The sequence below is a fragment of the Candidatus Eisenbacteria bacterium genome (assembly GCA_035577985.1).
Taxonomy (GTDB): Bacteria; Desulfobacterota; Binatia; order DP-6; family DP-6; genus DATJZY01.
In genome coordinates, this window is record DATJZY010000113.1 from 1 (window position 1) to 50,220 (window position 50,220).

Annotated in this window: 50 protein-coding genes; 33 read left to right on the forward strand and 17 right to left on the reverse strand. The window is 71.1% G+C overall.

Features of this window, described 5'->3' with window-relative positions:
• The 3 genes from VMS22_15785 to VMS22_15795 all read left to right on the forward strand — a co-directional run.
• The coding region (locus VMS22_15785) for a hypothetical protein (GenBank protein HXJ35494.1) at positions 1-198 on the forward strand (198 nt) is incomplete at its 5' end.
• 62 nt (positions 199-260) lie between these two features.
• Positions 261-917, forward strand: coding sequence for a TetR/AcrR family transcriptional regulator (locus VMS22_15790; protein HXJ35495.1), 657 nt, complete (start codon positions 261-263; stop codon positions 915-917).
• Positions 918-927: 10 nt separating this feature from the next.
• Entirely contained in the window at positions 928-2,001 is a 1,074-nt protein-coding gene (locus VMS22_15795; protein ID HXJ35496.1) for a ferritin-like domain-containing protein, read from the forward strand.
• A gap of 111 nt (positions 2,002-2,112) precedes the next feature.
• Here VMS22_15795 and VMS22_15800 read toward each other — a convergent pair whose 3' ends face one another.
• Genes VMS22_15800 through VMS22_15810 form a run of 3 tightly spaced genes read right to left on the reverse strand, consistent with a single transcriptional unit; the run spans position 2,113 to position 4,740 of the window.
• Positions 2,113-2,910: an enoyl-CoA hydratase-related protein gene (locus tag VMS22_15800; GenBank protein HXJ35497.1), complete on the reverse strand. Its 798-nt coding sequence runs from the start codon at positions 2,908-2,910 to the stop codon at positions 2,113-2,115.
• Positions 2,911-2,914: 4 nt separating this feature from the next.
• Entirely contained in the window at positions 2,915-3,787 is an 873-nt protein-coding gene (locus VMS22_15805; protein ID HXJ35498.1) for a rhomboid family intramembrane serine protease, read from the reverse strand.
• Positions 3,788-3,798: 11 nt separating this feature from the next.
• Positions 3,799-4,740, reverse strand: coding sequence for a hypothetical protein (locus VMS22_15810; GenBank protein HXJ35499.1), 942 nt, complete (start codon positions 4,738-4,740; stop codon positions 3,799-3,801).
• A 521-nt stretch (positions 4,741-5,261) separates the two neighbouring features.
• Between VMS22_15810 and VMS22_15815 the strand changes: the two genes are divergently transcribed.
• Complete coding sequence (locus tag VMS22_15815) at positions 5,262-5,411, forward strand: hypothetical protein (GenBank protein HXJ35500.1); 150 nt, start codon at positions 5,262-5,264, stop codon at positions 5,409-5,411.
• Position 5,412: 1 nt separating this feature from the next.
• On the opposite strand, the gene VMS22_15820 is transcribed toward VMS22_15815, so the two are convergent.
• Entirely contained in the window at positions 5,413-6,708 is a 1,296-nt protein-coding gene (locus VMS22_15820) for an alpha/beta hydrolase (GenBank protein ID HXJ35501.1), read from the reverse strand.
• A gap of 87 nt (positions 6,709-6,795) precedes the next feature.
• Here VMS22_15820 and VMS22_15825 point away from each other — a divergent pair, with 87 nt between their 5' ends.
• On the forward strand, positions 6,796-7,224 hold the full coding sequence (locus VMS22_15825) for a hypothetical protein (GenBank protein ID HXJ35502.1): 429 nt from the start codon (positions 6,796-6,798) through the stop codon (positions 7,222-7,224).
• A gap of 4 nt (positions 7,225-7,228) precedes the next feature.
• Here VMS22_15825 and bcp read toward each other — a convergent pair whose 3' ends face one another.
• Positions 7,229-7,699 (reverse strand): thioredoxin-dependent thiol peroxidase, encoded by a 471-nt coding sequence (gene bcp / locus VMS22_15830; protein ID HXJ35503.1) that lies wholly within the window; start codon positions 7,697-7,699, stop codon positions 7,229-7,231.
• A gap of 102 nt (positions 7,700-7,801) precedes the next feature.
• On the opposite strand from bcp, the gene VMS22_15835 reads away from it, so the two are divergent.
• Genes VMS22_15835 through VMS22_15860 form a run of 6 tightly spaced genes read left to right on the forward strand, consistent with a single transcriptional unit; the run spans position 7,802 to position 12,891 of the window.
• Positions 7,802-8,005: a hypothetical protein gene (locus tag VMS22_15835; GenBank protein ID HXJ35504.1), complete on the forward strand. Its 204-nt coding sequence runs from the start codon at positions 7,802-7,804 to the stop codon at positions 8,003-8,005.
• A gap of 33 nt (positions 8,006-8,038) precedes the next feature.
• On the forward strand, positions 8,039-8,980 hold the full coding sequence (locus tag VMS22_15840; GenBank protein HXJ35505.1) for an ABC transporter ATP-binding protein: 942 nt from the start codon (positions 8,039-8,041) through the stop codon (positions 8,978-8,980).
• Positions 8,980-10,539: an ABC transporter permease gene (locus VMS22_15845; protein ID HXJ35506.1), complete on the forward strand. Its 1,560-nt coding sequence runs from the start codon at positions 8,980-8,982 to the stop codon at positions 10,537-10,539. The genes VMS22_15840 and VMS22_15845 overlap by 1 nt, the downstream gene beginning before the upstream one ends.
• A gap of 55 nt (positions 10,540-10,594) precedes the next feature.
• The gene (locus tag VMS22_15850; protein ID HXJ35507.1) at positions 10,595-11,413 is read left to right on the forward strand and encodes a hypothetical protein; all 819 of its coding nucleotides are present in this window, start codon (positions 10,595-10,597) and stop codon (positions 11,411-11,413) included.
• Positions 11,414-11,415: 2 nt separating this feature from the next.
• On the forward strand, positions 11,416-11,685 hold the full coding sequence (locus tag VMS22_15855) for a hypothetical protein (protein HXJ35508.1): 270 nt from the start codon (positions 11,416-11,418) through the stop codon (positions 11,683-11,685).
• A 54-nt stretch (positions 11,686-11,739) separates the two neighbouring features.
• Positions 11,740-12,891, forward strand: coding sequence for an amidohydrolase family protein (locus VMS22_15860; protein HXJ35509.1), 1,152 nt, complete (start codon positions 11,740-11,742; stop codon positions 12,889-12,891).
• A 35-nt stretch (positions 12,892-12,926) separates the two neighbouring features.
• On the opposite strand, the gene VMS22_15865 is transcribed toward VMS22_15860, so the two are convergent.
• Both VMS22_15865 and VMS22_15870 read right to left on the reverse strand, forming a co-directional pair.
• Positions 12,927-15,101, reverse strand: a complete 2,175-nt coding sequence (locus VMS22_15865; GenBank protein HXJ35510.1) for an FdhF/YdeP family oxidoreductase — start codon at positions 15,099-15,101, stop codon at positions 12,927-12,929.
• A gap of 6 nt (positions 15,102-15,107) precedes the next feature.
• Complete coding sequence (locus tag VMS22_15870) at positions 15,108-16,355, reverse strand: CaiB/BaiF CoA-transferase family protein (GenBank protein ID HXJ35511.1); 1,248 nt, start codon at positions 16,353-16,355, stop codon at positions 15,108-15,110.
• A gap of 116 nt (positions 16,356-16,471) precedes the next feature.
• Here VMS22_15870 and VMS22_15875 point away from each other — a divergent pair, with 116 nt between their 5' ends.
• On the forward strand, positions 16,472-17,617 hold the full coding sequence (locus VMS22_15875; protein ID HXJ35512.1) for a patatin-like phospholipase family protein: 1,146 nt from the start codon (positions 16,472-16,474) through the stop codon (positions 17,615-17,617).
• Here the strand turns inward: VMS22_15875 and VMS22_15880 are convergent.
• Complete coding sequence (locus VMS22_15880) at positions 17,614-19,260, reverse strand: GAF domain-containing sensor histidine kinase (GenBank protein ID HXJ35513.1); 1,647 nt, start codon at positions 19,258-19,260, stop codon at positions 17,614-17,616. The two genes, VMS22_15875 and VMS22_15880, sit on opposite strands and share 4 nt — an antisense overlap.
• Positions 19,261-19,462: 202 nt before the next feature.
• On the opposite strand from VMS22_15880, the gene VMS22_15885 reads away from it, so the two are divergent.
• Entirely contained in the window at positions 19,463-19,834 is a 372-nt protein-coding gene (locus tag VMS22_15885; protein ID HXJ35514.1) for a hypothetical protein, read from the forward strand.
• A gap of 25 nt (positions 19,835-19,859) precedes the next feature.
• On the forward strand, positions 19,860-20,192 hold the full coding sequence (locus VMS22_15890; GenBank protein HXJ35515.1) for a hypothetical protein: 333 nt from the start codon (positions 19,860-19,862) through the stop codon (positions 20,190-20,192).
• Here VMS22_15890 and VMS22_15895 read toward each other — a convergent pair.
• Genes VMS22_15895 through VMS22_15915 form a run of 5 tightly spaced genes read right to left on the reverse strand, consistent with a single transcriptional unit; the run spans position 20,182 to position 25,719 of the window.
• Positions 20,182-20,484 carry a putative quinol monooxygenase gene (locus VMS22_15895; protein HXJ35516.1) on the reverse strand — a complete coding sequence of 101 codons (303 nt, stop codon included), beginning with the start codon at positions 20,482-20,484 and terminating at the stop codon, positions 20,182-20,184. The genes VMS22_15890 and VMS22_15895 overlap by 11 nt on opposite strands.
• Before the next feature lie 15 nt (positions 20,485-20,499).
• A complete protein-coding gene (locus VMS22_15900; GenBank protein HXJ35517.1) occupies positions 20,500-21,288 on the reverse strand; it encodes an enoyl-CoA hydratase-related protein in 789 nt (262 codons plus the stop codon).
• Positions 21,285-22,406 (reverse strand): acyl-CoA dehydrogenase family protein, encoded by a 1,122-nt coding sequence (locus tag VMS22_15905; GenBank protein HXJ35518.1) that lies wholly within the window; start codon positions 22,404-22,406, stop codon positions 21,285-21,287. The genes VMS22_15900 and VMS22_15905 overlap by 4 nt, the downstream gene beginning before the upstream one ends.
• Positions 22,403-23,053: a DsbA family protein gene (locus tag VMS22_15910; GenBank protein ID HXJ35519.1), complete on the reverse strand. Its 651-nt coding sequence runs from the start codon at positions 23,051-23,053 to the stop codon at positions 22,403-22,405. The genes VMS22_15905 and VMS22_15910 overlap by 4 nt, the downstream gene beginning before the upstream one ends.
• Positions 23,050-25,719 carry a di-heme oxidoredictase family protein gene (locus tag VMS22_15915; protein HXJ35520.1) on the reverse strand — a complete coding sequence of 890 codons (2,670 nt, stop codon included), beginning with the start codon at positions 25,717-25,719 and terminating at the stop codon, positions 23,050-23,052. The genes VMS22_15910 and VMS22_15915 overlap by 4 nt, the downstream gene beginning before the upstream one ends.
• 132 nt (positions 25,720-25,851) lie before the next feature.
• Between VMS22_15915 and VMS22_15920 the strand changes: the two genes are divergently transcribed.
• Positions 25,852-26,445, forward strand: coding sequence for a Uma2 family endonuclease (locus tag VMS22_15920; protein ID HXJ35521.1), 594 nt, complete (start codon positions 25,852-25,854; stop codon positions 26,443-26,445).
• 9 nt (positions 26,446-26,454) lie between these two features.
• Here VMS22_15920 and VMS22_15925 read toward each other — a convergent pair whose 3' ends face one another.
• Together VMS22_15925 and VMS22_15930 are read right to left on the reverse strand one after the other, a co-directional pair.
• Entirely contained in the window at positions 26,455-27,639 is a 1,185-nt protein-coding gene (locus tag VMS22_15925; GenBank protein ID HXJ35522.1) for a cytochrome P450, read from the reverse strand.
• A gap of 7 nt (positions 27,640-27,646) precedes the next feature.
• A complete protein-coding gene (locus VMS22_15930) occupies positions 27,647-30,607 on the reverse strand; it encodes a penicillin acylase family protein (GenBank protein HXJ35523.1) in 2,961 nt (986 codons plus the stop codon).
• Between the two features lie 81 nt (positions 30,608-30,688).
• On the opposite strand from VMS22_15930, the gene VMS22_15935 reads away from it, so the two are divergent.
• The 15 genes from VMS22_15935 (at position 30,689) to VMS22_16005 (ending at position 44,510) form a co-directional block, all read left to right on the forward strand.
• Positions 30,689-31,837 (forward strand): LLM class flavin-dependent oxidoreductase, encoded by a 1,149-nt coding sequence (locus VMS22_15935; GenBank protein ID HXJ35524.1) that lies wholly within the window; start codon positions 30,689-30,691, stop codon positions 31,835-31,837.
• A complete protein-coding gene (locus VMS22_15940; protein HXJ35525.1) occupies positions 31,834-32,793 on the forward strand; it encodes a TIGR03619 family F420-dependent LLM class oxidoreductase in 960 nt (319 codons plus the stop codon). Before VMS22_15935 ends, VMS22_15940 begins: the two co-directional genes overlap by 4 nt.
• Positions 32,794-32,798: 5 nt before the next feature.
• Complete coding sequence (locus VMS22_15945) at positions 32,799-33,578, forward strand: SDR family oxidoreductase (GenBank protein HXJ35526.1); 780 nt, start codon at positions 32,799-32,801, stop codon at positions 33,576-33,578.
• Positions 33,578-34,231, forward strand: a complete 654-nt coding sequence (locus VMS22_15950) for a DsbA family protein (protein ID HXJ35527.1) — start codon at positions 33,578-33,580, stop codon at positions 34,229-34,231. The genes VMS22_15945 and VMS22_15950 overlap by 1 nt, the downstream gene beginning before the upstream one ends.
• Complete coding sequence (locus VMS22_15955; GenBank protein HXJ35528.1) at positions 34,228-35,109, forward strand: aldo/keto reductase; 882 nt, start codon at positions 34,228-34,230, stop codon at positions 35,107-35,109. Before VMS22_15950 ends, VMS22_15955 begins: the two co-directional genes overlap by 4 nt.
• 78 nt (positions 35,110-35,187) lie before the next feature.
• Entirely contained in the window at positions 35,188-36,636 is a 1,449-nt protein-coding gene (locus VMS22_15960) for a wax ester/triacylglycerol synthase family O-acyltransferase (GenBank protein HXJ35529.1), read from the forward strand.
• Positions 36,633-37,790 (forward strand): hypothetical protein, encoded by a 1,158-nt coding sequence (locus VMS22_15965; protein HXJ35530.1) that lies wholly within the window; start codon positions 36,633-36,635, stop codon positions 37,788-37,790. Before VMS22_15960 ends, VMS22_15965 begins: the two co-directional genes overlap by 4 nt.
• 213 nt (positions 37,791-38,003) lie before the next feature.
• On the forward strand, positions 38,004-38,336 hold the full coding sequence (locus VMS22_15970; GenBank protein HXJ35531.1) for an acyl carrier protein: 333 nt from the start codon (positions 38,004-38,006) through the stop codon (positions 38,334-38,336).
• Positions 38,337-38,407: 71 nt separating this feature from the next.
• Positions 38,408-39,295: an ion channel gene (locus VMS22_15975; protein HXJ35532.1), complete on the forward strand. Its 888-nt coding sequence runs from the start codon at positions 38,408-38,410 to the stop codon at positions 39,293-39,295.
• Positions 39,296-39,379: 84 nt separating this feature from the next.
• Complete coding sequence (locus tag VMS22_15980; protein HXJ35533.1) at positions 39,380-39,835, forward strand: CBS domain-containing protein; 456 nt, start codon at positions 39,380-39,382, stop codon at positions 39,833-39,835.
• A 38-nt stretch (positions 39,836-39,873) separates the two neighbouring features.
• Positions 39,874-40,845 (forward strand): potassium channel protein, encoded by a 972-nt coding sequence (locus VMS22_15985; GenBank protein HXJ35534.1) that lies wholly within the window; start codon positions 39,874-39,876, stop codon positions 40,843-40,845.
• Positions 40,846-40,905: 60 nt separating this feature from the next.
• The gene (locus VMS22_15990; protein ID HXJ35535.1) at positions 40,906-41,934 is read left to right on the forward strand and encodes an LLM class F420-dependent oxidoreductase; all 1,029 of its coding nucleotides are present in this window, start codon (positions 40,906-40,908) and stop codon (positions 41,932-41,934) included.
• A gap of 87 nt (positions 41,935-42,021) precedes the next feature.
• Complete coding sequence (locus tag VMS22_15995; GenBank protein ID HXJ35536.1) at positions 42,022-43,374, forward strand: hypothetical protein; 1,353 nt, start codon at positions 42,022-42,024, stop codon at positions 43,372-43,374.
• An 11-nt stretch (positions 43,375-43,385) separates the two neighbouring features.
• The gene (locus tag VMS22_16000; GenBank protein ID HXJ35537.1) at positions 43,386-43,514 is read left to right on the forward strand and encodes a hypothetical protein; all 129 of its coding nucleotides are present in this window, start codon (positions 43,386-43,388) and stop codon (positions 43,512-43,514) included.
• Between the two features lie 33 nt (positions 43,515-43,547).
• The gene (locus VMS22_16005; protein HXJ35538.1) at positions 43,548-44,510 is read left to right on the forward strand and encodes a hypothetical protein; all 963 of its coding nucleotides are present in this window, start codon (positions 43,548-43,550) and stop codon (positions 44,508-44,510) included.
• A 12-nt stretch (positions 44,511-44,522) separates the two neighbouring features.
• On the opposite strand, the gene VMS22_16010 is transcribed toward VMS22_16005, so the two are convergent.
• Positions 44,523-46,457 (reverse strand): sulfatase, encoded by a 1,935-nt coding sequence (locus VMS22_16010; GenBank protein HXJ35539.1) that lies wholly within the window; start codon positions 46,455-46,457, stop codon positions 44,523-44,525.
• A 208-nt stretch (positions 46,458-46,665) separates the two neighbouring features.
• Between VMS22_16010 and VMS22_16015 the strand changes: the two genes are divergently transcribed.
• The 3 genes from VMS22_16015 (at position 46,666) to VMS22_16025 (ending at position 50,020) form a co-directional block, all read left to right on the forward strand.
• Positions 46,666-47,829: a tetratricopeptide repeat protein gene (locus tag VMS22_16015; GenBank protein ID HXJ35540.1), complete on the forward strand. Its 1,164-nt coding sequence runs from the start codon at positions 46,666-46,668 to the stop codon at positions 47,827-47,829.
• Positions 47,830-47,997: 168 nt separating this feature from the next.
• Positions 47,998-49,110: a hypothetical protein gene (locus tag VMS22_16020; protein HXJ35541.1), complete on the forward strand. Its 1,113-nt coding sequence runs from the start codon at positions 47,998-48,000 to the stop codon at positions 49,108-49,110.
• A 67-nt stretch (positions 49,111-49,177) separates the two neighbouring features.
• Positions 49,178-50,020, forward strand: coding sequence for a prolipoprotein diacylglyceryl transferase family protein (locus tag VMS22_16025; protein HXJ35542.1), 843 nt, complete (start codon positions 49,178-49,180; stop codon positions 50,018-50,020).
• Here VMS22_16025 and VMS22_16030 read toward each other — a convergent pair.
• Positions 50,017-50,220: hypothetical protein (locus VMS22_16030; GenBank protein ID HXJ35543.1), on the reverse strand; the 204-nt coding region annotated here is incomplete at its 5' end. The genes VMS22_16025 and VMS22_16030 overlap by 4 nt on opposite strands.

The following is a 50,220-nucleotide window of genomic DNA, read 5'->3' on the forward strand; positions in this document are numbered from 1 at the left end:
GTGGGTGCCGCCGCAGGAGCGATCGGTGGAGATGCGGGCAAGGGCGCTGCAGCCGGGGCGGCGGCCGGAACCGTCGCCGGCGGCATGAGGAAGCGGCAGGCAGGAAGAGAACAGCAGGCAGCCACCAGCCAGGGTCAGGCCGCCTACGGCAGAGCGTTGGCCGCCTGCATGCAGGGGAAGGGCTACAGCGTCCACTGATTGCGAAGGCCCTGGTTGACACCCGACCGATCGGTCGGTTACATGAGACCGATCGGACGGGCATGACGAACGCTGCCGCATCCTCCCGGCCTTCGCGCGACAAGATCCTCGACTGCGCCGAGCAGCTCTTCGCGCGTCGCGGCTTCGCCGGCATCGGGCTCTCCGAGGTGGCCGAGCAGGTGGGACTGTCGAAGTCCTCCCTGTTCCACCACTTCTCGAGCAAGGCCCAGCTCTACGCCGCGGTCATGGCGCGCATCATGGACCGCATCGAGACCGAGCTCATGCGCTCGCTCTCGCTCGGCGGCACGCCGGTCGAGCGGCTCGATCGTTGGCTCGACCTCGTCATCGACGTGCTCGCGAAGCACCCGACCTACGCGCGGCTCCTCCTGCGGTCGCTGTTCGAGGACGACGAGCTGACCGGCGAGCTGCCCGAGGAGCAGACCGTCAACGCGACGATTCGTCGCGTCGTCGGCGCGGCGGAACGTCTCTTGAAGGAGGGCATGGAGAGCGGCGCCTTCCGTCCCGCCAACGCCCCCCACACCGTGCAGACCATCATCGGCGCCACCGTGTATCACTTCGCCTCCGGCGAATTCGGTGAAGAGCTGATCGGGCGGCCCCTCTTCTCGGGGAGCGAGGTGCGCCGTCGCAAGCAGGAGGTCAAGGCGCTCATCCGCCACGGCCTCGTCGTGTCTCCCCTCCATGTCGCGACCCGCAAGTGAGGATCGAACCATGAGGACACTGCTACCCGACAACCGCCGTCAGATCGGATCCTTCGAAGTCGTCGACTTCGTCGACGAGCAGCAGATCCAGCGCCTGCGCACCCAGCTCGACGTCGAGGTACCGCTCGAGCTGCACTGGACGTGGGAGTACGGCAGCGAGGTCGAGGAGCTCCGCTCGCTCTACGAGCGCGGCAAGAAGGGCCAGTGGAACGCCGAAGAGGACGTCGACTGGTCGATCCCGTTGCCGCGCGAGGAGTGGTTCATGGTGAAGGAGGGCGGCGCGCTCATGCCGTCGATCCTCGCCACCATGGAGGCCGACGACGCGACCTGCCGGGCGGCGGCGTGGGACGAGTTCTCACACCTGATCTCGCAGCTCCTGCACGGCGAGCAGGCGGCGCTCCAGCTCTGCGGCCAGCTCGTGAACACCTGCCCCACCATGGACCAGAAGTGGTACGCCGGCTCGCAGGTGATCGACGAGGTGCGCCACGTCGAGGTGTTCGCGAAGTTCCTGCAGCGCAAGATGGGTGTCATCCACCCGATCGATCCGACCTTGAAGGTGCTGCTCGACAAGCTCCTCGAGGCGCCGACGTGGAAGCTGAAGGTGCTCGGCATGCAGACCCTGTTCGAGGGCATGGCGGTCGGGATCATGGACATCGTGAAGCGCGCCAACACGAGCCCCCTCATCGAGGACATCATCACCCGCGTCCACCAGGACGAGGCGCGTCACGCCGCCTTCGGAATCCTCTCCATGCGCCGCATCGTGAAGGAGTCGACCGAGGAGGAACGCGCCGCGATGGAGGACTTCGCGTTCGAGGTCCTCGAGACCCTCAATGCGAACCAGCAGCTCGACATGCTGCGCCGGTTCGGGCCGAAGTACGGCCTCGAGCCCGACGCCGTCGTGCAGAGCATGCACTCGCTCGAGCAGTGGGGGTTCCTCAACAGCGAGCCCTTCATGCACACCGTGATGCCGAACCTGATGCGCCTCGGCCTCATCACCGAGCGCACCGAGGAGAAGTATCGCGCGCGCGGCATCCTGTTCGGCGAGCACTTGGCCCAGCGCGGCGCGCTCCCGATCGTCAACTAGGAAAGCCGACCCAAGACTCCGTCTTGGGTCGGAGAGGGTCGAGCGTCGGTGGCACGCGCGTACCCGGACGCCACACTCTCGGCCCCGGCCCAAGACGCAGTCTTGGGCCGGCTATGTGTCCCCGAACGTCGGCGGGCGCTTCTGGAGGAAGGCCGTGATGCCCTCGCGGAAGTCGCTCGTCTGCGCGGCGAGGATCTGGTTGCGGTCCTCCATCGCGACGGCCGCCTCGAGCGACGGTGCGTCGATCGAGAACTTCAGGCACTCCTTGGTGAGGCGGAGGCCGATCGGCGAGTTCCGCAGCATGTCCTGCGCCATCGCGCGCGCCGCCGACTCGAGCTCGCCGTCGGGGACGACGCGCGACACGAGCCCTGTCCGCTCGGCGCGGGCGGCGTCGATGAAGTTGCCGGTGAGCAGCAGCTCGGAGGCGATCGACGCTCCCACCAGGCGCGGCAGGAAGTAGCTGACGCCCACGTCGCAGGCCGATAGGCCGATGCGGATGAAGGCGGCGTTCATGCGCGCCGACTCGCCCGCGATGCGCACGTCGGCCGCGAGGGCGAGCGCGAAGCCGCCGCCGCACGCGGCACCGTGCACCGCCGCGATGATCGGCTGCGGGGCGCGGCGCATGAGCATCGCGAGCTCGCTGACGGCGCGCTGGGCTCGCAGGCCGCCCTGCACGGAGCCGCCGGCGCCCTCCCCTCCCGTGTTCTCCTTCAGGTCCAGGCCGGCGCAGAACGCGCGACCGGCGCCGCGCAGCACCAGCACGCGCGCCTCGCGGTCGTCGTGCAGCTTCCAGAAGAAGTCGCCGAGCTCGCGGATGAGGGTCGTGCTCATCGCGTTCAGCGAGTTCGGGCGATCGAGCGTCAGCCAGGTGAGGTGGTCTTCGCGATCGACGCGCAGGGTCTCGTACATGTCCCTACCTCCGAGGAATCGTGCCGAGGGCGAGCAGCCACGCGCCGGCGACCGTCGCCAGCGCCGCGCCGCCGAGCCATTGCTGTACGCGGCGGCCCGGCGGATCGCCCTGCATCACCGCAACCGCGAGACCGAGACCAATCCCGATCTGGAACCCGAAGAAGTGGGCCGCGAGGTCGGCGTGCTCGCCCGTGCCGAGAAGCCCGAGCAGCGCCAGCCCGGCGGCGAACGGCACCCACGGACGCCTTCCCGCGCCGCCCGACCGCATGATCGCGAGCCCGGCGAGGATGCCGACGGCGCCGAACACCGCCGTCGACGCCCCGACGCTCGTGTGCGTGCCGGTCCGCAGATACGCGTTGAGCAGATTGCCACCCGCGCCGGCGACGAGGATCAGCATGCCGCCCAGACCGGGCCCGAGCAGCCGGCACACGGCGGTCGCCAGCAGCGCCATCGCAACCACGTTGCCGAGCAGATGCGTCGGATCGGCGTGGAGCGTGAGCGCGGTCACCGTGCGCCACACCTGACCCGAGACGATCGCGCCCGCGTTCGCCTCACCGGCAAGGAACGCCGGGCTCGCGCCGATCCGGTAGCCCGTGAAGGGACGGAACGCGAGCAGCAGCGCCGCGATGAAAAAGCCGGCGCGCGTGGGGCCGTACTCGAACGTGTCGGGAATCGGTGGCGGCGGCGCGTCGGACTCGTACGCCGCGAGCGCGTCGGCGGCGCGTGTCGCGTCCCGCACCGAGACGACGAGCGCCCAGCCCTCCGCGCGCGGGTCGACGCGGCACGACACACCGGCTGCGGAGAGCACGACGGCCCAGTCGTGCGCCTGGCCTTCGTTCGGCGTCATGCGCGCCGTCAGCTCTTCGCCGTCCGCCATCCGCACACAACCTATCTCCGCTCGGAGTCGGGCGCGACCGAAAGCACCAGGACCGACGGCGTGTGGGCGACGAGACGGAGGCCGCTTCGCTCCGGATGGGCGGCGGCCAGGACCCACGCCTGCAGCATGCGCGGCCGGAGCTCGTCGAGGCGAACTACCACGGTCGACAGCCCGGTGGTGTTCCGCAGCGTGGCGAGCGCCGCCGGACCTGGCAGCTGCGTGGCGACCGCCATGCGTTCGGGAAAGCCGGCGGGCCAGTAGCCGCTGTAGCCGTTGAGGATCGGCCTGCCGTGCTGGATCGCGCGGTACGTGGCTCTCGCGTGCAGGCCCGCGGACGCCGCGCCGCGCGGAGGCCAGGCCGGCACGTCGATCGTGGGTCCGGCTCCGCGCAGCGCCTCGATGACCTCCGGGACCTCGACCGGCGCCTCGAAGAGCGGAAAGGTCGCCGGGATGGGTGGATTGCCCCGCATGTACGGGATCCCCCGCGCATTCACGTAGCCGTCGTAGCACGCGAGTCCCGCCAGGAGCGCGAGAACGAGCCCCACCCCGGCAGCGGGCAGCGCCGGTGCCCATCGTCGGACGAGACGCTCGCAGGCAGCGAACGCGAGGCCCACCAGCAGCGCCAGCCCGACGAGCGCCGACACGCCGATCCGCTCGGGCACGCGAAGCGCCTCGTAGATCGGAGTCCAGCGGGCCACGAGCGCCTGCGGAAGCTCGAGAACGTGCCCGTGGACGAGCACGCGCGGCGGCAGAGCGACGACGACGCCCGCGACGACCCAGGCGAGCACGACCGCCCATACCCGCCCCAGGCCCTCGCCCGGACCAACACGCCATGCGGCCAGCCCGCCGATCGCGATCAGGGCGAACGCGGCGAGCGGCACGCTGGTCGGTGCCGTCCAGAGGAGCCAGCCCCAGGGAAGGAGCAGCGGCACCGGCTCGGGGAACGCCCACAACGTCTGCTCGGCGAGGCGAGGGTTCTCGGCACGGACGACCAGGTGTCCCAGAAGAGCAGCAGCACGAACGGGAGCGCGAGCGCCACGGCGGCGAGCGTGCGACGTCCGTGCGCGCGTGTGGACGAGCCCAGGAGCTCGCCACCGCCCAACAGGACGAGCGACCCGAGCAACCCGGCTGCGACGTAGACCCCGGACGCCGACTGGATGGCGACGAGCCCCGCGAGCAGCGCCACGGCGCGTCCGCTCAGCACGGGACGCGTGACCAGCCAGAGCACGAGCGGGAAGTACGGCAGCACGGCGTAGTTCGGCGCGCAGGGCGCGGCCCGCAGCACCCACCGCGTGGTGACGAAGGCGAGGCCGGCTCCCGGACACGTATCCCGCCTGCCGCCTCGATACGCTGCTCGAAGGATGGGCGAGACCTCCGTCGACGGGATCACGTGGACGCCCGCCGCCGGCGAGACGCTCGTCGAGCCGCCACTGCGGAGCGCCGCGAGGGATTCGGAGGATCTCTGGTCGACCTCGTGATTCCGGCCGAGTCGCGGCAGCACTTCCGCTTCGTGCGACCTGCCGTCGGGACGGGGATCATGGCGATCGGGTGGTGGCCGCACTGGGGCGTCCACGAGATCGAGCTGTACGAGACCGCTGCGGGCGCCGGGCCGACGCCCGGGTGAGTCACGCGCTGGCGCGCGTCCCTTCCGTCGTGCCGTGCTCGGCCAGGTACTGGCTGTAGAGCCAGGCGAGGAAGCGCTCGACGCCGTGCACGACGAACGTGGTGCGCAGCGACGGGAAGAGCTCGAATGCGTGCTGCGCACCGGGGATCTCCGCGTACACCACCGGCGCGCGCAGCGCCCCGCGCAGCGTCTCGGTGAACCGCCGCGCCTCGGCGACCGGCACGAGCGTGTCGCGATCGCCGTGGATGACGAAGAACGGGGGCGCGCCCTCGTGCACGCGGCTCATCGGCGACGCCTTCTCGTACGCGTCGCGCGCGTGGGCGAGCTTCGCCTTCATGACGTAGCGCGCGAGAAGCTTCCCCAGCCCGGGATTGCGGTAGTGCCCGTGACGATCGGTGAAATCGTACACGCCGTAGAACGCGACGCAGCCGCGGACGCTGGTGTCGATCGCCTCGAAGCCCGGCTGGTACTCCGGATCGTTCGCGGTGAGCGCCACGAGCGAGGACAGGTGCCCGCCTGCCGAGCCGCCGGTGACGACGAGGAAGTCCGGGTTGGCGCCGTACTCGGCGCCGTGCTCGCGGATCCAGCGGATCGCGTGCTTCACGTCGACCAGCGGCTCGGGGAAGGTCGCACGCGGCGACAGACGGTAGTCGACGCTGACGCACACCCAGCCGCGCGCCGCGAGGTGGAGCATCAGCGGAACGCCCTGCTCGTTCTTGCTGCCGACCATCCATCCGCCGCCGTGGACCTGGAGCAGCGTCGGACACCCGCTCGGACGGTCGCGATGTCGATAGACGTCGAGGTGGAGGCCGAGGTTCCCCACGCGGTGATACTCGACGTCGCGGATGCGCTCGACCGACGCATGGCGCATCGGGAACGGCAGCGCGATCTGCCACCAGTCGACGGCGGGCGCGAACTGCTCGCGCACGGCGGGGAGGATCCGCTCCACGTAGTCGCCGCCGAGCGCGGTCGTGAGCGCGGTCTCGACGACGCCCTCTGCGGCGCGCGCCTTCACGTAGCAGCGCGCGAGGCCGATCCACGACACGAGCGTCAGCCCCAGGGCCACCCAGCCGGGCCATGCGGTGAGCGCGCCCGCCCACACGAACACGAGCGTCATCGCCGCCTGCCAGGCGATGTGGTGGAACGCGAGCTCGGTCGTGAGCCACCCCGCGAAGAACGATCCGAGCGCCATCGGCGCCGGCCAGTTGATGGGGCGATACGCGTTGAACGTGAACCAGGCGCCGACCACGGCCGCGACGAGGAACAGCCAGGGCGCCCAGGCCTGGAGCAGCAGCATCGGGTAGTCGATACGCCATCCGGTACGGCCCCGGTCAAGCGGCGGCTCGTTTGCCGGCCACCCCGCGCACCTGCCATGAAGCCGCACATGCGAACCGCACTCGTCGCGACGGCGATCGTGACCGCCCTGCTCGTCGGCCACCCCGTCCGCGCCGCCGACTGGACGCCCCAGGCGTGGACGAACGAATCCACGGTCGAGCTTCGCACCACGGACCCGGGCCAGGAGCCGCACTGGTTCCCCGTGTGGCTCGTCGTGATCGACGGCCAGCTCTACGTGCGTCTCGGATCGCGCGCCGCGGGCCGCTTCGATCGCAACGTCAGCAAGCCCGTGATCGGCGTTCGCATCGCCGGCAAGACGTTCGAGCAGGTCCGCGGCGTCCAGGCGCCCGACATGGTGGAGAAGGTGGCCGCCGCGATGGGGCAGAAGTACTGGAGCGACCTCTTCGTCGCGTACATGAGCCACCCGTACACGCTCCGCCTCGAGCCGGTCCCGGGCGCGAGCGGCGACGGGTTGTAACAGGCTAGAGCTCGCCCTTCAGCTGCTCCAGCACCTGGCTCGGGTGGTCTTCGGCCTTGGCCACCCTTCTCCAGTGCCTGCGCACCTTGCCGTCGGGACCGATCCAGACGGTGGAGCGGATGACCCCGATCACCTTCTTGCCGTACATAGTCTTCTCGCCGTACGCGCCGTAGCTCGCCATCATCTTCCTGTCGGGATCGGACAGGAGCGGGAACGGCAGCTTGTACTTGGCGCGGAACTTCTGGTGGGACGCCGCACCGTCGCCCGAAACGCCGACCACCGCGACGCCGAGCTTCTGGAGCGTCTTCCAGTCGTCGCGGAAGCCGCACGCCTCCTTCGTGCACCCGGGCGTGTCGTCCTTCGGATAAAAGTAGAGGACGAGATGCTTCCCGGCGAAGTCGCCGAGCGAGACTTTCTTCCCGTCCTGATCGGGTAGCGAAAACGCGGGGGCCTTCTTGCCTTCTTCGATCGCCATGGCGAGTGCTGATTCCACTCGCGCAGGACTCCGTCAAGGCGATGTGCCCGGCGAGCGCGACCTCGAACGTGCGCCGCCAGCCGATATCCTCGAATCGTGGCCATGGCGGCAGCGAGACCCCATCGACTCGCGGTCTCCTCCGCGGCCGGCGCGGCCGGCGGGGGACTCTCGGGTTGGATCGTCGGCGTCTCCGGCGGCGCCGGTCCGCTCGCCCTCGCGCTCGTCCTCGTGGGGACGGCGCTCGGCGCGTTGCTCGGCGCGCTGACGCCGCTCCTGTGGCGCTGGATCGACACGCACCCGCGTTGACAGGTCGGCGGTCGCCGGTCATCGATGGGCGAGATGACGCTCGTCGAGGTCCGTGGCCTCCGGCTCGCGCTCGGCGGCCGCACGATCCTCGACGACGTGAGCTTCGCCATCTCGGCCGGCGAGGTCGTGGGCCTTCTCGGACCGAACGGGGCGGGCAAGACGACCACGCTGTCGGTGCTCTCGACCCTGCGGCGCCCCGACGCCGGCATGGTGGCGGTCGCCGGCCACTCGGTTTCGGACGCGCCGTCGGCGGTGCGGAGCGCGCTCGGCGTCGTCCCGCAGTCGATCGCGCTCTATCCGTCCCTCTCGGCGCGCGAGAATCTCTGGTTCTTCGCGCGTGCCGCCCGCCTGGGCGGCGGCGCCGCGCGCGCGGCGGTCGATCGCGCGCTCGTCCTGGTCGGCCTCGAGGACCGCGCGGCCGACGTGGTGGCGACGTTCTCGGGCGGCATGCAGCGGCGCCTCAACCTCGCGTGCGGGCTCCTGCACGCGCCCCGCGTGGTGCTCCTGGACGAGGCGACGGTCGGCGTCGATCCGCAGTCGCGCGAGCGGATCCTCGACGCCGTCCGCGGCGAGGCGACGCGCGGCGCGGCCGTCCTCTTCAGCACGCACCTGCTCGAGGAAGCCGAGCGCGTCTGCGATCGCGTCGTGCTGCTGGACCACGGGCGGGTGATCGCCTCCGGAACGCCGGCGGCGCTCGTGCACGAGCTGGGCGAGGGCCTGCGGCTGACGCTCGTCACGCGCGAACCGCTGCCGGCGGGATGGCTCGACGGCGCTGGCGCCGGGTCCGCCGCGGGTGCGCCGGTCGTGACGCCGCGCGGTCACGAGGCGCTGGTGACGCTCGCGACCCTCGCCGACGCCGCGCTCGTGCTCGAGCGCGCGACCGCCGTGGGCGGCGACGTGCTGGAGTTCCACCTCCACCAGACGGATCTCCAGGACGTCTTCCTGCGCCTCACGGGCCGCGAGCTGCGCGACTGATGGGTGCGCTCGGACCCCTGTTCGCGAAGGATCTGCGCCTGCTCTGGCGCGATCGCGCCGGGCTCTTCTTCCTCATGATCGCGCCCATGGTCGTGATCGCCGTCGCGGGCTTCTCGCTCGCGAACCTCTACGGCGCCGACCCGAGCGGGCAGACGGCCTACGAGCTGCCGTTCGTCGACGAGGACGGCGGCGCGCTCGGCCGCACCATCCGCGAGCGGCTCGCGAACGAGACCTCGGTGCGGCTCGAGCCGGTCGCCACACGCGCCGAGGCCCAGGACCTCGTCCGCCGCAAGCGCGCCGGCTCGGCCCTGGTCGTCCCCGCGGGCACCGCGGCGGCGCTCGACCGGGGCGAGCCCGCCCGGCTCGTCCTCTACGTCGATACGGTCAAGTACCTCGAGCGCCTGAACGTGCGCGCCAAGCTCTCCGAGCTGCGCGAGGGGCTGGCGCGCGAACGCGCGACGCGGCTCGCCGACGACGCGCGCGCCGAGCGCGAGCGGGTGGCGCGGCAGCTCGGCGAGCTGCGCAGCCGGACGCTGCGCGCGCGCGACGAGATCGAAGCGGCCTGGAACGACGCCGCCAAGCGACGGCGTGGCGCCGAGGCGTCGATCGCTCGCGCACGCGACGACGTGGCGCACGCGCTCGATGCTCGCCTCGCGCCGCTCCGCGCCTACCTCGAGCAGCTCGCGGGGAAGCGCCGGGCCCTCGAAGACTGGCTCGCGGAGCTGCGCCGGCTCGCGGGAAGTCGCGCCGACGCGATCCCCCCGCCACCGTCCTTCCCCGACCCGCCGCCGATGGTCTCTGCGGCGGGTGCGCTGCCGAAGCTCGAGATCGAGCTGCCGGCGCTCCCCGCGCTGCCGAAGATCGACGTACCGGACGTCGAGCTGCCGCCTGCGCCCGCCGCCGTGCGCGCCTCGCTCGGCGTCGACGAGGTGAACGTCGGGGGCGGCGCCGTCACCATGAACACCTTCGACCAGAACGTGCCCGGTTTCGCGGTGACCTTCATCCTCCTCGGCATGCTGCTCGGCGTCTCGCTCGGCCTCGTCGACGAGCGCGACTGGGGCACGCTCGATCGGCTGCGCGCCATGCCGGTGTCCTTGACGCAGGTGCTGGTCGCGAAGCTCGGCTCGCGCTTCTGCGTCGGGGTCGCGCAGATGATCGTGCTCCTCGCGGTCGGGTGGCTCTGCTTCGGCGTCTCGCTGGGGCCCGAGCCGTGGGCCCTCGTGCTCCCCACCATCGGGATCGTCTTCGCGGGCGCGGCCTTCGGGCTCGTGGTCGCGGGTACGACGCGGTCGCGCGAGGCCCTGCTGCCCGTCGGATCCATCGTGATCATGACGATGGCCGCCGTCGGCGGCTGCTGGTGGCCCATCGATCTCGAGCCGCGCTGGATGCGGCAGGTGGCGCTCGCGTTTCCCACCACCTGGGCGATGGACGCGTTCAACGACCTCATGATGCGACACCGCCGGCACGAGGCGGCGCTCGTGCCGACGGCGGTGATGCTGACGTACGGGCTCGCGTACCTCGCAGCCGGCGTCGGCCTCTACCGGCGCCGGCTGCGATGAGCGGCGATCCGGCCGCCTGGCGGCGGGCAGGTGCCCGGTGGTAGCGTCCCGCGCCGTGCCGCCCACCATCGGGCTCGACGTCGGCGCGACGCTTTGCAAGCTCGCGGTGCGAGGTCCGACCCTGGCAACGGAGCATCATCCGTCGCGCGACCTCGCACCCGTGCGGGCGCGGCTCGAGACGCTCGGCCCCACGCGGGTCGCCGCGACCGGGGGTGGCGCGATCGGCCTCGGCGCCGAGGTGGCCGGCGTGCCCGTGACGCACGTCCCCGAGTTCGAGGCCTGGGCGCGGGGTGCGCCGATCGTCGCCGCCGACGAGGGGGTCGTGCTGCCCGATCGCTATCTGCTCGTCTCACTCGGAACGGGAACTTCGATCTTGTCGGTCGACGATGGGCACGTCGCCCGCGTCGGCGGCACGGCGCTCGGCGGCGGCACGGTGCTCGGCCTCGGACGGCTCCTGCTCGGCGCCGAGTCGTTTCGCGCGATCGCCGAGCTGGCGTCCCAGGGCGATCGCCGGCGCGTCGATCTCCTGGTCGGCGACGTCTACCGCGACGTCGCGCCCGCCATCGCCGCCGACCTGACGGCGTCGAGCTTCGCGAAGCTCGCGTCGACGCAGCCCGGGGACGTCGCGCACGCGCTCATGGGGCTCGTCGGCGAGAACGTCGCCCTCATCTGCGGTGGGCTCGCGCGCGAGACCCGGATCGACACGGTCGTGTACTGCGGCTCGACGTTGGTGGGGAATCCGGCGCTGCGGGCGATTCTCGGAGAGATCACCGCCCGGTTCGGAAATCGCCCGTTCTTCCTGGCACGCGGCGCCTTTTGCGGCGCGGTCGGCGCGGCCGCGGTTGCGCACGGATCGGACGCGTGTACGCTTTGAGCATGCGCATCATAGCGACGCTCGTCGTGGTGCTCGGGCTCGCGGCGCCGTGTGCTCGAGCGGAAAGCCCGGTGGTCGACGTACCGAAGGAGTCGGCGCGGACGGCGGGGCACGCCGTGCGCGACGGTACGCTCGCGGTCGGCCGCACCGTGCGCGACTTCTTCACGGGCGGGCCGCGTAAGGCCAAGCAGACCTGGAAGGAGAACGCCGCCCGCACCCGCGCCGACGCCCACGCCGACAAAGAGCGCGTCAAGGCCGCTGCCCACGAGTAGGCGACGATCGCGACCGCGTTGACCCGGCCCGAGCGAAGGCGCTAGCACGAGGCCGTGACCGAGCGGATCATCGACGCCGACGGCCACGTCCTCGAGCCGCCGGACGTATGGGCCCGGTACATCGAGCCCGCCTGGCGAGATCGTGCGATCAGAGTCGCGCGCCAGCCGGACGGACGCGATGCGCTCGTCGTCGACGGCCGGCCGGCGCGGCTCACGACGCCGGAGATGCTGGGCGGCTTCGGCGGCATGGGGAAACCCTTCGACGAGCTCGCGGCCGCGTGCCTCTCGGGTCGCTACGCCGAGAACGCGCCGCGTCCCGCGGTCGATCCCGCGGCTCGCATCGCGCTCCTCGATCGCGACGGCATCGCCGCCGCGCTTCTCTACCCGAGCCTCGGCCTGCAGTGGGAAGCCGAGGTGTCGGATCCCGCCTACGCGCTCGCGCACGCGCGCGCGTACAACCGGTGGATCGAGGAGTTCTGCGCCGCAAGCGGCGGCCGGCTCGTACCCGTCGCGCACCTCTCGCTCGGTGATCCGGATGCCGCGGCGACGGAGCTGCGACGCGCGGTTCGCGCCGGGGCACGGGGCGGCTTCCTCCTCCCCTTCACGCTCTCCGGCCTCCCGCACGGGCACCCCGCCCACGATCCGCTGTTCGCCGCGGCGTGCGATCTCGACGTCCCGATCGCGCTGCACACCGGCGTCGATCCGCCATCGCGGTCGCTGCATCACCGGTTCGACGAGCTCACGTGGCCCGAAGCCGTACCGTTTCCCGGCGCGTGGTACCTCCAGGTGATGTTCGCGCAGGCGGTGCAGCAGGCCTTCACGACGTTCTTCCAGTACGCGACCTTCGACCGCTTCCCCGCGCTTCGCCTGGTCGTGTTGGAGTCGGGCGCCGGCTGGCTCGGCTACTGGATGGACCGCATGGACGCCCTCGCGCGCTCGAGCCTGCGCGTGACGATCCCGCTCCGCGAGCCGCCGAGCACCTACGTGCGACGCCAGTGCTGGATCTCGGGCGACCCCGACGAGCGCACGCTCCCGCTCGTCATGCAGCACGTCGGCGCGGACCGCTTCCTGTGGGCGACCGACTACCCGCACAGCGACCACGACGCCGGCTACATGGACGAGCTGCGGGAGCTGGCTGCGACGCTTCCGCCGGACGCCCGCGCGGGCCTGCTCGGAGGAAACGCGGCGCTCCTCTACCGGATGTAGAAGGACGCCTCGGCGCCACGTGCCGGCGACGCGTCCTACACCGGCTCCACGCGTGCCGTCGTCGACTTGAAGACGGGCGTCGCCGAGCGCGGGTCGATCTCGCGCGGGATGAGGACGTTCGCTTCGGGGTAGTACATCGCGAGGTTCCCGGGCGGGAGCGGTGCCAGGCGAACGAGCGCCTCCATGGCGCCGGTCGCGTTCTCGACGCGCACCCGCGCGTCCTTGGCGAGGCCGAGCCGGCGCGCGTCCTCGGCGTTCATCATGACGACGTCGCGGCGCTCGTTGCCGCGATAGAGGTCCTCGTCCTCGTAGACGACGGTGTTGAACTGTCCCTCCGAGCGCAGCGTCATCAACCGGAACTCACCCGGGCCCGGCGCGTACGCCGGGAGCGGCGTCACGCGGCAGCGCGCGCGGCCGTCCGGCGTCGCGAAGCGGGGCTCATGGTGGATGCGCCCGGCAACCCGGAACTCCTCGCGGGTGCGATCGACGTCGCCGATCTTCTCGTAGCCCGGGACCACCTTCGCGATCGCCGCGCGGATTGCGGCGTGATCGGTGAGGGTGCCGAAGTCGACCGGCCCCGGCGGGAGCACCGCCTGCGCGAGCGCGGCGATGATCTCGACCTCCGAGCGCATCTCCGCCGACGCGGCGGGCGCGCCGCCGTCGGACAGCCGCACGAAGTTGAACATGCTCTCCTGCGTCGTGCACTGCCGCTCCTCGTCGCGCGCCAGCGCCGGCAGCACGAGGTGCGTGCGCCCCCGGCCGTGCACGTGGCTCTCGTTCAGCTTGGTCGAGACGTAGACCGTGGTCCCGATCTTGCGGAGAGCCGCACCCGTCCAGGCGCGATCCGGCGTCGCCGAGAAGAGGTTGCCGCCCAGCAGCAGCGCCGCGTCGATCCGTGCCGCCGCGGCCGCTTCGACGCTCGCCAGCGTGTGCATGCCGGGTGTGCCGGGCAGCCGCACGCCGTAGAGCTCGCCCAGGCGCCGCGCGAACTCGGTCTTCAGCGCCGGCGCGACGCCGACCGAGCCGACGCCCTGCACGTTCGAGTGACCCCGGATCGGCAGCAGGCCACAGCCCGGCCGGCCGACCCAGCCGCGCGCGAGCGCCAGGTTGACGATCGCCTGCACGTTGTCGACGCCGTTGCGGTGCTGCGTGATGCCCATCGCCCACGCGAAGATCCCCCGTCGCGCCTTCCCGAGCAGCTCGGCCGCCTGCTCCTCCTGCTCGCGCGGTATGCCGCACGCCTCGCGCAGGGCGCGCGCGTCGTGTGCCATCACCGCGGTGCGTACCGCGTCCCATCCGGTCGTGTGGGCGCCGATGAACGCCTGGTCGACCGCACCCCGCTCGATCACCCGTCGCAACAGCAGCACGAGGAGCGCCACGTCGGATCCCACGTGCGGCTGCAGGTAGAGATCCGACACCTCCGAGCCGAACATCATGCTCCGCCAGTCCGACGGGACCCGGAACCGCACGAGCCCGACCTCGCGGTACGGATTCACGACGATCACCTTCCCGCCGCGCCGCCGCAGCTCGACGAGCTGCGTGATCAGCCGCGGGTGGTTCGAGGCGGGATTGGCACCGACGACGACCGCGAGGTCGGCCTGGCCGAGGTCCTCGAGCGTGACCGTCGCGGTGCCGCTCCCGATCGCTTCGGCGAGCGCGACGCTGGAGGCCTGGTGGCAGTAGTACGAGCAGTTGTTGACGTTGTTCGTCCCGTAGACGCGGGCGAAGCACTGGAGGAGGAATGCCGCCTCGTTGCTGCTGCGTCCCGAGGCGTAGAAGAAGGTGCGGTCGGGGATGGTCGCGGTGAAGGCGCCGGCGGCCATGTGGAGCGCCTCGTCCCATCCGATCCGGCGGAGGTGCGTGTCGCCCTCGCGCCACACGATCGGGAAGCCGATGCGTCCCGCGCGCTCCAGCTCGCGCGATGACCAGCGCTCGAGCGTTGCCAGGTCGTGCGTGCGCAGGAACGTCTCGTCGATCGGCGGCTGCATGTCCGCCGCCTGGGCCTGGATCGACTTCTTGCAGACCTCGGGGAACGAGCCGGCCTCGTTGCGCATGCCGCCTTGCTGGCCGCCCATGCCGACCGCGCACGTCTTGCACGTGTTGTGCGTCGCGAGGCGCCGGCCGACCTGGAGGAGCCCGCCGGCCTCGCGCGCCCTCGCGATGGAGTAGCCGATCGCGGCGAAGCCGCCGCCCGAGCGCCGGGGCCGCATCGTGCGCTAGCCGAGGGCGCCCGCCTGACGCAACGCCGCGATCCGTGCCGCGTCGTACCCGAGGACCCCACGCAGCACCTCGTCGGTGTCGCGGCCGGGCTCGCGAGCCGCGATCGCCGGCACCGGCAGCTCCTCGCCGATCAGCTTCACCGGCGACGGCATCAGATCCGTCCCCGCCTCCCGGTAGGGCCGCAGCGGCAGTCGCGCCTGGAACTGCGGGTCCTTCGTGATCGTCTTCACCGTGTTCGCCGGACAGATGGGGGTGTTCACCTCGAGCCCGAAGGCGATCCACTGGTCGGTCGTGCGCGTCGCGAAGATGGCCGCCAGCTCGCGGCGCAGCGCCATATTGCCGCGCGCGTGGTCCGCGTACTTCGCGCCCGGGTTCTGCGCGAACAGCTCCGGCCGCCCCACGCCCTCGCAGAAGTTCTTCCAGAACTCGCGCTCCGATGCCATGAAGAGGACGAGGCCGTCTTTCGACCGGTAGTACTGGTAGCGGACCGACTCGGTCATGCTGTCGTCGCCGACCGGACGGCGCGGCCCCTTGCCGTCGCCGTCGTTCCCCGTGACCTCGTCCTCGGGACGCTCGTATGCCTTGTTGCCCTCGATGCCGTTCCAGTTGAACGCCGCCGCCGCATCGCTCTGCGCGACCTCGAACCGGCAGCCGGCGCCCGTGGCCCGCGCACGGATGATGGCCGCGCAGATCCCCAGCGCAGCGTAGAGCGGGCCGGCGTTGATGCCGATGGCCGTGTACGACGGCAGCGTCGGCATGCCCTCCGCGTTGAAGGTCGGGCGGGCCACGCCCGCCCAGACGTCGTAGGCGATACCGTGGCTCGGCATGTCCTTGTACGGGCCGGTCATGCCGTAGCCCGAGAGCGTGCAGAAGACGATCTTCGGGTTCACCTTGCGCAGGTCGTCGTAGCCGAGGCCGCGGCGCGCGAGCGCGCCCGGACGCATGCCCTCGATGACGGCGTCGGCACCGCGCGCGAGGTCCATGTACGTGGCGACGCCCTCGGGCGTCCGCAGGTCGAGGATGATGCTCTTCTTGCCGCGATTGAGATGCCAGTGCAGCAGCGAGATGCCATCGACGATCGGGAAGGCCATCTTGCGCACGTAGTCGCCGCCCGGTCCTTCCACCTTGATGATCTCGGCGCCGAGATCGGCGAGCTGCATGCCGACGGCGCCGGGCCCGAGCAGCGCACTCTCGATGATCCGGACGCCGGCGAGCAGACCTGCAGAAGATTTCTCGGTCGTCATGGCGGCTCGCGCTTACCACGGAGCGGCGCGGCGGGCGACACCCGCCGCGGCGCGGCGGGCGACACCCCGCGCGGCCGTTTTGCGCCCGGCCCCGCCCTCCTCTACAAGGGAACGCGATGGGGCGGCGGTGGGGGTTGGTGCTTTCGGGCGGTGGTGCGCGCGGGGCGTTCCAGGTGGGCGTGCTCGAGCGGCTCCTCCAGGATCCGGAGTTCGGCGCGGGGCCCGTGGTGGCCTCCGGGACGTCGGCGGGCGGCATCAATGCGGCCCTGCTGGCGAGCGGCAAGAGCCCGCAGGAGATGCGGCAGTTCTGGCGCGACATCGCCGCCGATCCGCCGGTGGTCGTCGATCCGACGTTCTTCGAGGAAGCGATCAAGGCGGTCGCCGACCTCACCGCCGAGGACTCGCTCGATGTCTTCGGCGGCGGTCCGGCCGTGCGGCGCTTCATCCAGCGCGCGCAGAACCACGTGCCGCCGCGGCTGGGGAGCTTCCTCGCGCTCGTCACGGAGTACCTGCTGACGTCACGGTTCGATCTCGTCGGCCGCTTCCTCGGCGGCGTGCGGCGCTCCGCGCTCGCCGACACGACCCGGCTGCGCCAGCGTCTCGTCGACACGTTCGGCGGCGAGACGATCCACGAGCGCGCGATGCGCCTCGCCATCAACACGGTCGACGTGCGCACGGGCCGCATCGTGCGCTACGTCACGGTCGCGACGCCGCTCACCCGCGAGCCCGACTACCACATCGTGCCGGCGATCACGGTCGACATGGTGATGGCGAGCGCGAGCATTCCCCTCCTCTTCCCGCCGGTCGCGGTCGAGAACCATCTCCTGTGGGACGGCGGACTGCTCGTGAACACGCCCCTCGCGCCGGTCGTGGCGCTCGGCGTCGAGGAGATCGTCACGGTGCTCGTGACGCAGACGCCCGGCGTCGCGTCGGCGCGGCCGCTCCGCAGCCTCGGCGACGCGGTCGAGCGCACGGTCGATGCGCTGCTCGAGAACGCCTACAACGTCGACCGCAAGCTGCTCTTCACGCGCAATCGCCTGGCGAAGCTCGAGGGCGGCTACCGCGCGGTGCGCCTCTACAAGGCGCTGCGGCCCGAGACGGAGATCTGCGGCCCCGGCTCCTATCTCGACTTCCGGCGCGTGATGCTCGAGAAGCTCGCGGCCGCCGGCCGCCGCGCCGCCGATGCATGGCTCGCCGCCGGACCGCCGGAAGACGATCTCCCCGAGCCGGGCGAGCTCGACGCCGTCTCCGAGGTGGGCTAGGCGGCCGGGAGACGGACGGCGATCCGGGTGCCGGCGCCCGGAGTGCTGTCGATGGCGATCGTCCCCTGCATCACCTGGATCAGGCGCGCGACGATCGCGAGGCCGAGACCGGAGCCGGCCTGGGGCGAGGAGCCCCGCGCGAACGGCTCGAGCACGCGATCGCGCAGCTCGGGCTCGATGCCGGGACCGGTGTCCTCGACCGAGATGCAGACGCCCTCGCCTTCGAGCGCCGCCACGAGGCGCACGCAGCCCTCGTTCGTGAACTTCGCAGCGTTGGTGAGGAGGTTCACGAGCACCTGGCGGACGCGCTCGGGATCGGCCCGGGCGACGACGTCCTCGGAAACCGCCGCTTCGAAGCGCACCGGCCGATTGCGCAGCAGCGCTTCCATCATCTCCGCGAGCGGCGGGATCAGCCGGGCGACCGCCATCGGCTGGGGCGTCCACGCGACCTTTCCCTGCTCGATGCGGGCCAGATCGAGCAGGTCGTTGATGAGCCCCAGCTGATCCGCCGCCGTCCGCAGGATGCGGCGGAGCGTGTCCGACTGCTCGGGCGTGAGCGGCCCGAACGCCTCCTCGTGCAGGAGCTGCGCGTAGCCCGTGATGATGTTGAGGGGGGTCCGCAGGTCGTGGGACACGCTCGCCAGGAAGTCGCTCTTGGCGCGATTGGCGCGCGTGATGGCCTCGACGAGCAGTACCTTGCGCAACGCGGCCGTCGCCACCGTGGCGAGGATCCGCGCGTCCTCCTCGTCGGTCGGCCGGAACCGGCGCGGGTGGTCGCGATCGTGGACGACGAGCACGCCGACCGGCCCCGCGTCGTCGAAGAGCGGAACGGCCAGCACCGAGGCGGGATGGAAGCGCCGCGCCGCTTCGTGGAGCATGTACTCCGACTTGCGGAAGTCGTTCGCGACCAGCACCTGCCCGCAGCGCAGGGCGTCGGTCGACACCGAGCGGTCGCCGAGCGGGATGCGCGCGAGCTCGGCGCCCCGATCCTGCGCGGCCGTCTGGCGTGCGACGAGCGCGTCCTCCTCCACCATGAGGAGCCACGCGCCGCTCGCGCGGAACAGGTCCCGGCTCATCTGACCCAGGAGCGCCCCGACGTCGAGCGCGTCGGTCGCCGCCAGAACCTGCGCCGCCCACGTCGCGAGCCACGTGCGCCGCGTGACGAGACGCGCGGCGTCCGCTTCCAGGCGGGCGTTGCGAACCAGCAGCGCCACGTGCGCCGCCACGCGCTGCAGGGCCTCGATCTGCTCCGCGTTGAAGCGCTGCGAGTGCTTGAGGCCGCAGCTGATCGTCCCTTCGTTCTCGCCGTTGAAGACGAGGGGGAGCAGGATCAGCCCGGACAGCTCGGCGGCTTCGAGCACCTCGGCCATCACCGGCGAGGCGTCGGCCGTCGACGCGCACAGCAGGCGGCCGGCCGAGAGGCCCGTATCGTCACCGAACGTCCGCGCCCCGAAGCCGCGCCGCAGGAAGCGTTCGACGACGTGCGACGGGGTTCCGAAGTCCGCCTTCGGTAGATAGGTCCGCGTGCGCCGCGAGTAGGCGTAGATGGTCGTCTGCTCGCACGGGACCGCCTCGACGAGCGCACGGCAGATGCGGAAGAGCACGTCCGGATAGCCGGCCGCGTCCCCGACGGCGTCGAGCACCGCGCCGAGTACACGTGAGGCGTGCGGCTCCATTACCGATCGGAGTATCGGCGGCTTCTCGATTGCGGGTGAGGGTCAATCCGCTGACAGTGGCACCCGCCACGGAGTTGACAGCGGCCGTCATTCCGGCGGAGAGTGAACCCTCGGCCAGGACAGAGGCATGGAGCCTCCCTCCTCGGGCGCGGCTCCCAGAGGAGATTACATGGCGTTCATTCCCTCTCGTCAGCGACCGGTCGGCCGCCCCCGTGACACGCGACCGGTCCTCGCCGTCGGCCAGCGGGTGTTCGTCCACTCCCCGTCCGATCGCCCGATCGTCGTCCTGATGGACGAGCGCGGCGTGACCCCGGGGGGCGGCCTGGGTGACGGCGCCGAGGTCGAGGTGCTCGCCTGGCGCCCGCGCGGCTCGGCCGGAACGCGCTATCGCGTGCGCGCGCGCGAGAACGGTTCGGACGGCTGGCTCGGTGCCGACGAGCTACGCACCACCGCCGCACGGCCCGCCCCGCAGCCCGCCCAGAGTGCGACGACGGTCTCGCATGGGGCTGCGACGCATCGGCCCTTCGGGCAGCGAGGATAGCGGTCACGCACGGCGAGGCGCCTCGATGAGCAGCCTGCACGTCATCCTCCCGATCCAGTACCTGCGCCGCGCCGACGCGCAGCTCGCCGGCCCGCAGAAGCGCCTCATGCTCGCCGTCTTGCAGACCGTTCTCGACGACTGTCAGGGCACCGCGTACGCCCGCGCTACGGGCATCGCTTCGCGCGAAGATCGCCGTGCACAGCGCAGCGCGATCGCGTACGTCGAGAGCCGCGATCGGAGCTGGCCGTTCAGCTTCGACAACATCTGCGAAGCGATCGGCCTCGACGCGGAGGGGGTCCGCCGCAATCTGCGTACCCGCATCCACGACGTGCGCCGCGACGGCGAAGCTATCGCCTGACCGCGGCGATCTCCTCGTACATCGCGATCTCGGGACGTCCGTCGGCGATGCCGCGCATGGCGCCGAAGAACGCCTGCATGGCCGCGCTGCCGCCGTGCTGCGCGAAGGCCGCCTGGTCGGCGTAGATCTCGTAGAAGACGTAGACGGTCGGGTCGGCGGTGCTGCGGTGGCAGACGTAGGTCTTCGTGCCGGGCTCGTTCGCCTCGACGTGCGCGATCATCTTGCGCGCCTCGTCCTCGAACGCGGCGGTCTTGTCGGCTTTCACCTTGAGGGTTGCGATGACGGTCAGCACGGGTCGGATCTCCTTTCAGCGTCCCTTGAACGCGGGCGGGCGCTTCTCGCGGATCGCCGCGAGCGCCTCCTGGTGGTCTTCGCTCTGGAAGGTGACGAGCTCGAGCGCCGTCGACGCGTCGAAGGCGACGTTGAACGCGTCCTTCACGAGCTTGTTCACGGCGAGCTTCGTGTAGCGGACCGCGAGCGGCGCGCCGGCGGCGAGGCGGGCCGCGAAGGCGCTCGCCTCGCGATCGAGGTCCGCGGCCGGCACGACCTTGTTCACGAGCCCGATCCGCTCGGCCTCGGCGGCGGGCAGCGGATCGCCCGTCAGCAGATACTGTTTGGCCCGCGCGGGACCCACGGCGAGCGGCCAGATGGCGGCGCCGCCGTCGCCAGCGACGATGCCGACCCGCACGTGCGGGTCGCCGATCGTCGCGGTGTCGGCCATGAAGATCACGTCGCACAGCAACGCGATCGACGCGCCGAGCCCCATCGCCGCCCCGTTCAACGCCGCGACGATCGGGATCTCGACGTCGAGGAGGTCCCAGATGAGCTGCTTCGCGTCGCGCCGCAGGGCCTCCATGCGGCCGGGCTCGCGGAGCTGCGGGAACCAGTTGAAGTCGCCGCCGGCCGAGAACGCCCGTCCGCGGCCGGTCAGCATCACGGCCCGCGCGTCGCGCTCGCGCTTCAGGTCGGCGAAGAGGCGCGTGAGATCGTGGTGGAGCGCGTCGTCGACCGCGTTCACCGGGCTGGTCGGGTGGGCGATCGTCACACGCAGGACGTCGCCCGTGCGCGCGGTCTCGAGGGTCGTGTAGGCGCTCATAGCTGGGTCGTATCCGTGTCGAGGCCGAGAAAGATGCGACCGGCCAGCTCGAGCGTCGCGGGTGCCACCATCGCGTGCTGGGTGGCGACGTGCACGTCCCGGAAGCAGCGCTGGAGCGGGCTCGTCGCGTAGACCGACGTCCCGCCCCCCGCGTTGTACATGAGATCGGTCGCCCGCGCGGCGCTGGTCGTCGCGTGCGTCGCGGCGACGCGAAGCGCCGCGCGCTCCGCCGTCGCGATCTCGCCGGTCGCCTCGGCTGCGAGCCAGGCGTCGCCGATCGCGTCGGCGAGGAGCGCGCGGCCTCCGCGCACGAGCGCTTCGGCCTCGGCGACCTGCGCCTGGACGACGGCACGCTCGGCGAGCGAGCGACGCGAGCCCTGCGGCGTCTTGGTGGAGGCGAGCCGAACCAGCTCGTCGATCGCGGCGCGCGCGATCCCGAGCGCCACGGCGGCGATCCCGCCGGCGAGCAGGCCAAAGACCGGGAACGCGTAGAGCGCGCCGCCCGCGCTCGGGTGGTCTTCGGTCAGCGACACCGAGCGCGCGGCGGGCACGAACAGCTCGTCGACCGCTATGTCGTGGCTCCCGGTTCCCCGCAGGCCGGCGACCGTCCACGTGTCGATGATCTGCGCCTCGGCGGCGGGGAAGAGCATCATGCGGGCGCGCGGCGCACCACCGTCGCGCACGAGACAGCCCCCCATGAGCCAGGCGCAGTGCTCGCTGCCGGATGCGAACGGCCAGCGGCCGGAGACGCGATAGCCCCCTGCCTCGGGCACCGCCGTGCCGCTCGGCGCGTACACGCCGCCCGTCACGACGCGGGGGTCCGTCCCGTAGATCTCGCGCGCCACGTCGTCGGGGAGATACGCCGACACGACGCCGCTGGTGGCGCCGATCATGGCGCACCATCCCGCCGAGCCGTCGGCGGTGGCGATGGCTTCGATCACCTCGACGAGGCGACCGGGGTGGGCTTCCTCCCCGCCGAGCGCCTGCGGCACGCAGAGGCGGAAGACGCCGGCGTCGGCGAGCGCGTGCACGAGCTCCAGCGGCAGCCGCCGGGCCCGTTCGATCTCGTCCGCCGCCGCCCGGATGCGCGGCAGGAGCGCCCGGACCGATTCGATCACGCGGGCGCTCCCGCGAGCTCGCGCACGCGCGCAGCGAGCCAATCGACGCGGTCCTTGCCCCAGAACCGCTCGCTCGCGACGACCCACGTCGGCACGCCCGGGCACTCGTCGCGGTCGAAGGCGTCCAGCGCCGCGCGTACCATGTCTCCGGGTCCCTCGGCCATTGCCGCCGCGAGGTGGCGATCGGGATCGAGCCCCGCCGTCGCGGCGGCCCGTCGTACTACCTCTTCGTCGTTGACGTCCAGCCCCAGCACCCATGCGGCGCGAAAGAGCGCGCGGTCGAGCGCGTCCTCCTTGCCGCTGCCGACCGCAGCATAGTACGCGCGCGCGGGCAGCTCCTCGCGCGCGAGCGGCGAGGCCGCCCACCGCGCCGCGCGTTCGGCGAACGCGGCGGGCGGCGGCGGCTCGAACGGAATGCCGTACCGGCGAGCCCAGCGCAGGCAATCCTCGCGATGGTACCGGCCGTGGCGCTCGGCTTCGCGCCCGGCGACGAGGTCGGCGACCTTCACCCCGCGTGAGCGCGGCACGACGATCGGCCGTCGTTCGACCACGACCGGCAGGCCGGCGAGCGCGCGCTCGGCGAGCACGTGTCCCAGGTACGCGTTCGGCGAGTGGTAGATGGTGTACGCGACGACGGTGACGCTCACAGCGAGCGGAGGTACGCGACCAGCGCGGCCTTCTCCGAGGGGAAGAGGAAGAAGTAGCGGTCGCGCGATCCCGCCGCCTCGCCATCGTGCGCCTCGATCGCCTCCTCGAGCGTCGCCGCGCGCCCGTCGTGCAGATACGGCGCGCTCTGGCCGACTCCCCACAGCGGCGCCGTGCGGAAGTCGTTGCCGCCCGCGTCGCCCTGCACGACACCGTCGCCGAGCGAGCCCATGTCGTGCAGGAGGAGGTCGGAGTACAGCCGCACGCGCTTGTTCGAGAGCGCGCGGATGCTGGTGAGGCCGGTGCGTAGCTTGTCGGTGTGGCAGACGTGGCAACGCATGCGCCGGAAGATCCGCTTGCCGATGCGCGCCCTCACGTCGAGCACGGGCCGGTCGACGAGCGGGGCCAGAGCGCGCAGGAAGCCGGTGAATGCCCCGATCGCGCTTCCGCTGTCCTCGGGCTCGGGGACGGTGTCGCAGACGGGCGGCCCACCCTGGGGCCGCACCTCCTCCAGGCGGGTCGGGCTCGTGATGCCCATCTGGTCGCGGTATTCGTCGGCCGCGACGTCGTCGAGCTTTGCCGCCTGCGCCTTCCAGCCGAACCGCCCGACGCGGCGATCGACCATGTTCGGGCGCCCGATCACGCCGTCGTGGTTGCGGTCGAGCGAATCGGCGAAGCGCAGGATCTTGTAGTCGGGGATGGCCTCGATGAGCCCCGCGCCGAAGAGCGCCGGGGTATCCCGCTGCGCGACGATGGTTGCCGCCGTGGGCACGACCTCGCCGGCCACCGTGCACGTCGGCGTCGACACGCCCTCGGACTGCAGCAGCGCGCCCCCCTGGACCGCCATCGGGTCGAACCCGCCGGCGCCGGTCGTGCCGAAGAGCGTGACGACGCGCGTGCCCGACCCCCCGATGCTCGGCCGGTTGTGGCACTCGGCGCAGCTCGCGCCGTTGAACACGGGCCCGAGACCGGAGGTCGGGGTCTCGGTCTGCATGAACGTCTGGAGCCCCTCCTCGAAGCGGACGCGCTCCGCGGGCGTGAGACCGACGATCGCGGTCGGCCGGCACACGATCGGGTTCGACTGGTCGGGATTCGCGAAGAGCGGACAGCTGTCGCATGCGTCGCCGACGCCGTCGTAGTCGCTGTCGCGCTGATCAACGTTGGCGATCGTGGGGCAGTTGTCATTGCCGCACGCGTCGACGGGGCGACCCCAGCCGTCGCGATCGGGATCCGTGCATGGATCGCACGCATCCCCGAGCCCGTCGCCGTCGGCGTCGGCCTGGGAGGGATCGTACGCCGCCGGGCAGATGTCGCAGGCATCGCCGAGGCCGTCGTGGTCGCCGTCCTGCTGCGTCGGATTGAAGACGCCCGGACAGTTGTCGCGCGGGCAGGTGTTGGCGGGGAAGCCCGGATCCCCGCGGCCGTCGCCGTCGCTGTCGGTGCACGGGTCGTCCGGGTCGTCGATGCCGTCGCCGTCGTAGTCGGTCGCGACCTGGACGAGCACCGTCGGCCCCCCGTCGGGCTGCCCCTCGATGAACGTCGCCAGCGTCGCGCGCCGATCGTCGCTCAGCTGCGGCGCGGACGCGCCGAAGAGCCGATGCGCCGGATCCCACGGCGCCGGCGTGTAGTCGTCGAGCAGGCGCGTCGTCACGCCGTCGGTCCGGCGCAGGACGACTGATGCGGACGGCGGACCGTAGAACGCGCCCCGGAAGACGAGGTCGCCGCGCCGGTTGAACGCCGGCCAGGCGCTGTTGCTCGACCACTGGACTCCCCAGGGGCTCGGCGTGCCGTCGACCACGAACGCGCCCATCGCGCTGCTGTCGACGCGGATCATCTGGCCCGCGAAGCCTTCGTGCGCGAGCTCGTCGCCGAGGTTCGCGACCAGGACGAGGTTCCCACCCTGGTCGATCGCGTGCTGCGCGACGTCGTCGATGAGCCCGCCGCCCGGCGCCGCGTCGCCCTGCCGGATGACGCGACGGATGACGCCCGCGTCGAGACGATAGACGGCGCTGAAGCCGGTGCTGAACACGATGCGTCGCGCGTCGTTCATGCGCGCGCCCTGGAAGGTGGCGATGAGGTCCCCCTCGGCGCTGTGCGCGCCGACGCGCATGAGCTCCGTCACCGCTCCGCCCGCGAGCGAGAGGAGAGCCGACGTGAGCGGGCCGCCCGGCACGTTCTGCGCGATCCCCGTCAGCAGCACGTCGCCGTCGTCGTTGAAGTCGTCGACGCGCAGGCCGATCCAGTTGTCGCCCGCCGGGAGATCGGTGAGGCCCAGGATCTCCTCGAACGCCCCGCCGTCGTAGGCGTAGACGTGGTCCGCGATCTCGAAGGCCACGGTCCCCGCGTCGTTCGTGAACAGCGACGCCGGTGCGCCGAACGTCCCGCCGCCGGGCAGCGGATCGCCCTCGAGCGCGAGGGTCGTGAGGCTGCCGTTCTCCCACAGCACCAGCGCGCTCGTCGCACCTGGTCGCGACGGGATCGTCGCGCCGACGAGGACGGCGACGCGGCGCCCCGAGGGGGCCGCCGCGACCGACGAGATCTCCGTCACCGTGCCGCCCGGAAACACGTCGCCGGCCCGCAGCAGCGGATGCACCCCCGCCGCGACCGTCGCGACCCGCGCGACGGCGACCGTGCACGCGACGGCCAGGGCCAGTCGACGACGGCGCATGGAAGCCCCCCTCGTCCCGCTATGCGCGAGCCGGGTCGCCGCCGTCAAGGGCAATTCGCGCCGACGCGATTGCTCGTCATGCTCCGATCGCAGGGATTGTCGCTGCGCCGGGGCGCGCCTACACTCCGCCGCATGGCTGCCCCCGCCCCAGCCGAGCAGGGCACTCCGGGTCGCTACACGGTCGCGCAGTACGCCGACCTGGTGCGGCAGGGAGTCCTCGGACCCGACGATCGGGTCGAGCTGCTGGATGGGGTGATCGTCGCCGTGGCGCCGCAGAATCCGTGGCATGCAGCCGTGCTTGATCAGGTGAAGAACGTGCTCGCGAGCGTCGTCGGCGACCGGGCGACGGTGCGGGTGCAAAGTCCGCTCGCGCTCGGGCCACGATCGATGCCGGAGCCCGATGTCGCGGTCGTCGCCGGTCGCAGTCTGGACTTCGTCGTCGCCCATCCGACGTCGGCTCTGCTCGTCGCCGAGTGTGCCGACGCTTCGGTGCAGCAGGACCGCCTCACCAAGGCCGCGATCTACGCCGCCGCGGGGATCCCCGAGTACTGGATCGTCAGCCGGCGCGACGATGCCGTCGAGGTGTTCCGCGACCCCGATCCCGCCGCCGCGACGTACCGGACCCGGCGCCTCGCGCGCCGGGGCGAACGCCTGGCGCCGGTCGCGATCACCGGAGCCGGCGTCGCCGTGGACGACCTGCTGCCCGCGCCTGCCGACTCGGCGTGAGCCCGGGCGTCAAGCCGCCGCGAAGGGAACGTGCTCGTAGCCGTGCACGTTCGACATGTGCACGCGCACGCAGCGCGACTCCTCGACGCCGTAGCGCGGGAAGCGCGCGGCAAACTCCTCGAGGGCGACGCGGCTCTCGAGCCGCGCGAGCGACGCCCCGAGGCAGAAGTGGACGCCGTGGCCGAGCGCGAGATGCTGCTCGGGCCGCCGGGCGACGTCGAAGCGGTCGGGATCGGGGAACTCGCGCTCGTCTCTGTTCGCCGATCCGGTGAGGAGCAGGATGCGTGCGCCCTTCGGGACCGTCCGGCCGTGCCATTCGACGTCGCGGGTCGTGACGCGCCCCTGGTACTGCGACGGCGACGAGTAGCGCAGCGTCTCCTCGACCGCATCGGGGATGAGCCCCGGATCGGCGAGCACCTTCGCCCACTCATCGGGGTGGCGCGCGAACAGCACGCACGCGTTGGCGAGGAGCTTCGTCACCGTCTCGTTGCCGGCAGCTCCGAGGAGCGAGCAGAACCCGATGATCTCGCCATCGGTGAGACGCGTCGTGCCGCCGTGATCGTCCTCGACCTCGGCATCGAGCAGCGCCGACACGAGCCCGTCGTTTCGCTGCGTGCGCAAGGTGTCGAGGAAGTCGCCCCAGTACTGCATCATGCACGCCATCGCGACCATCGCGCGCTCTGGGACGACGGGCGTGTCGCGATCGCGCTCGAGCGAGAGATCCATCCACTGCCGGAGCTGGAGCCGGTCCCCCTCGGGCACGCCGAGGAGGGTGAAGATCACCTCCATCGGCAACGGCATCGACACGTCGGTCACGAAGTCACCGCCGCCGCGTTCCGCGCAACGGTCGAGCAGGCGCCGGACGGTGGTCCGGATGAAGGGCTCGAGCGACGCCACCCGCCGCGGGGTGAACACGCGGGACACGAGCTTCCGCAGCCGGTCGTGGCGCGGCGGATCGAGGAAGATGATCATCGGCCGCACCTCGAAGAGCTTCGGATCCATGCGCTCGACCGTCGTGCCCTCGCGCGAGCTGTACGTCTCCCAGTCGAGCGACGCCGCGAGCACGTCGCGATAGCGCGAGAGGGCCCAGAAGCGGAGGGACTCGTTGTGGTAGAGCGGCGCGTGGTCGCGCATCCACCGGTACGTCCGGTACGGGTCCTCGTGAAATTCGTGCGCGAACGGGTTCAGCTCCACGCGTCCCTCACTTGAAGTCGAGCTGCATCGGTTTGTAGGTGAAGGTGCGGAAGAGCTCCGCCTGATCGCCCATGTGCGGATCGGCCTTGGCGATCCCCGCGCCCTGCTGCTGCAGGAAGCCCGACTGTCCGGGCGGGAGCACGTTCTCGCCGCGGATGGGGCTTCCGAGCTCGAGCGCCTGCATGTACGTGCTGCGATTCTCCGAGGGAGCCTTGCCGAACCCGGTCGGCATCGTCCCGGTCGCGAGCAACGGATCGGCGAACGAGTCGAGGCAGTCGAAGTCGAGGTCCGCCGGCGGCTGCCATCCCCAGGCGGTCGGATCGGGCGTGCCGAAGCCGCTCACCGAGCCGCCCGACCCGTCGCACGTCCCGAAACCCATCTCCGGCAACGGCCCCGTTCCCGACAGCAGCGCGATGGCGTCGTTGAGGCTCTGGACGATCATCTGATCGCGATGACCGCCGAAGTAGTCGCCGGCGTACCGCTGCGGGACGCCCGACTGTGCGCCGCGCAGGACGTGGAGCAGCATGTTGTAGGTCGTCTCGCCCAGGTAGTCGTTGCCGTCGATCCCGCTGTCGGAGAAATCGACCGTGCCGACGTACGTCGCGCCCGGCCGCCCGCCGCCCCAGAGGTTCTTCTTCATCGCATACCACCACTGGAAGAAGATCGACATCCCGGGCTGCCCGCGGGACGGGTTGTAGCCCGGCGCGTAGTGCCCGCCGACGAAGATCTGCGAGGTGTCGGTGAGATACCGGTTCCAGTCGAAGAGGATCTGCATCACCTGCTGGAGCGTAGGGTGCGTGGTCGGGTCGACGAGCGGATCGCTCGACGCCAGGAGGCTCATGTACGCCTGCTGGATGAACGGGAAGAGCGCAGGGACCGCCGCGCGAATCGTGTCGGTCGAGCCGTCCATGGTCCCCACGTCGCGCTCGATCTCCTCGGCGTCCTCGAGCGACATGGCGTCGTCGTTCGCCAGCAGGAACGCGATGCGCTGTGAGCGATAGACCTCGCCCCAGTGCTCGTCGTGCGAGTTGCCCTCCTGAACGTACGGCTTGTCGGCCGGCTTCGTGTTCCAGTTGGCGAGCCAGCCCTGGGTCGGGTTGACCGAGAGGAGCGACTTCGAGAACGGCACGTAGCGCTCACCGCCGGGGTGCGTCCCCCATTCCTGCGAGCCCGTGCCGTCGGCCGGGAGACGATCGTCGAATCCCGCCGGGAAGGCCGGCCGCGCGCCGGCGCTCCAGTAGGCGATGTTCCCCTTTTTGTCGGCGAAGAAGAAATTGTGGAGCGAGACGACCTTGTGGACGGAGGACTGGAAGGCCGTGAAGTTCTGGTCGAGACCGTACTCGAGGAAACCGTCGACCGTGGACGATTCGTTCTTCCAGTACGCGGTCTTGTAGGTGAACGCGCGCGGCGGCGTCGCCCCGAGGTCGAACTCGATGACGTAGCCGTGGAAGTGCGCCGGGTCGCAGTCGTTCACGCGGAAGACGTTGTAGAGGAGCGGACCGTCGTTGAGCGCCGGACCCGCCGGCGCGTAGGCCGCGGGCTTGGTCGAGACCTCGCCGGCGTAGTGGAAGGTCTCCGTGCGGCGATCGAGCGGGACGAAGCTCCCGCCCTGCAATACCGCGTACTGCGCGGAGACGCTCTGCGGCTCGGGCGCCGCCGGCTCCTGGAGCGTCTCGACGTACAGCGTCGAGTTGTCGATCTCCCCCGAGGTGGTGGTGAAGGCGAACTTGTTCGTCTGGCCGATCAGGACGCCGGGCACCCCGGCGATCATCATGCCGCCCGCCCGCATCGCCCGCGAGTTGACGTACATCTCGACGTCGATGTTCGGGTTGTCGAAGCCCTCCTGCGGCCCGCCCCACAGGAGCGCGTGTCCCGTCTGGCTCCGCTCGGGCGAGACCACCCATGCGTTGCTGCCGGACTTGAGGAAGACGCCGAACCGCCGGTTGAGCTCGCGGGCCTCGCGTTCCATCCGCTGCGTCGCGCGCAGCCCGCGCAGGATCGTCGACGGGGGAACGTCGCGCAGGAAGGCATGCTGGGCGCGATAGGGATCGCGCGGGATGTCGGCGAGCGCGATCGGCGGCGTGAAGAACCCGAGGACCTGGGCGAGCACACTGGGGACCCCGACCGGCGCGGCGTCGGCGATCGGCACGGGCGTCTTCCCGCCCTTCACCTTGTTGATGGCTCCCGAGGTCGGGATGGTGGTCGGCGCGTTGGGATCGTCGAGCCACCGGACGTCCTCGAAGACGTCACGGGCGGCAGCAGCCGAGCCGAGCTTCGCCGTGAGGTAGTTGAGCAAGGCCGCCTGGCGGAGCTGCCGTCCCCCGCCACTTCCGAAGCGGCCCGCCAGCAGCACGCCGATCGCGCCGACGTCGGTCACGCGCCACGGGTCGGGCTTGTACACTTCGCCGCCGCCGGGGACGGCGACGATGCTGTAACGGACCCCGCCCGGAATCTGAAAGTTCCCCTGCAGGCGGATCGCGAGGGGCAGGATGAAGAACTCGTAGGGAATCCTGTCCAGCGAAGGCCCGGCGTAGATCTCGTCGATGTACGCGTTGACGCCGTCGACGAACCCCTGCACCAGCGTCTGGACCGGGCAGGAGACCGTGGTCGCGAGATACTGGCGCTCCTCGTCCGAGTAGAACTGGCGGCGCGCGTCGATGTCGCTCGACAGGAAGTCGCGCCCGAACAGCTCCGCGACGTTGCCCGTGGCCGACTTCCGCACGAGCTCCATCTGGAAGAGGCGATCCTGCGCCTGCCCCTGCCCCATGCCGTAGCCGACGTCGTAGAGCGTCCGGGCCTTCAGGTGCGGCACGCCGTAGTCGTCGCGCGTGATCTGCACCTTCAGCTTGTCCGGCTTCTTGATCGTGCAGGCGACCTGCGGGCTCGCGTTCGCGGTGCAGAGTGCGTGCGCCGGCGAAGCCGTGATCGAGACGAGGACCACCAATGCCACGAGAGGTCGAAACGTCATCGCGCGATCAAATCGCCCTGCTCCGGAGCGGTCAAGTCGCGCCTTGTCATCGTCGGGCGGCGGCTGGTAAGCCACCCGCCCATGGAATTCGGTCTGTTCATCCAGGCGCACGTTCCGCAGTCCGAGGTGCAGGCGAACCCCGAGGGCGCCGAGCACGATCGCCTGATGCGCGAGGTCGACCTCGCGGTCGCCTGCGACGGCTTCAACTTCAAGTACGTCTGGTCGGTCGAGCACCACTTCCTGGAGGAGTACTCGCACATCTCGGCCTCGGAGATCGTCCTGCCGTGGATCGCGGCGCGCACGCAGCGCATCCACGTCGGCTCGGCCATCTGGAACATCACGCCGCCCGTGAACCACCCCGCCCGCGTCGCCGAGCGGGTCGCCATGATGGATCACCTCTCGCTCGGGCGCTTCGAGTTCGGCACCGGGCGTGGCTCGTCGACCACCGAGTTCAAGGGCTTTCGCATCCCGGACGGCGAGACCACGCGCTCGATGTACGACGAGGCGCTGCCCGAGATCGTCCGCATGTGGAAGACGACCAGGTACAGCTACGAGGGCAAGCACTTCTCCATGCCCGAGCGGAACGTGCTCCCGAAGCTCTACTCGAAGCCCCACCCGCCGATCTGGGTCGCGTGCGGCAGCCCGTCGACGTTCGAGAAGGCCGGACGCCTCGGGCTCGGCGCGCTCTGTTTCAGCCTCGGCTCGCCCAAGGACTTCGAGCCGCTCATCAAGACCTACAAGAACGCCATCCGCAATGCCGAGCCCATCGGCGACTACGTGAACGACAACGTCGTGTGCGTCTCGCAGCTCGTGTGCCACGAGGACGGGAAGAAGGCGCGCGAGATGGCCCTCGACATGGGCAGCGGCCGTCACCAGAGCCTCGTCTTCCGCTACCTCGACACCTTCCCGAAGCCGCCGCAGGTGCCCGACTGGCCGCAGCTCATTCCCGACCCCACGCCGGCGCAGCTCGAAGAGCGCATCGCGACGGGGCAGCGCATCGTCGGCACGCCGGACGAGTGCGCCAAGGCGGTGCAGAAGTACGTCGACGTCGGCTGCGACCAGCTCGTGTTCGGCATCCTGGCGACGACGCTGCCGCAGGAAGCGTGCGTCAAGACCTGCGAGCTGTTCGGCAAGCACGTGATCCCGCGCTTCGACACCGACCCCGTGCACTCGACGACACGCTACCGCGAGGCGGCGGCGCGCACCGGCAGGCAGGCCGCCGCGCGATGACGGCGGCTCGCGCCGTCCAGATCGTTCCGCCGGGACGCCTGGTCTACGGGCTGCAGCTTCCCGTCGCCGCGCAGAGCACCGTCTTCGCGCAGCCGTGGGAGGCGAGCGCCGGCACGACCGAGCTCGTCCGGGTCGCGAAGGCGTGCGACCGCGCCGGCTTCTTCTACATCGCCGCGTGCGACCACGTGTGCGTGCCGCGCGAGCAGGCGAAGGCGATGTCGACCGTCTGGTACGACACGATCGCGACGCTCGGCTTCCTCGCCGCCGCGACCAAGCACGTGCGCCTCATGTCGTACGTCTGGATTCCGGCCTATCGCCACCCGCTGCTGACGGCGAAGGCGTTCATGACGCTCGACGCGCTCTCGGGCGGGCGCGTGATCCTCGGCTGCGGCGCCGGCCACCTCCAGGGCGAGTTCGCGACGCTCGGCGTCGACTTCACGCGACGCGGAAAGCTGATGGACGAGGCGCTCGACGTCGTCGTCGCCGCGTTCCTCGAGGAGTATCCGTCGCACGACGGGCCCACGTGGCACATCCACGACGTCGGCCTGCGGCCGCGTCCGGTCCAGCAGCCGCGGCCGCCCATCTGGGTCGGCGGCAACACGCCGGCGGCGCTGCGGCGCGCCGCCGCGAAGGGCGACGGCTGGGTGCCGCAGGGCACCTTCCGCGACCAGTTCCCGGGCCAGGTCGCGACCATCCGCGAGCACCGCAAGAAGGTGCGCGGCGACGAGCCGATCGAGATCGGGGCCAACAGCCCGTGGCTGTACGTGGGGAAGCCGCCGTTCGAGATGCCGCCGGGTGCCGTCACGGGCGGCGGCGACACCATCGCCGCATCGCTGCTCGAGCTGAAGACGATGGGCGCGAACCTGTGCGGCGTCCGTTTCCGCTCACGCTCCTGTGACGAGCTCTGTGATCAGATCGACGCATTCGGGCGCGAAGTCGCGCCGCTACTGGGGTGAACGCCATGCTGCTCGAGAATCGCATCGCCATCGTCTCGGGGATCGGCCCGGGAGTGGGCAAGGAGGTCGCGTACGCCTTCGCGCGCGAGGGCGCCGACGTGGTGCTCGCGGCGCGGACGGCGGCCTCGCTCCAGGAGGTCGCGCTCGGCGTGCAGAAGCGACGGCGCCGCGCGCTCTGCGTGCCGACCGACATCGCGAAGCCGGAGGACTGCGAGCGGCTCGTGAAGGCCGCGATCAAGGAGTACGGCCGCGTCGACGTGCTCGTGAACAACGCCTTCCTCACCCACCCGTGGGGACCAATCGAGACGGCGAACTTCGAGGACTGGAAGAAGATCCTCGACGTGAACCTCTTCGGGTCGCTCCGCCTCTCGCAGCTCGTGATCCCGCACATGAAGGCCCAGGGCGGCGGCTCGATCGTCATGGTGAACACGATGTCGATGCGCATCATCGAGCCCAACGTCGGGGGCTACGCCTCGTCGAAGGGCGCGCTCATGACGGCGACGCAGACGCTCGCGAAGGAGGTCGGGCCGCACGGCATCCGCGTCAACTCGATCGTGCCCGGCTACATCTGGAGCGACAAGATGGAGGCGTACTTCAAACGCCTGGCGAGCGAGCAGGGCCGCACGTACGACGACGTCCACCACGAGGTCGCGTCGAAGACGGCGCTCCATCGCATCCCCGACTCGCGCGAGGTCGCCGACACGGTCGTCTTCTTCGCGTCGGACCTCTCGCGCGCGTGCACGGGACAGGCGCTCGACGTGAACGGCGGACATTTCTTCCACTGATGACCCTCGCCGTCGACGTCTTCTGGTCCTTCCGCTCGCCCTACTCCTACCTCGCGACGCCGCGCCTGGTGGAGATCGCGCGCCTCTACGACGTCGACGTGAACGTCCGGCCGGTGCTGCCGATCGCGGTGCGCATCCCGGGCTTCTTCGAGAGGGTGAACCCACTCTGGCCGCCGTATCTCCTGCGCGACACGACGCGGATCGCCGAGCACCTTGGCATCCCGTACGGGTGGCCGCGGCCCGATCCGATCGTGCAGGAATTCCCGTCGCGGAAGGTCGCCGCCGAGCAGCCGTACATCCATCGCCTCACCCGCCTCGGGGTCGACGCCTCGGAGCGCGGGCGTGGCCTGCCCTTCATCGCCGAGGTCTCTCGCCTCGTCTTCGGCGGCGAGGTCGTCGGCTGGCACGAGGGCTCGCATCTCGCCGACGCCGCCCGGCGCGCCGGACTCGACCTCGCGGCGATGGACGCCGCGATCGCCGCCGACCCGAAGCGCTACGACGCGATCATCGAGCGGAACCAGCGCGACCTCGAGGTGGCCGGCCACTGGGGCGTACCCACCATGGTCTTCCAAGGCGAGCCCTTCTTCGGGCAGGATCGGCTCGACCTCCTCGTCTGGCGCATGCAGCAACACGGGCTCACCAAACGCGCATGATCACCCGGCCGCTCGGCCGCACCGGCCACCACTCGTCCGTCCTCGCCTTCGGGGGGGCGGCGTTCTGGGCGGACCAGGACGACGCGCGCGCCGCCGCGGCGCTCGAAGACGCGCTCGCCCGCGGTGTGAATCACGTCGACGTCGCGCCGTCGTACGGCGAGGCCGAGCGCGTGCTGGGCCCGGCAGTCGCACGTCACCGCGACCACATGTTCCTCGCGTGCAAGACGCGCGAGCGGCGGCGGGGAAAGGCGCGCGACGAGCTCCATCGCTCGCTCGAGCGCCTGCACACCGATCGCTTCGACCTCTACCAATGTCACGCCGTCTCGGACGCCTACGATCTCGATCGCATCCTCGGACCCGGCGGCGCCATGGAGGCGATCCTCGAAGCGCGCGAGCAGGGGCTCGTGCGCTTCATCGGCATCACGGGCCATCACTGTTCCGTGCTCCGCGACGCGCTCGCGCGCTTCGCGTTCGACACGGTCATGTTCCCCGTGAACCCGATCCAGGCGGCCGATCCGCGCCCCGCGACCGACTACCGGCCGCTCCTCGCCGCGACGATCGCCCGCGGCGTCGGCGCCATCGGCATCAAGGCGATCGCGCTCGGGCCGTGGGCGACGCGCGCCGAGCAGACGTACACCACCTGGTACCGGCCGTCGGACGATCCCGCCGATATGGCGCGGCGGCTCCGCTTCGCGCTCACGCACCTCGTCGCCACGACGGTGCTGCCGTCGGACACGCGCCTGTGGCCGCCGCTGTTCGAGACCGCCGAACGGCTGGACGTGCTCGGCGACGACGAGATGGAGGCGATGATCCGCGATGCGCGCGGCGCGCGGCCGCTGTACGTGGAATCGATGAAGCTCGGATTCCCGGCCTATTAGGGGGCCTCAACCCCGTTCCGGCCTGAACGGCGCGAAACGTCGCCAGGCACGCCCGCGCGTGGTAGAAGCCCGCCTCGCGTGGCCAGCTTTCGCTACGAGCGGCTCCCGGTGGCGGATGGAACGTTCCTCGCCTTCGAGGACCCCAACTCACACATGACGATCGGCGCGACGCTCGTCTTCGAGGCCGGTCCGCTCATGACCCCGGACGGCGGGCTCGACATCGAGCGGCTGCGCGCCCACATCGCGTCGCGCCTGCACCAGATTCCGCGCTACCGCCAGCGCCTGGACTGGGTGCCGATCGAGGGGCATCCGGTGTGGGTCGACGACGACCACTTCACGCTCGGCTATCACGTGCGGCACACGGCCCTGCCGCGCCCGGGCGACGAGCGAGCGCTCAAGCGCCTCACCGCGCGCGTCATGTCGCAGCAGCTCGATCGCGGGAAACCGCTGTGGGAGGCGTGGTTCGTCGAGGGGCTCGAGGACGGGCGCTGCGGGCTCATCATCAAGACCCATCACTGCATGACCGACGGCGTGGCGGCCGTCGAGCTGGCCACGGTGCTGCTCTCGCCCACGCCCGACGCGACCGTCGACGAGGCGCCGCGCTGGACCCCGCGGCCCGCGCCGACCGGATCGGAGCTGCTCCGCTCGGAGCTCGCGCGCGTGGTCGGCGCTCCCTGGCGCCTCGGCGTCGCCGCCAGGGACTTCGTCGCGCGCGCGACCCGCGGCCTGACGGTGCGCCAGAGCCTGGGTGCGCTCTGGGAGATCTCACGAGCGGGGCTCCGCACGGCCGCCGACACGCCGCTCAACCGGCCGATCGGACCGCACCGGCGCGTCGACTGGATCTCGATCGACCTCGGCGGCGTGAAGACGGTGAAGAACCGTCTCGGCGGCACGGTGAACGACGTCGTGCTCGCCGTCGTCGCGGGGGCGCTGCGACGCTTCCTGCACCGCCGCCGCATGTCGACCGACGGCGTCGACTTCCGCACGGTGGTGCCGGTCAGCGTGCGCGATGTCGAAGAGCGCGGGATGATGAACAACCGCGCTTCGGCGTGGATCATCTCGCTGCCGATCGGCGAGCGCGATCCACGCCGACGTCACACGCGTGTGCGCCAGACGACCGAGCACATGAAGCGCACGCACCAAGCGCGCGGCGTGCAGATCCTGGGCGAGATCGCGGGGCTCGCGGGCTCGCTCACGTTTTTGCACCTCGGCATCCGGCTCATGCAGCTCGTGAATCCGTACAACATGATCGTGACCAACGTGCCCGGACCGCCGATCCCGCTCTACCTCCTCGGCGCCCGCCTGCTCGCCGGCTACCCGATGGTGCCGCTGTTCGAGAACCAGGCGCTCGGCGTCGCGGTCTCGAGCTACGGGGGGCGCCTCTTCTTCGGCTTCAACGCCGACTGGGACCTCGTGCCGGATCTGGGCTACTTCGCCCGCGACGTGGAGACGTCGTTCGACGAGCTCGTCGCCGTCGCGACGGACACGGAAGTCCGTACGCGACCGGGCCGGCGGGCATCGCAATGATCGACCTCGTGCTTCGTTCGGTCCTGACGCCCGGCGTGCTCGCCGCCCGCTGGCTCGGGCTCGCCCAGGTGCCCGACGTCGACGAGGTGCCGCGCCCACGGCTCTCGCTCGGGCTCGCGACCAAGATGGCGCTCGACGAGGTGTTCTTCCTGACCGAGGCGCTGTCGGTACGCCTGGTCTCGGTCCGCGATCGCTCGCGCGTCGCGGAGGAGGTGGAGCGCGCGCTCGAGCTGTACGACGCGCGCGGCTTCCTCGACGCCCCCGCGCGCTACCACGGCGCCCCGGCCGCGCTCGAGCCGATCGACCTGCGGCCGGCGCAGTCGCGCGGGCTGCGCTACGTGCACCTGCGCTTCGCGAGCGGCTACGAGCCGCACGAGGGCGAGCCGGGACGCGAGCGATGGCTCGGCTACGAGCGAAATCGCACCGCGCACGCGTGGGTGCTCCAGCATCCGGGCGGGCCGCGGCCGTGGCTCGTGTGCGTGCACGGTTACCGCATGGGGTTCCCGCTCGCCGATTTCATCGGCTTCCCGGCGGCGTGGTTCCATCGCGAGCTCGGCCTGAACGTCGTCTTCCCGGTCCTCCCGCTCCACGGGCCGCGCAAGATGGGCGTGCGCACCGGCGACGGGTTCCTGTCCGGCGACTACCTCGACACGATCCACCTCCAGACCCAGGCCGTGTGGGACATCCGTCGCCTCGTGCGCTGGCTGCGGGCCGAGGAGCGGCAGCCGGTCGGCGTCTACGGCCTCTCGCTCGGCGGCTACACGACCACGCTGCTGGCGTCGCTCGAGGACGAGCTCGCCTGCGTCATCGCGGGCATTCCGGCGACCGACTACGTCGGGCTGACCCGCTGGGTGCTCCCGACGTGGCTCCTGCAGCTCGCCGAGTATGCCGGCCTCGCGCTCGATCGCGTCGAGCGCCTGGTCCGCGTGATCTCACCCCTGGCCATGGCGCCCCGCGTGCCGTGGGATCGCCGCTATCTCTACGCCGCGACGGCCGACCGCCTCGTACCGCCGGCCGGCGTGCGTGCGCTCTGGGAGCACTGGGATCGGCCGCGCCTCGACTGGTACGACGGGAGCCACACCTCGTTCGGGTGGGAGACGACGGTGCGAGGCTTGCTCGAGGACGCGCTCGGCCGCTCGGGTCTCATCCGATAGACTGCTTTCGTCACCGCGACTTCATCGCCGCACGACGGCGCCGCAACACGCCGCGGCTATAGGTGACGGCGTGCGGACGATGACCCCACCCCCGTCGGTGCCTGCCCCCCAGGCAGCGACCTGGTCATCCGGGCCGCATCCTCGCCCAGCGTGGTGTCCGGGGTCCACGTGACCAGGTGGTCGGCCCCGGGCACCACTCTTGCTTTTCGTCGTATGTACCCGCTCGTCCCCCCACCCACCGGCCGCCTCGGGCTCTTCGAGTTCGTCGAGCCCGTGGTGCGCTCCGCCCTGGCGGACCACCTCGGCGTCGAGGAGATCCTCCTCGCGCCCGACGTGTCGCTGACGGGTGATCTCGCCGCCGACTCGCTCGACCTCCTGGACGTCGTCATCGATCTCGAGGAGCGGCTCGCCATCGCCGTCCCCGAGCGCGACATCGATCGCGTACGCAGCGTGTCCGACCTCGTCCACGTGGTCGTGACCCACCTCTGGAATCGCGATCACCCGCGCATCGGGTCGCTCCCGCGCCGCTTCGGCGTCGCGGCCTGAACGAATCGGCTGGGGCTACGGGGCCCGTGGCTTGAGCCGCTCTTGGCCGGCGTGCGATCTCTCCCCCAGCGATGGCGCAACAACGTCGAGCGTTCGGCCGCGGCGGTGCGGGAGACCTGATCGTCCGCAAGGGGCTCGGGCGGGGGTGGCACGACGCCTACCATTGGCTGCTCGCGACGTCGTGGCCGCGCTTCATCGGGCTGCTCGTCGCCGGCTACGCGGTCGCGAACCTCGTCTTCGCGATCGGCTACACCCTCGAGCCGGGCGCGATCGCCAACGCCCACCAGGGCTCCTTCGGCGACATCTTCTTCTTCAGCGTGCACACGCTCGCGACCATCGGCTACGGCAACATGTACCCGCAGACCCTCTACGCGAACGTCCTGGTCGCGATGGAGGCGACGGTGGGCGTCCTCGCGCTCCCGCTGGTGACGGGCCTCGTCTTCGCGAAGTTCGCGCGGCCGACCGCCCGCGTGCTGTTCAGCGACCGGGCGATCATCGCGCCGCGTGATGGACAGCTGAGCCTTTTTCTCCGCATGGCCAACGGCCGCCGCAACCAGATCGTCGAAGCGCACGCGCGGCTGAGCGTCGTGCGGCTCGAGACGACGCAGGAGGGCGAGCCCATCCGGCGCATCCACGACCTCCCACTGGTGCGGAGCGAGACGGGCGTGTTCGTGTTCACCTGGATCATCACGCATCCGATCACGCCGTCGAGCCCGCTCTACGGCGCCACCCCCGCGTCGCTCGACGCGGACCAGGCCGAGTTCGTGGTGTCGATCGTCGGCATCGACGAGACCTCCTCGCAGACGATCCACGCGCGCTGGTCGTATCTGCCCGCAGAGATCGTGTGGGGCGGTCGCTTCGTGGACGTCCTCACGGACCTGGACGACGGCCGCCGGCAGATCGACTACGCGCGCTTCCACGACGTCGTTTCCGATCCCCGGGAATCGCCGCGGCCCTGAGGCGACACGGATCCCCGAGGGCGGGAAAATCGCCGCCGGTCCCGGGACGTCGCGGCCGGCACGCCACTTGAAGCCGCAAGGGGCATGCTGCGCGTACGCGACCTGATGTCCCGTGACGTGGCGACCCTCGACGTGAACGACACGCTCGACCTCGCCGACGACATCATGCGGCTCGGCCGGGTCCGCCATTTCCCGATCCTCGACGCCGGCAAGGTCGCCGGCGTGCTCTCGCAGCGTGACCTCTTTCGCGCAGCGTCGTCCTCGCTGCTGCAGCTCGAATACCAGACGGCGCGCCACTGGCTCGCCACCGTGCCGGTGAAAGCCGTCATGAGCACGACGATCCACGCGATCGGGCCCGACCGTCCCGTGCGCGACGCCGTGGACATGCTGGTCGAGCACAAGATAGGGTGCCTGCCGGTGGTGGAGAACGACACACTCGTCGGGCTGCTCTCCGAGACCGACTGCCTGCAGTATCTCTCGCGACTGCTCGCGCTCGCCGACGAGCGCCAGGGGCTGCCCGAGCTCCCACCGGCGGAGTAGGCCCGCTGCGACCGACGCGACGTCTCGCAGCCGGCCTGGTGGCACTCGCGCTCATCACAGCCGTCGGGACGGTGGGGTACGTCCTGATCGAGGGACTCCCGGTCATCGACGCCCTCTACTTCACGGTCGTGACCCTCACGACCGTCGGCTACGGCGACATCGTCCCCGTCACGGTCGGCGGACGCTTCTTCACGATCGCCATCATCCTGAGCGGCGTCGGCACCGCGCTCTACCTGCTGTCGGCAGCCGCGCAGCTCGTCCTGGAAGGCCAGCTGCGTGACATCTTCGGGAGGAACGTGATGCATCGACGCATCGATCAACTGCAGGGTCACGTGATCGTGTGCGGCTACGGCCGCTTCGGCCGCGTCGTGACAGAGGAGCTCCGCCGCAACCACGCCCCCGTCGTCGTCATCGACGCGGATCCCGGCAAGGAGGAGGCCCTCCGTGCCCTGGACGTCCCGTACGTCATCGGCTCGGCCCTCGCCGACGAGGTGCTGGAGCAGGCCGGTATTCGTCGCGCGCGAGCGATCGTCGTGGCGACGCCGTCCGATCCCGACAACGTCTTCATCACCCTTTCGGCGCGTGAGAAGAGCGCCGCCATTCGTATCCACGCGCGCGGCGAGACGGAGGCCGGGCTCCGCCGACTCGAGCTCGCGGGGGCGAATCAGGCCCTCTCCGCCTATCACAGCGGCGGCGTGCGCATGGCCGCGTCGATCCTGCGGCCGTCGGTGGTGGACTTCCTCGAGCTCTCGCTCCCCGGGCATCAGGAGGAAGTCACGCTCGAGGAGGCGCGCATCGGATCCGGCTCGACGCTGGCGAGCCAAACGATCGCCGACGTCGAGCGCGAGCAGTCGCGCGTGCGCGTGGTGGCGCTCAAGCGCGAGGACGAGCCGATCCGCATCATCCCGGAGCCCGCGACACGGCTCGCGGCGGGCGATCTGCTGGTCCTGATCGGCGATCGTGACGGGCTCGGTCGGCTGGCGCAGGTCGCCGGCGGCAAGGCGTCCTGAATCCACACCGGCTGCGCTGCGCATTGACACGGCGTCCACGCGGCCCTAGACCCGCGCCTCATGCGACTCGGCCTCAACGTCGGCTATTCCGGCGCGCGCATGCGCCTCGACATGCCCCTCATCACCGAGGCCGATCGGCTCGGCTTCCACTCGGTGTGGGCCGCCGAGGCCTACGGCTCCGACGCCGTGACACCCCTCGCATGGATCGCGGCGCAGACCGAGCGCATCCACGTGGCGTCGGGCATCATGCAGATGCCCGCGCGCACACCCGCCATGACGGCCATGACCGCCATGACGCTCGATCACCTCTCGAACGGCCGCTTCATCTGCGGCCTCGGCGTCTCGGGACCGCAGGTCGTCGAGGGCTGGCACGGCGTGCGCTACGGCAAGCCGCTCGTCCGCACGCGCGAATACGTCGAGATCCTGCGCACGATCTGGGCGCGCGAGCGGGCGCTCGAGCACCACGGCGAGCACTACGACATCCCGTACGAGGGGGCCGGCGCGAGCGGTCTCGGCAAGCCCCTCAAGAGCATCCTGCACGGCCGTCCGATCCCGATCTACCTCGCGGCCATCGGGCCCAAGAGCGTCGCGCAGGCGGCCGAGATCGCCGACGGCTGGCTGCCCATCTTCTACTCCCCGTATCGCGCGCCGAAGGTCTACCAGCCGTCGCTCGACGAGGGTTTCGCGAAGGCGGGCGGCGGCAAGAGCCCCGCCCGGTTCGACATCGCCGTCAGCACGACCGTCATCCTCGGCGACGACGTGCAGAAGTGCCTGGATCGCGTGAAGCCGCAGCTCGCGCTCTACATCGGCGGCATGGGCGCGCGCGGCAAGAACTTCTACAACGACCTCGCCTGCCGCTACGGATTCGAGTCGGCCGCGAAGACGATCCAGGACCTGTACCTCGCCGGCAAGAAGGACGAGGCGACGGCCGCGGTGCCGAACGAGCTCGCCGACGAGGTGTCGCTGGTCGGCTCCAAGGACCGCATTCGCGATCGGCTCGCCGCCTGGCGCGCGTCGCCGGTCGGCACCATGATCCTGGCCGTCGGCCAGCCCGAAGCGCTGCGGACGATGGCCGAGATCGCGCTCTGAGCGATCACACGGCCGTTCGGCCAGCGCCTCCGACCGTTCGAGCGGATCGGGCTGTTGCCCGGCTCCCCGTGCGCACACAATGGATGGATGGGACGCCTTCTCCCCTGCGCGATCGTGCTGACCCTCGCTCTCCGGCCGACGCCGACTCGCGCCGACGATGGCTGCCTTGCCGGCGCCTCGACGCTGGCCGACCAGCGCGCCATGGCGACGCTGCGCGCCAGCCTCGAGACGAGCTGTCCCTGCGCCGCCGCCAAGAGCCGCGGCACGTTCCGGCGCTGTGGCAAGGGCGTGCTCGCCGCCGCCGTCGGCGATGCGACGTTGCGCTCCGCGTGCGAGAAGACCGCGAAGCGCGTCATCAAGACCGCGTCGTGCGGCACGCAGCAGGTACCCTGCGGCCGCGTGCAGCCGGCGGCCGGCGTCGTGGCATCGTGCAAGGTCCGCCGCGCGGCCGCCTGCACCGACCGCGCGCGCTTCGACCAGACGGCGTGCTCGGACGCGACCTACTGCGCCGACGTGGTCGACTGGAGCGCCGGGACCTGCTCCGACGTGCGGGTGCCTGGTCCGTACGGGGTCGGCGTGCGCGTCATCACCTTCACGAAGCAGTCCGCCGTGAACCCGAACGATCCGCGCCCGCTCGACGTCGTCGTGTGGTATCCGACCACGCCCGGCGCCGGGCCGATCGACGGGCGGTACGACGGCGTCCTCGACGCGCCCGTCGACGGATCGGGGGCGCCCTACCCCGTCGTCATGTTCTCGCACGGCTCGTGCGGCTTCCCGACCCAGAGCCTGTTCCTGTGGCCGCTCGTCGCCTCGCGCGGCTACGTCGTCATCGCGCCGCCGCACCCCGGCAACACGCTCTTCGAGTTCCCGACCTGCAGCACGCCGCAAGCGCAGCTCGCGTCCGCGGTCGAACGACCCCAGGACGTCCGCTTCACGCTCGATCAGATGCTGGCGGAGAACGCGAACCCGGGATCGGCGTTCTTCGGCGTCCTCGACCCGACCCGCATCGGCATGTCGGGACATTCCTTCGGCGGCTTCACGACCTACCTCGCAGCGACGCAGGACACCCGCTATCGCGTCGCCATCCCCATGGCCGCGGCCGTCCCCCCCTCGCACCCAGTGCTGACCATACCGTCGCTCACCATGATCTCGACCGCGGACAGCGTCGTGAACAACAACGCTACGCGGAGCCAGTACGATCTGGCGGCAACCCCGAAGTACTTCGTCGAGATCGCGAACACCGGGCACTTCGCCTACTCGGACGGCTGCTTCCCCAGCCCCGACTGCAATCCGCCCGTGACGCTCACCCAGGACGAGGCACACCTCGCCGTGCTGCGCTGGGTGATTCCGTTCCTGGAATGGTACTTGAAGGGCGACGACCGATTCGCCGCCTTCTTCGAGACACCCCAGCCGGTGGGCGTCACCGTCCAGATCAACTAAGCAAGCGGCTCATGGGGTCGCTGCGACGCCGGGGCGCATTCGTCGTCGCCTGCGTGCTGGCGGTGCACGCCGGTCCGGCGTCGCATGCCGCAGCGCTGGACGGCGGCGATCCTGCCGTCGCGAACATCTTCTTGAACTAGGTCCGCGATGCGCAGGCGAGCCGCCGCGCGTTGTTGGCGCTCGCCCGCCAGGCGTCGCCCGACACGCCGGCCGGCGTCCGGATCGCCTTCGCCGACGCCTGGACCCGAAGCGGGCGTCCGAGAGAAGCCCGCCGCGTCCTCGACGGCATCGTCGCGGAGCACGCGGGGCCGCCGGCCATCGACTGGACGCACCTGACACTCGGCTGGCTCGACATGGTCGCGGGCGAATTCCGTCACGCACGCGGACACTACGAGCACGCCGACGAGACGGGGCTCGGCCACCCGGTCGCGCCGGTCGCGCTCGGATTGATCGACGCGGCGGAGCACCAAACGGATCGGGCGATCGCGACGCTGCGCGCGGCGGCTACGGCGCCCGGCGTGCCGCCGCCGCTCCGCCCGCTGGCGCGGCTCGGCGTCGCGTACGCGCACTACTGGACGCGCGCCTACGAGGTCGCTGCCGCGGAGTTCGACGAGGTCGCACGCACGGACGCGGGATCGATCCTCGCCGACGACGCCGCGTACGGGGCGGCCTGGGCGCGATGGCGTGCAGGCGCGCACGACGAGGCGCTCGAACGCCTGCGCGCCCTCGCGTCGCCGACGGAGCTGCAAGCGGAAACGAAGCGCACCGCGCGCGCCCTCGTCGATCTCGAGCCGCGCGCGATCACGCGCGGGGCCATGAAGCGCTATCGGCGCGTCCCGCTCGGGAGTCCCGCCGACCAGGTGCTCGCGCTCTTCGACGTCGACGGAAGGGAGCTCGCGCGCGCCGCGCTGGCGGATGTCGCCGATGCGCCGTCCACCGTGGCCGTGCCGGCGGGCGACCGCGCGCTCGCGCGGCCGGCCACGGAGCCTGCGCTCCAGGCGGAGCCGTCTGCGCGGCCCCGTCCAGTCGCCGGGACGAGCTTCGCCGCTCTCGTGCTCGTCATCGGGATCGTCGCCGGCAGCGCCGCGTTGTGGTGGCTGCTCGCTCGCCGGCATTCGCGCGACGAGCGCGGTTGAGGGCGCGCGGCGCTATGCGTAGCCGAGGTGTCGGAGCGCCTCGCGGATGGCGGGTCCGTCGGCAGCATGGTCGTCGATGCATTCGGCTTGGGGCGCGCCCGCTCCGCTCGCGGCGATCAGCTCCCGAGCCCATTCGAGATCCGCGCTCGCGGCCACGTCCCGCAGCTCGAGCCGATCGGTCTCGAGGTCGTACAGCTCCTCCTTGCCGTTCGCGGATCGAACGTACTTCCAGCGCGCGGTACGGATCGCCACCTTGTCCTCGGCGAACAGCAGCCCTTCGCACAGCGCCACCCGTTCCGCGCCGGTGGGACGCAGCATGCTCGTCCCGTCGAGGTCGCTCGGCGCCGGAAGATGCAGGAGGTCGAACATCGTGGGTGGCAGATCGATCAATCGAACGAGCTCCGCCACCCGATGATCGCGCGGAAGCCCCGCTCCGGCGAGGACGAGCGGGACGCGCACCAACTCGTCGTAGAACGTGTGGCCGTGCTCGACGCCGCCGTGCTCCCAGAACTCCTCGCCGTGGTCGGAGACGACCGCGATGAGCGTGTCGTCCCCCGGCGCGACGGCGTCGAGGATCTCCCCGAGACAGCGATCGACGTCCGCTACCCCGGCGTCGTAGAGCGCCACCATCTGGGCCTTCTCCGCCGGGCTCAGCCGGATCTCGCCGGCACGGAGTCGGGCGATGGCCTCGAAGCGATCGCGCAGCTCCGCACCGTCGTGCTCGATCTCCGCGAGCAAGGTGTCACCGCGGAATGACTTGTCGCCTCCGCAGCCGTACGGGGCATGAGGGTCGATGTAGTGGAGCCACAGGAAGTAGGGCTGATCCCGCGCGCCGGCGCGCAGCTCGCGGAGCCGGCGGAGACCCCGCTGGGTCACGACGTCGCCGTTGCCGCTGACCCGGGTTCCGAGCGCCGGCCCGACCAGCCGGGCGGCGAGCGTCGTGCGCAGGCAGATGGCCATCTCGGATTCGAGGCTCACGTTGTCGTACGTATCGAACCCCTGGGCGAGGCCGAACGGAAGCGCCAGGTAGGGATTCGCGACGACGGCGTGCGTGCGATAGCCCGCTGCACGCAGGCCCTGCGCGACGGTCCAGGTTCCGGAGCGCAGCGGCGCGCGGGCGAGGAGATCGAAGCCGTTGAGGGCCCATCCCGCGCCGTGACGCGACGGGTGGAGGCCGGTCAAGAAGGATGCGACCGACGGCAGCGTCCACGACGATTGTGCGATCGCCCTCTCGTAGAGGACGCCCGCGGCGGCAAGGCGATCGAGGTTCGGCATGAGCCCGCGCCCGCCGAGGGCGCGCATACGATCGGCACGGAGCGTGTCGATCGAGATCAGCACGACGGACGGGCGGCGCGTCGCATCGGCTCGCGCTTCGGTGGGACGCCGGCGCCTCCGCGCGACCCATGCGAGCGGAAGCTCCCGGAGGGCGAGGCGCACGAGCGGCGGAAGGAGCGCGAGATCGACGATCGCCACCGCGATCGCCAGGCGGCCGAGCGGTCCGAGCTTCCAGAAGATGGCGGCGACCGCGGCGACCGCGAGGCACGCGGCCAGCCCGGCCGCCGTTCCGACCACGGCGAGCGCGCGCCGTCGCGACGGCGCGTCGACGTGGGCGCGATCCATCGTGCCCCGGATCCGCTCGAGAAATTCGCGGGTCTCGATCGCGAAACAGAGGGCGGCAATGCTGCCCGCGGAGGCAGCCGCAACCGTGCGAGCCGCCAGCCCGGCCGCGAACCCGCCGAGCGCCACGACGGCGCCGAGCGGCAGGACGAGGACCGTCAGCGCGACGATCGGGATGGCGACGTACACCCACAGGTAGTCGCCGATGCGCACGAACGAGTTGCGTCTCGTCGCGATGAAGGCGTCACGCGCTCCGAGAACGAACGCGAGCAGAACCGCAGGCGCCGCTGCGGCACCGAGCGTCCCTGCGAGCGTCGCAGCGTCCGTCATCCGCGGGCGCCGACCATTCCTCACGTTGCGGCGCCCTGTCAACCTCCACACGCGAACGCGGACGCCGGCGCTAGCTCGCTGGCACGGGTCAAGGGACAGATCATGATGTCTCTCCCTCGGAGTCGCATGCCCAATCTTGACTGGCACGAACGATCCGTCGTACATGCCGCGAACGATCCCCTCCGAGCGACGCTCCGCGCCATCTCCGATGTCACGCGTCACGGCGGCGATCGTCACGACCCTCGTCCTGGCGAGCGGGCGGGTCGACGGCCAGGCCACGGACGGCGCCCCACCATCCGTTCTCGACGCCACGACCCTGCAGGCGCTGTCGTCCTACATGGAGAATCCGGCGCGGAACCGTCGCGCGGTGTTGGCGCTGCGTGCATACGGCGTCGAGAACCTTCCACCACCGGCGCTGCTCGCGCTGGCCGACGCCTACCTGCGCAGCGGACAGACGCCTGCTGCCCAGACGACGTTCGTCCGGGCGCTCGCGGCGAGCGAAGGAACGCCCTGGGCCACGTGGGCGAACCTCGGCCTCGGGTGGATCGCGCTCGCCGGCGGCGACATCGGTACCGCGCGGACCCACTTCCAGATCGTAGAGGCTTCGGTCTCCGATCGGGCCGGCGAGCCGACGCTCGCCGCCGTATCGGGCATCCTCGCGCTGCTCGACGCAGCCGACGGACACACCTCGCAGTCGGTCGAGGACTTTCAGCGCATCGGCAGCGGGGCGACGTCGTTCTCGCTACGGATCGCGACCCAGCTCGGGCGCGCCTACGCGTACTATTGGGCACGCGATTTCGGCACGGCAGCCGTGCTTTTCCGCGGGTTTGCGGCAGAGTATCCGAACACACCCCTCACCGACGACGCGCGCTACGGCGAAGCCTGGTCCCTCGTCCGCAACGGCCAGCGGGCCGAGGGCATCGCCCTGCTCCAGTCGTTGGCCGGAGATCCCGACACGGCGACGGCGGACCGCGCCACACGCGATCTCGTCGACCTCCAGTCCCGGGCGATCCTGCGGCGCGCCCTGCGTCGCTATCGCCGCCAACCAGTAATGGCGCTCGATCAACAGCTCGCCGCTGCCCTCGATCTCGACGGCCGCATGCTCGCGCGTGCGGCGCTGCGCCGGCTCGGTGAGCAACCCGACGCCGAGATCACGGCGACGGCACAGGTCGATCGCCCGACCGACAGGACGGCGGCTCCTCAACACGTCGCCGATGCACATACGCCGATGCCGGCCGCGACGGATGTTCACGTACCGGCGAGTCCGCAGGCGGTCTCCGCGTCCTGGAGTCGCTGGTGGCTCCTCGCCGCGCTGCTCGCCGCGCTCGCCGGTGTCGCCCGGCACCGGCGCACGACGTCGTCGTCGCGATAGCTTGCGATCAGCGCCCGCACCGGGCCGTGACGCGCCGCAGCTAGCTCACGGAACCGCAAATTCAGCAACAAATCCCTTGACAGACCACGCACCTGCCATGCTAACGGGCAACATCCGATCTGGTCGTGAGTGGAAACGCGCCACACCAACGCAAAAGGGGGAAGGGCTATGACGCAGCGGCTGGCGACGGTCTTGATCTTTCTAGCAGGAGCGCTTCTCTTCATCGCGTCCGCCGGGAGGTCGGACGCCGCGTGCGTAGGCGGTGCACCCAACGGCCTCCTGGAGGGCAGTGAGCAGTGCGATACGGGTGCGGCGACGAATCGGTGCTGTACCAACACCTGCACGTATCAGGCGAGCGGCACCGCCTGCGACGACTTCAACGACTGCAGCAAGAACACCAAGTGCGACGACGACGGTGACTGCGGCGGCGGCACGAAAGAGGCCGACGGGACGCCGTGCCGCGACAAAGACATCAACGGCAACAACATCGACTGCGTTCAGCGCAGCTGTCAGGCGAAGGCCTGCACCGGATCGGGCACCGACATGTGCAGCGACGGCATTCGGTGCACCGACGACATCTGCCTGAATCCCAACACGACGACGTGCCAATCCACCCACCCGGCTTCGGCCGTCAACACGCCGTGCGATCTCGACGGCAACCAGTGCACGGTCGACAGGTGCAACGGCACCGCGGGCGGCTGCTACAACGTGACGACCATCAGTTGCCCGAACACGAACCCGGGTGTGTGCAAGTTCGACGCGTGCGACACGGCCTCGGGAGCCTGCGTAGTGAACAACAAGGACCAGGGCACCGCGTGCACGTCGGACAGCAATACGTGCACCGACGACGAGTGCAACAAGACCGGCGCCTGCAAGCACTTCAATCGCGGGGCCGGAGCGCCGTGCGACGACGCCAACTCGTGTACGTCGGGCGAACAGTGCGACGCCCACAAGAACTGCGGCGGTAACGGCCCCCCCTATGCCGGCAACCCGATCGCGAACGGGACCGCATGTGCGTCGGACGGCAGCGTGTGTACGTTCGACTACTGCACCGGGGCTCCGTCCAGTCCGACGTGCAGCCACACGAACGTATCGTTCGACGGCCTGTCCAACACGAACGGCACCACGTGCAACGACACGAACATCTGTACGGACGCTTCGTCGTGCTCCGGCGGCTCCTGCGTCGGAACGCACTGCGCGACCGGTACGTGCCCGTACTGCAGCAGCGCCTGTGGCACCACGACGCCCTCGTGCGGTTGCGGCGCCGGCACCGGGGGCTGATCGAGATCCGATCCGGATTCGGCACGGCGTGGCGCAGGTCACGTCGTGCCGGTCCGCCTCCTGACGCATGCATCCGATCCTGATCGACCTCCCGTTCCTTCGCGTCACGTCGGGCGACGCGATGCTGCTCGTCGCGGTCGTCTTCACCTGGTGGATCGGCCCGCGCTGGGCGGCGTCGCTCGAGGGCCTCGACGTCGGTCGCGTCCGGCGGGCGAGCGTCGTCCTGTCCCTCGTGGCGCTCGCCGGTGCCCGGGCCCACTTCGCGCTCAACTTCTGGAACGTCTACGCGGACCATCCGGTCGACGTGCTGAAGCCCTGGATCGGCGGCTTCCACGTCGGGGGCGCCGTCATCGCGCTCGTGGCGGCGGCCCCGTGGGTCACGCGGCGGCAAGGCCTGCCGCTCGGGAAGTTCGGCGACGGCGTCACGCCCGTCGTCGGTGTCGCCCTCGCGATCCAGCGGGTGGGCTGTCTGCTTCACGGCTGCTGCTTCGGGACGACGTGCGATTGGCCGTGGGCGATCACCTTCCCCCCGCAGAGCGCGGTCTACGCGACTCAGGAATATCTCGGCTGGCTCGAGCCGGGCGCCACGCGGTCGCTGCCGGTGCACCCGTTGCAGATCTACTTCATGGCGGCCGGCCTCGCCCTGGCCGCGGTCGCGCTGTGGGTCCAGCGCCGCAAGCGGTACGACGGTCAGGTGGCGCTCGTCGGCCTCGTGGTCCTGTCGGCCAGCGCGGCCGGGCTCGAGTTCTTCCGCGGCGAGTTCGGCGGACGCGTGTGGTGGGGATCGCTGCCGCAGCTCGAATGGACCGCGTTGGCCATGCTGGCAGCAGCGTTCGTGGCGCTGGCGGCCGCGGAGATGGTCCACCGCCGTCAGCGCGTGGCGGTCGGCGCGCTCGTCGGCTCCGCCTAGCGCCGGCGGCCGGACGCGGGCCGGCGCTCCCGCCAGTCCGGATGCGTCACGCACCAGTCGCTCGGCACGAGCAGCGTCTCGCGATGGTCGACCCGCCACGTGCGCGCATACTCGGTCCAGCGCCGGACCGCACGGTCGCTCCAGCACGTGGACAGGTGGCGGGTGTACGTCCCGAAATCGGGCACGCTCCACAGGAGCAC

Bases quoted from the DNA above. Each gene is read 5' to 3' on its own strand.
- VMS22_15790 (HXJ35495.1), top strand. From the start codon at position 261: ATGACGAACGCTGCCGCATCCTCCCGGCCTTCGCGCGACAAGATCCTC.
- VMS22_15795 (HXJ35496.1), top strand. From the start codon at position 928: ATGAGGACACTGCTACCCGACAACCGCCGTCAGATCGGATCCTTCGAA.
- VMS22_15800 (HXJ35497.1), bottom strand. From the start codon at position 2,910: ATGTACGAGACCCTGCGCGTCGATCGCGAAGACCACCTCACCTGGCTG.
- VMS22_15805 (HXJ35498.1), bottom strand. From the start codon at position 3,787: ATGGCGGACGGCGAAGAGCTGACGGCGCGCATGACGCCGAACGAAGGC.
- VMS22_15820 (HXJ35501.1), bottom strand. From the start codon at position 6,708: ATGCTGCTGCTCCAGGCCTGGGCGCCCTGGCTGTTCCTCGTCGCGGCC.
- VMS22_15825 (HXJ35502.1), top strand. From the start codon at position 6,796: ATGCGAACCGCACTCGTCGCGACGGCGATCGTGACCGCCCTGCTCGTC.
- bcp (HXJ35503.1), bottom strand. From the start codon at position 7,699: ATGGCGATCGAAGAAGGCAAGAAGGCCCCCGCGTTTTCGCTACCCGAT.
- VMS22_15835 (HXJ35504.1), top strand. From the start codon at position 7,802: ATGGCGGCAGCGAGACCCCATCGACTCGCGGTCTCCTCCGCGGCCGGC.
- VMS22_15840 (HXJ35505.1), top strand. From the start codon at position 8,039: ATGACGCTCGTCGAGGTCCGTGGCCTCCGGCTCGCGCTCGGCGGCCGC.
- VMS22_15845 (HXJ35506.1), top strand. From the start codon at position 8,980: ATGGGTGCGCTCGGACCCCTGTTCGCGAAGGATCTGCGCCTGCTCTGG.
- VMS22_15855 (HXJ35508.1), top strand. From the start codon at position 11,416: ATGCGCATCATAGCGACGCTCGTCGTGGTGCTCGGGCTCGCGGCGCCG.
- VMS22_15865 (HXJ35510.1), bottom strand. From the start codon at position 15,101: ATGCGGCCCCGGCGCTCGGGCGGCGGCTTCGCCGCGATCGGCTACTCC.
- VMS22_15870 (HXJ35511.1), bottom strand. From the start codon at position 16,355: ATGACGACCGAGAAATCTTCTGCAGGTCTGCTCGCCGGCGTCCGGATC.
- VMS22_15875 (HXJ35512.1), top strand. From the start codon at position 16,472: ATGGGGCGGCGGTGGGGGTTGGTGCTTTCGGGCGGTGGTGCGCGCGGG.
- VMS22_15885 (HXJ35514.1), top strand. From the start codon at position 19,463: ATGGCGTTCATTCCCTCTCGTCAGCGACCGGTCGGCCGCCCCCGTGAC.
- VMS22_15890 (HXJ35515.1), top strand. From the start codon at position 19,860: ATGAGCAGCCTGCACGTCATCCTCCCGATCCAGTACCTGCGCCGCGCC.
- VMS22_15900 (HXJ35517.1), bottom strand. From the start codon at position 21,288: ATGAGCGCCTACACGACCCTCGAGACCGCGCGCACGGGCGACGTCCTG.
- VMS22_15915 (HXJ35520.1), bottom strand. From the start codon at position 25,719: ATGCGCCGTCGTCGACTGGCCCTGGCCGTCGCGTGCACGGTCGCCGTC.
- VMS22_15920 (HXJ35521.1), top strand. From the start codon at position 25,852: ATGGCTGCCCCCGCCCCAGCCGAGCAGGGCACTCCGGGTCGCTACACG.
- VMS22_15930 (HXJ35523.1), bottom strand. From the start codon at position 30,607: ATGACGTTTCGACCTCTCGTGGCATTGGTGGTCCTCGTCTCGATCACG.
- VMS22_15935 (HXJ35524.1), top strand. From the start codon at position 30,689: ATGGAATTCGGTCTGTTCATCCAGGCGCACGTTCCGCAGTCCGAGGTG.
- VMS22_15940 (HXJ35525.1), top strand. From the start codon at position 31,834: ATGACGGCGGCTCGCGCCGTCCAGATCGTTCCGCCGGGACGCCTGGTC.
- VMS22_15945 (HXJ35526.1), top strand. From the start codon at position 32,799: ATGCTGCTCGAGAATCGCATCGCCATCGTCTCGGGGATCGGCCCGGGA.
- VMS22_15950 (HXJ35527.1), top strand. From the start codon at position 33,578: ATGACCCTCGCCGTCGACGTCTTCTGGTCCTTCCGCTCGCCCTACTCC.
- VMS22_15955 (HXJ35528.1), top strand. From the start codon at position 34,228: ATGATCACCCGGCCGCTCGGCCGCACCGGCCACCACTCGTCCGTCCTC.
- VMS22_15965 (HXJ35530.1), top strand. From the start codon at position 36,633: ATGATCGACCTCGTGCTTCGTTCGGTCCTGACGCCCGGCGTGCTCGCC.
- VMS22_15970 (HXJ35531.1), top strand. From the start codon at position 38,004: ATGTACCCGCTCGTCCCCCCACCCACCGGCCGCCTCGGGCTCTTCGAG.
- VMS22_15975 (HXJ35532.1), top strand. From the start codon at position 38,408: ATGGCGCAACAACGTCGAGCGTTCGGCCGCGGCGGTGCGGGAGACCTG.
- VMS22_15980 (HXJ35533.1), top strand. From the start codon at position 39,380: ATGCTGCGCGTACGCGACCTGATGTCCCGTGACGTGGCGACCCTCGAC.
- VMS22_15990 (HXJ35535.1), top strand. From the start codon at position 40,906: ATGCGACTCGGCCTCAACGTCGGCTATTCCGGCGCGCGCATGCGCCTC.
- VMS22_15995 (HXJ35536.1), top strand. From the start codon at position 42,022: ATGGGACGCCTTCTCCCCTGCGCGATCGTGCTGACCCTCGCTCTCCGG.
- VMS22_16000 (HXJ35537.1), top strand. From the start codon at position 43,386: ATGGGGTCGCTGCGACGCCGGGGCGCATTCGTCGTCGCCTGCGTGCTG.
- VMS22_16010 (HXJ35539.1), bottom strand. From the start codon at position 46,457: ATGACGGACGCTGCGACGCTCGCAGGGACGCTCGGTGCCGCAGCGGCG.
- VMS22_16015 (HXJ35540.1), top strand. From the start codon at position 46,666: ATGTCACGCGTCACGGCGGCGATCGTCACGACCCTCGTCCTGGCGAGC.
- VMS22_16020 (HXJ35541.1), top strand. From the start codon at position 47,998: ATGACGCAGCGGCTGGCGACGGTCTTGATCTTTCTAGCAGGAGCGCTT.
- VMS22_16025 (HXJ35542.1), top strand. From the start codon at position 49,178: ATGCATCCGATCCTGATCGACCTCCCGTTCCTTCGCGTCACGTCGGGC.